At 74.9% G+C, this 57,671-nt stretch carries 43 protein-coding genes and 2 pseudogenes (1 of these 45 running past the window's edge); 22 read left to right on the top strand and 23 right to left on the bottom strand.

All coding sequences use genetic code 11. The features are described 5' to 3' along the window. The 5 genes and pseudogenes from IE321_RS16390 to IE321_RS43190 form a co-directional block, all read right to left on the bottom strand. Nucleotides 1-74 carry the 5' portion of a non-ribosomal peptide synthetase gene (locus IE321_RS16390; protein ID WP_190223434.1) on the bottom strand. Its footprint begins 3,802 nt before the window's first position, so the window shows 74 of its 3,876 coding nt (coding positions 1-74); it begins with the start codon at nt 72-74; its stop codon lies off the left edge, out of view. Further along, nucleotides 71-7,954 (bottom strand): non-ribosomal peptide synthetase, encoded by a 7,884-nt coding sequence (locus IE321_RS16385; RefSeq protein WP_190223433.1) that lies wholly within the window; start codon nt 7,952-7,954, stop codon nt 71-73. Before IE321_RS16385 ends, IE321_RS16390 begins: the two co-directional genes overlap by 4 nt. Nucleotides 7,955-8,016: 62 nt before the next feature. After that, nucleotides 8,017-9,066 carry a MupA/Atu3671 family FMN-dependent luciferase-like monooxygenase gene (locus IE321_RS16380; RefSeq protein WP_190223432.1) on the bottom strand — a complete coding sequence of 350 codons (1,050 nt, stop codon included), beginning with the start codon at nt 9,064-9,066 and terminating at the stop codon, nt 8,017-8,019. Nucleotides 9,067-9,126: 60 nt separating this feature from the next. Next, a pseudogene (locus tag IE321_RS43195) lies at nt 9,127-9,582 on the bottom strand (phosphopantetheine-binding protein); the annotation flags it as partial. Between the two features lie 921 nt (nt 9,583-10,503). Further along, nucleotides 10,504-12,501: pseudogene (locus IE321_RS43190) on the bottom strand (amino acid adenylation domain-containing protein); the annotation flags it as partial. A gap of 98 nt (nt 12,502-12,599) precedes the next feature. Here IE321_RS43190 and IE321_RS16370 point away from each other — a divergent pair. Both IE321_RS16370 and IE321_RS41970 read left to right on the top strand, forming a co-directional pair. Beyond that, on the top strand, nt 12,600-13,976 hold the full coding sequence (locus tag IE321_RS16370; RefSeq protein ID WP_190223430.1) for an MFS transporter: 1,377 nt from the start codon (nt 12,600-12,602) through the stop codon (nt 13,974-13,976). Between the two features lie 285 nt (nt 13,977-14,261). Then, entirely contained in the window at nt 14,262-15,965 is a 1,704-nt protein-coding gene (locus tag IE321_RS41970; protein WP_226652419.1) for a serine/threonine-protein kinase, read from the top strand. Nucleotides 15,966-16,022: 57 nt separating this feature from the next. On the opposite strand, the gene IE321_RS16360 is transcribed toward IE321_RS41970, so the two are convergent. The 4 genes from IE321_RS16360 to IE321_RS16345 all read right to left on the bottom strand — a co-directional run bounded on the left by IE321_RS16360 (nt 16,023) and on the right by IE321_RS16345 (nt 20,978). Then, nucleotides 16,023-17,141: a lytic polysaccharide monooxygenase gene (locus IE321_RS16360; protein ID WP_190223429.1), complete on the bottom strand. Its 1,119-nt coding sequence runs from the start codon at nt 17,139-17,141 to the stop codon at nt 16,023-16,025. Nucleotides 17,142-17,235: 94 nt separating this feature from the next. Next, nucleotides 17,236-18,381 (bottom strand): GH12 family glycosyl hydrolase domain-containing protein, encoded by a 1,146-nt coding sequence (locus IE321_RS16355; protein WP_190223428.1) that lies wholly within the window; start codon nt 18,379-18,381, stop codon nt 17,236-17,238. Nucleotides 18,382-18,573: 192 nt separating this feature from the next. Beyond that, on the bottom strand, nt 18,574-20,082 hold the full coding sequence (locus IE321_RS16350) for a DUF4246 domain-containing protein (RefSeq protein WP_190223427.1): 1,509 nt from the start codon (nt 20,080-20,082) through the stop codon (nt 18,574-18,576). A gap of 131 nt (nt 20,083-20,213) precedes the next feature. After that, nucleotides 20,214-20,978: a GNAT family N-acetyltransferase gene (locus IE321_RS16345; protein ID WP_190223446.1), complete on the bottom strand. Its 765-nt coding sequence runs from the start codon at nt 20,976-20,978 to the stop codon at nt 20,214-20,216. Nucleotides 20,979-21,531: 553 nt separating this feature from the next. Here IE321_RS16345 and IE321_RS16340 point away from each other — a divergent pair. The 5 genes from IE321_RS16340 (at nt 21,532) to IE321_RS16320 (ending at nt 29,207) form a co-directional block, all read left to right on the top strand. Then, nucleotides 21,532-22,740: a glycosyltransferase gene (locus IE321_RS16340; RefSeq protein ID WP_190223445.1), complete on the top strand. Its 1,209-nt coding sequence runs from the start codon at nt 21,532-21,534 to the stop codon at nt 22,738-22,740. Nucleotides 22,741-22,845: 105 nt separating this feature from the next. Next, entirely contained in the window at nt 22,846-23,289 is a 444-nt protein-coding gene (locus IE321_RS16335; protein WP_190223426.1) for a hypothetical protein, read from the top strand. Continuing rightward, nucleotides 23,279-23,944, top strand: coding sequence for a hypothetical protein (locus IE321_RS16330; protein WP_190223425.1), 666 nt, complete (start codon nt 23,279-23,281; stop codon nt 23,942-23,944). Before IE321_RS16335 ends, IE321_RS16330 begins: the two co-directional genes overlap by 11 nt. 2 nt (nt 23,945-23,946) lie before the next feature. Then, complete coding sequence (locus tag IE321_RS16325; RefSeq protein ID WP_190223424.1) at nt 23,947-28,740, top strand: putative T7SS-secreted protein; 4,794 nt, start codon at nt 23,947-23,949, stop codon at nt 28,738-28,740. Further along, on the top strand, nt 28,728-29,207 hold the full coding sequence (locus IE321_RS16320) for a hypothetical protein (RefSeq protein ID WP_043222093.1): 480 nt from the start codon (nt 28,728-28,730) through the stop codon (nt 29,205-29,207). The genes IE321_RS16325 and IE321_RS16320 overlap by 13 nt, the downstream gene beginning before the upstream one ends. Nucleotides 29,208-29,248: 41 nt before the next feature. Here IE321_RS16320 and IE321_RS16315 read toward each other — a convergent pair whose 3' ends face one another. After that, a complete protein-coding gene (locus IE321_RS16315) occupies nt 29,249-29,398 on the bottom strand; it encodes a hypothetical protein (RefSeq protein WP_190223423.1) in 150 nt (49 codons plus the stop codon). A gap of 55 nt (nt 29,399-29,453) precedes the next feature. After that, nucleotides 29,454-30,266, bottom strand: a complete 813-nt coding sequence (locus tag IE321_RS16310) for a phytanoyl-CoA dioxygenase family protein (RefSeq protein ID WP_190223422.1) — start codon at nt 30,264-30,266, stop codon at nt 29,454-29,456. A 56-nt stretch (nt 30,267-30,322) separates the two neighbouring features. On the opposite strand from IE321_RS16310, the gene IE321_RS16305 reads away from it, so the two are divergent. Both IE321_RS16305 and IE321_RS16300 read left to right on the top strand, forming a co-directional pair. Next, nucleotides 30,323-31,180, top strand: a complete 858-nt coding sequence (locus IE321_RS16305) for a helix-turn-helix domain-containing protein (RefSeq protein ID WP_190223421.1) — start codon at nt 30,323-30,325, stop codon at nt 31,178-31,180. A gap of 188 nt (nt 31,181-31,368) precedes the next feature. Next, nucleotides 31,369-31,887 (top strand): DM13 domain-containing protein, encoded by a 519-nt coding sequence (locus IE321_RS16300; protein WP_226652415.1) that lies wholly within the window; start codon nt 31,369-31,371, stop codon nt 31,885-31,887. 37 nt (nt 31,888-31,924) lie between these two features. Here IE321_RS16300 and IE321_RS16295 read toward each other — a convergent pair whose 3' ends face one another. Continuing rightward, the gene (locus IE321_RS16295) at nt 31,925-33,310 is read right to left on the bottom strand and encodes a glycosyltransferase 87 family protein (protein WP_190223419.1); all 1,386 of its coding nucleotides are present in this window, start codon (nt 33,308-33,310) and stop codon (nt 31,925-31,927) included. 113 nt (nt 33,311-33,423) lie between these two features. Here IE321_RS16295 and IE321_RS16290 point away from each other — a divergent pair, with 113 nt between their 5' ends. Both IE321_RS16290 and IE321_RS16285 read left to right on the top strand, forming a co-directional pair. Next, a complete protein-coding gene (locus IE321_RS16290; RefSeq protein WP_190223418.1) occupies nt 33,424-34,584 on the top strand; it encodes a molybdopterin-dependent oxidoreductase in 1,161 nt (386 codons plus the stop codon). Further along, entirely contained in the window at nt 34,581-35,060 is a 480-nt protein-coding gene (locus IE321_RS16285; RefSeq protein WP_226652412.1) for a hypothetical protein, read from the top strand. Before IE321_RS16290 ends, IE321_RS16285 begins: the two co-directional genes overlap by 4 nt. Here IE321_RS16285 and IE321_RS16280 read toward each other — a convergent pair. The 3 genes from IE321_RS16280 to IE321_RS16270 are packed head-to-tail and all read right to left on the bottom strand — an operon-like array spanning nt 34,976 to nt 37,103. Further along, nucleotides 34,976-35,701 carry a class I SAM-dependent methyltransferase gene (locus IE321_RS16280; RefSeq protein ID WP_190223417.1) on the bottom strand — a complete coding sequence of 242 codons (726 nt, stop codon included), beginning with the start codon at nt 35,699-35,701 and terminating at the stop codon, nt 34,976-34,978. The two genes, IE321_RS16285 and IE321_RS16280, sit on opposite strands and share 85 nt — an antisense overlap. After that, the gene (locus IE321_RS16275; protein ID WP_190223416.1) at nt 35,698-36,330 is read right to left on the bottom strand and encodes a TIGR04282 family arsenosugar biosynthesis glycosyltransferase; all 633 of its coding nucleotides are present in this window, start codon (nt 36,328-36,330) and stop codon (nt 35,698-35,700) included. Before IE321_RS16275 ends, IE321_RS16280 begins: the two co-directional genes overlap by 4 nt. Next, nucleotides 36,327-37,103 carry a glycosyltransferase family 2 protein gene (locus IE321_RS16270; protein WP_190223444.1) on the bottom strand — a complete coding sequence of 259 codons (777 nt, stop codon included), beginning with the start codon at nt 37,101-37,103 and terminating at the stop codon, nt 36,327-36,329. The genes IE321_RS16275 and IE321_RS16270 overlap by 4 nt, the downstream gene beginning before the upstream one ends. A gap of 133 nt (nt 37,104-37,236) precedes the next feature. Between IE321_RS16270 and IE321_RS16265 the strand changes: the two genes are divergently transcribed. Next, entirely contained in the window at nt 37,237-37,968 is a 732-nt protein-coding gene (locus IE321_RS16265; protein WP_190223415.1) for a response regulator transcription factor, read from the top strand. Continuing rightward, nucleotides 37,965-39,077 (top strand): sensor histidine kinase, encoded by a 1,113-nt coding sequence (locus tag IE321_RS16260; protein ID WP_190223414.1) that lies wholly within the window; start codon nt 37,965-37,967, stop codon nt 39,075-39,077. The genes IE321_RS16265 and IE321_RS16260 overlap by 4 nt, the downstream gene beginning before the upstream one ends. A gap of 139 nt (nt 39,078-39,216) precedes the next feature. On the opposite strand, the gene IE321_RS16255 is transcribed toward IE321_RS16260, so the two are convergent. Next, nucleotides 39,217-40,278, bottom strand: a complete 1,062-nt coding sequence (locus tag IE321_RS16255; RefSeq protein ID WP_190223413.1) for an NAD-dependent epimerase/dehydratase family protein — start codon at nt 40,276-40,278, stop codon at nt 39,217-39,219. A 316-nt stretch (nt 40,279-40,594) separates the two neighbouring features. Here IE321_RS16255 and IE321_RS16250 point away from each other — a divergent pair, with 316 nt between their 5' ends. The 3 genes from IE321_RS16250 (at nt 40,595) to IE321_RS16240 (ending at nt 42,504) form a co-directional block, all read left to right on the top strand. Next, nucleotides 40,595-41,155, top strand: a complete 561-nt coding sequence (locus IE321_RS16250) for a SixA phosphatase family protein (RefSeq protein ID WP_190223412.1) — start codon at nt 40,595-40,597, stop codon at nt 41,153-41,155. A 70-nt stretch (nt 41,156-41,225) separates the two neighbouring features. Further along, nucleotides 41,226-41,450: a DUF6479 family protein gene (locus tag IE321_RS16245; protein ID WP_190223411.1), complete on the top strand. Its 225-nt coding sequence runs from the start codon at nt 41,226-41,228 to the stop codon at nt 41,448-41,450. A 394-nt stretch (nt 41,451-41,844) separates the two neighbouring features. Beyond that, a complete protein-coding gene (locus IE321_RS16240) occupies nt 41,845-42,504 on the top strand; it encodes a deoxynucleoside kinase (protein WP_043222107.1) in 660 nt (219 codons plus the stop codon). A gap of 155 nt (nt 42,505-42,659) precedes the next feature. On the opposite strand, the gene IE321_RS16235 is transcribed toward IE321_RS16240, so the two are convergent. Both IE321_RS16235 and IE321_RS16230 read right to left on the bottom strand, forming a co-directional pair. Next, a complete protein-coding gene (locus IE321_RS16235) occupies nt 42,660-43,265 on the bottom strand; it encodes a TetR/AcrR family transcriptional regulator (RefSeq protein ID WP_190223443.1) in 606 nt (201 codons plus the stop codon). Between the two features lie 312 nt (nt 43,266-43,577). Further along, the gene (locus IE321_RS16230) at nt 43,578-44,552 is read right to left on the bottom strand and encodes an alpha/beta hydrolase (protein WP_190223410.1); all 975 of its coding nucleotides are present in this window, start codon (nt 44,550-44,552) and stop codon (nt 43,578-43,580) included. Nucleotides 44,553-45,396: 844 nt separating this feature from the next. Here IE321_RS16230 and IE321_RS16225 point away from each other — a divergent pair. Next, the gene (locus IE321_RS16225) at nt 45,397-45,849 is read left to right on the top strand and encodes a DUF5709 domain-containing protein (RefSeq protein ID WP_190223409.1); all 453 of its coding nucleotides are present in this window, start codon (nt 45,397-45,399) and stop codon (nt 45,847-45,849) included. Between the two features lie 84 nt (nt 45,850-45,933). Here IE321_RS16225 and IE321_RS16220 read toward each other — a convergent pair whose 3' ends face one another. Then, nucleotides 45,934-47,109, bottom strand: a complete 1,176-nt coding sequence (locus IE321_RS16220) for a PucR family transcriptional regulator (RefSeq protein ID WP_190223408.1) — start codon at nt 47,107-47,109, stop codon at nt 45,934-45,936. Nucleotides 47,110-47,254: 145 nt separating this feature from the next. Here IE321_RS16220 and IE321_RS16215 point away from each other — a divergent pair, with 145 nt between their 5' ends. Next, nucleotides 47,255-48,742, top strand: a complete 1,488-nt coding sequence (locus tag IE321_RS16215; RefSeq protein WP_190223407.1) for a long-chain-fatty-acid--CoA ligase — start codon at nt 47,255-47,257, stop codon at nt 48,740-48,742. Nucleotides 48,743-48,879: 137 nt separating this feature from the next. Here the strand turns inward: IE321_RS16215 and IE321_RS16210 are convergent, their stop codons facing one another. Continuing rightward, a complete protein-coding gene (locus tag IE321_RS16210; RefSeq protein WP_190223406.1) occupies nt 48,880-50,340 on the bottom strand; it encodes a catalase in 1,461 nt (486 codons plus the stop codon). Nucleotides 50,341-50,776: 436 nt separating this feature from the next. On the opposite strand from IE321_RS16210, the gene IE321_RS16205 reads away from it, so the two are divergent. Together IE321_RS16205 and IE321_RS16200 are read left to right on the top strand one after the other, a co-directional pair. Beyond that, nucleotides 50,777-51,682 carry a universal stress protein gene (locus IE321_RS16205; protein ID WP_190223405.1) on the top strand — a complete coding sequence of 302 codons (906 nt, stop codon included), beginning with the start codon at nt 50,777-50,779 and terminating at the stop codon, nt 51,680-51,682. Nucleotides 51,683-52,226: 544 nt separating this feature from the next. After that, nucleotides 52,227-52,832: a hypothetical protein gene (locus tag IE321_RS16200; RefSeq protein ID WP_190223404.1), complete on the top strand. Its 606-nt coding sequence runs from the start codon at nt 52,227-52,229 to the stop codon at nt 52,830-52,832. Between the two features lie 27 nt (nt 52,833-52,859). Here the strand turns inward: IE321_RS16200 and IE321_RS16195 are convergent, their stop codons facing one another. The 3 genes from IE321_RS16195 to IE321_RS16185 all read right to left on the bottom strand — a co-directional run bounded on the left by IE321_RS16195 (nt 52,860) and on the right by IE321_RS16185 (nt 55,672). Next, on the bottom strand, nt 52,860-53,537 hold the full coding sequence (locus IE321_RS16195; protein ID WP_190223403.1) for a DUF4389 domain-containing protein: 678 nt from the start codon (nt 53,535-53,537) through the stop codon (nt 52,860-52,862). 462 nt (nt 53,538-53,999) lie between these two features. After that, nucleotides 54,000-54,992 (bottom strand): Acg family FMN-binding oxidoreductase, encoded by a 993-nt coding sequence (locus IE321_RS16190; protein ID WP_226652410.1) that lies wholly within the window; start codon nt 54,990-54,992, stop codon nt 54,000-54,002. A gap of 53 nt (nt 54,993-55,045) precedes the next feature. Beyond that, nucleotides 55,046-55,672 carry a CBS domain-containing protein gene (locus IE321_RS16185; RefSeq protein WP_190223401.1) on the bottom strand — a complete coding sequence of 209 codons (627 nt, stop codon included), beginning with the start codon at nt 55,670-55,672 and terminating at the stop codon, nt 55,046-55,048. Nucleotides 55,673-56,072: 400 nt separating this feature from the next. Between IE321_RS16185 and IE321_RS16180 the strand changes: the two genes are divergently transcribed. After that, the gene (locus tag IE321_RS16180) at nt 56,073-56,969 is read left to right on the top strand and encodes an alpha/beta fold hydrolase (RefSeq protein WP_190223400.1); all 897 of its coding nucleotides are present in this window, start codon (nt 56,073-56,075) and stop codon (nt 56,967-56,969) included. A 48-nt stretch (nt 56,970-57,017) separates the two neighbouring features. Then, nucleotides 57,018-57,617: a GNAT family N-acetyltransferase gene (locus tag IE321_RS16175; protein ID WP_190223399.1), complete on the top strand. Its 600-nt coding sequence runs from the start codon at nt 57,018-57,020 to the stop codon at nt 57,615-57,617. Nucleotides 57,618-57,671 lie beyond the last annotated feature (54 nt).

Raw genomic sequence — 57,671 nt, 5'->3', positions numbered from 1 at the left:
AGCCCCTCCTGGAGCGGCGCCGGTCTCGACGTCTCCTCGTCGGAGTGCTCGTACGCGCGGTCTGCTGCGGTCACGCCGTCTCTCCCGGCTCTGCGGTGGATGTGGTCAGGGTCTCCAGGGCCGTGCACCAGGCGTCGGCCAGCGCCTCCACCCGGGCCCGGTCCAGCAGGGCCTCCGGATACGCCCAGGTGACGTGGAGTTCGGGCCGGGCGCCCCGGTCGTGGACGATCGCCGACACCTCCAGGAGGTGCGTCAGCGGCATCCCGGGGTCGCCGCCCCCGCCGACCGCGCCGGCCTCCGGCACCAGGGCCCAGTCCGTGTCGTCCGGCCGGTCGAAGCGGCCCAGGTAGTTGAAGAGGATCTGTGCCCGGGGCAGTGCCCCGAGCACGGGCCCGGTCTCCGGGTGGAGGTGGCGCAGCAGCCCGAAGCCGAGCCCCTTGTCCGGCATGCTCCCCAGCTGTCCGTCCACCGCCCGTACGGCGTCCTCCGGGTCGTCCGGCCGTCCCGCGAGGCGGACCGGGAACATGCTGGTGAACCAGCCGATGGTCGCCGACAGGTCGAGGCCGCCCGCGATCTCCTCGCGGCCGTGCCCCTCCACGTCCACGAGGAACGGGCCCCGGCCGTCCGACACGGGGCCCCCGGAGCGGCCGTCACCAGAACCGGAGTCCGTGCGCCAGTGCCCCGCCGCCGTGCTCAGCGCGCCCAGCAGCACCGCGTTCACCCCGACGCCCAGCCGGGCGGGCACCCGGGTCAGCAGCGGCTCCGTCCGGTCGGCGGGCAGGACCCGGGTGACGGTCCGCTTCGCCCCCTCGACGTCCCGGGAGGCCAGCGGCTCCGCCCCGGGGACGAGCGGGCCGGCGCCCTCCAGGATCCCGCGCCAGAAGGGGAGTTCGGCGCTCCGGCCGCGCGCCTCGTCCGCCAGTCGGCGGCCCCAGTCGGCGAACGACACGGGTGCGGCGTCCGGCGCCTCGGCCCGGGGCGCGACGCCGGTGCCCAGGTCCTCCAGGAGGATCCGCCACGACACCCCGTCCACGACCAGGTGGTTGATCATGAGGAGCAGCCGGCCGGGCCGGCCGGGGCCCGCGTCGAACCACACGGCCTGGACCATGTTCCCCTCGCCGGGCGCGAGCCGTCGGCGTGCCGCGTCCGCCTCGGCCCGCACCCGCTCCGCGAGCCGCCCGGCGTCGAGCCCGGACGCGTCGATCCGCGCGATCCGCCCCGCCGCGTCCACCGCGCCGCGCGGCAGCACGTCGAGGCGCCACCCGCCGTCGCGCGTCAGCCGCGTCCGGAGGGCGTCGTGCCGGTCGAGGAGCGCCTGGAGCAGCGCCCGCAGGCGCGCCGGGGACAGGTCCGCCGGGGTCCGCACGAGCACGGACTGGTGGAAGCCGTCGACGGGCCCGCCCCGCTCCCGCTGCCAGTGCAGGATCGGGGTGAGCGGCACCTCCGCCCGGTCGTCGAGCGGGGGGCGCGACCCTCCGGCCCCGTCGTGGGCCGGAGCGGGCGGGCGCGGCGCGTCGGCCGCCCCGGTCCCGGCCGGCGCCGCGCCGGCGGCCCGGGACGCGCTGGCCCGGGGCGTCCGTACCTTCGCGTGGGCGGCGAGGGCGGCGACCGTCCGGTACCGGAAGACGTCCTTCGTGGAGAGGGACAGCCCGCGCGAGCGGGCCCGGGACACCAGCCGGATCGACACGATGCTGTCGCCGCCGAGCGCGAAGAAGTCGTCGTCCACGCCGACGCCGCTCCGCCCGAGGACCGCCGCGAACAGTTCGCACAGCAGCTTCTCGGCGGCGGTCTCCGGCGCCCGGGCCGCCCCCTCGGGGGCGACGGCGGCGCGCGGGGCGGGCAGGGCGGCCCGGTCGACCTTGCCGTTCGGCGTGAGCGGCAGCCCGTCGGGGAGGAGGACGACGGCGGGCACCATGTACGACGGCAGCGTCTGCCGCGCCCACGCGGACAGGTCCGGCACGAGGCCGTCGTCCCCGGCGGCGTCCCGGACGGGCACCACGTACGCGACGAGCCGGCGCTCGCCCGGCCGGTCCTCGCGCACCACGACCGCGCTGCGGGCCACCCGCCGGTGCCGGTCCAGGGCCGCCTCGACCTCCCGGGGCTCGATGCGGAAGCCGCGCAGCTTCACCTGGTCGTCGGCGCGGCCGAGGAACACCAGCCCGCCGCCGGCGGTCCACCGCACCAGGTCGCCGGTGCGGTACAGCCGGCCGCCGGGCGGCCCGTACGGATCGGCGACGAACCGCTCGGCGGTCGGGCCCGGGCGGCCGAGATAGCCCCGAGCCACGCCGGGACCGCCTACGTACAGCTCGCCCGGCACGCCGACGGGCACCGGCCGCAGCCCGTCGTTCAGGACGTACACCCGGGTGCCGCCCAGCGGCGAACCGAGCGGCGGGCGCTCCGCGTCGCGCGGACCGAGCGGGGTCGCGAGGGACCAGACGGTCGTCTCCGTCGGCCCGTACACATGGGTGACCTCCGCGGCCAGGGCGGTGAGTTGCCCGGCCAGGGCGGGCGGCAGCGCCTCGCCCCCGACGAGCACGCGCAGCCCCCGGACCGCGTCGGGCACCTCGGCCACCAGCCCCGCCCACAGGGACGGCGTCGCCTGGAGGGCGGTGACCCGGTGCCGGCCGACGAGCCGGCCGAGGGCGCGCGGCTCGCGCACCTCGTCGGGCGAGGCGAGGACGACCGCGGCGCCGGAGAGCAGCGGCAGCAGGAGTTCCAGGTGGGCGATGTCGAAGGCGACGGTCGTCACCGCGAGCAGCCGGTCCGCGGGGCCCAGCGGCAGCCGGTCCCGCATGGCGGCCAGCAGATGGGCGAGGTTGCCGTGGCTGACCGCGACCCCCTTCGGCCGGCCCGTCGAACCGGAGGTGTAGAGGACGTACGCCGTGGCGTCGGCCGGCACCGGCCCGTCCGGGTCCCCGGATCCGGCGGCGGGGCCTGAGTCGAACGCGGGGTCGTCCAGTGCCTGCCAGGCGGGGGTGCCGAGCGCCGCGCGGGTGGCACGGTCGGAGAGCACCAGGAGCGGCGCGGCCTCCTCCAGGATCCCCGCCACCCGCTCCCGGGGGTGGTGCGGATCGACCGGGAGGTACGCGGCGCCGGTCCGGTGCGCGGCGAGGAGCGCGACCAGGAGGTCGGGCGTCCGCTCCATCGCCACGGCCACCAGCCGCTCCGGTCCGGCGCCGAGCCCCCGCAGACGCCGGGCCAGCCGCTCCACCCGCGCGTCGAGCTCCCGGTACGTGACCCGCCGCGCCCCCTGCAGCACGGCGACCGCGTCCGGCGTCCGGGCGACCTGCTCGCGGAACCACCGCGGCACCGATCCGGCCGACGGCACGGTCCCGCCGAGGGGCGCCGAACCGGCCGCGGGCCCGCCCCACTCCGTCAGCACGGTGTGTCGCTCGGCCGGTGACAGCAGGTCGAGCTCGCGCACCGGACGGGTCGGACGGGCCGTCGCGTCGGCGAGGAAGCGGGCGAAGCACTCCGCGAGCCGCTCGGCGGTCGCGTGGTCGAAGAGGTCGAGGGCGTAGACGAGGCTGCCCTCCAGGCCCCCGTCGGCCTCGGTCAGGTCGAGCAGCAGGTCGCAGGGGAGGGACCGGTAGCGCCCGAGGCGCAGCGCCTCGACGCGCAGTCCGGGCAGTTCCAGTGCGCCGGCCGCGTTGTTCTGGAGGCTCAGCATCACCTGGAACAGCGGGTGCCGGGCCGCCGACCGCACCGGTCCGACGGCGTCCACGACCTGCTCGAAGGGCACGTCCTGGTGCTCCAGCGCGGCGAGGACCGCGCCCCGGACCCGGTCGAGCAGGGTGCCGAAGTCCGGGTTCCCGGAGGCGTCGGTCCGCACCACCACCGTGTTCACGAAGCAGCCGACGAGGTCGTCGAGGGCGCTGTCGGTGCGCCCGGCGACCGGGCTGCCGACGAGGACGTCCGTCCCCGCCCCCAGCTGCCGCAGCAGACCCGCCAGGGCGGCGTGCAGCACCATGAACACGCTGGCGCCGTGCCGCCGCGCCAGGGCGGTCAGCCGCGCGTGGTCCGCCGGGGCGAGCCGGAAGGGCACCGTGCCGGCCCGGTGGGTCGCGGTGTCCGGACGAGGCCGGTCGAAGGGCAGCGCCAGTTCGTCCGGGGCGCCGGCCAGCACGCCCGCCCAGTGGGCGAGCCGGCGGGCGAGGTCGCCGTCCGGAGCGTCCGCGTCACCCCGCCCCTCCCGCTGCCACAGCGTGAAGTCGGCGTACTGCACCGGCAGTTCCGGCCGCTCGGGCGCCTGCCCGCGCAGCCGGGCCGCGTAGGCCGAGGACAGGTCGCGGAGGAAGGGCGCGGCGGACCAGCCGTCGAAGGCGATGTGGTGGAACGTGACCGCCAGGACGTGGTCCTCGGGGCCGCGGGCGAGGAGCTCCGCCCGCACCGGTCTCTCCCGCGCCAGGTCGAAGGCGTACTCCGACGCCGCGAGCACCGCCGCCTCGACGTCCCGCTCCGCCACCCTCCGTACCGGTAGCGCGAACGCCTCCGCTTCGAGGACCAGTTGGCGCGGCGTCCCGTCGGTGACCGGGAAGACCGTGCGCAGGCTCTCGTGCCGCGCCACCACGTCCGCCAGCGCCGCGGCCAGCGCCCCGGCGTCCAGCGGTCCCGTCAGCCGCAGCGCGGTCGTGACGGTGTGCGCGGCGGCACCCTCCGTCAGCTCGCCCTGCGCCCAGAACCGCAGCTGGGAGTAGGAGGGCGGCAGGACGTCCCCGCGCGGCCGGGGGCGCAGCGGGCCGCGCCCGGCGCGCCCGGCGTCCTCTCTCGCACGGGCGCGCCCAGCCAGTCCGGCGGGCGTCGGCGACGCGAAGACCGTCCGGGTGGTGATCCCCTCGTCCAGCACCTCGCGCAGCCGGTTCACCAACCGGACCGCCAGCAGCGAATGGCCGCCGAGCGCGAAGAAGTCGTCGTCCGCGGCCACTTCGGGCACCCCGAGGACCTCGGCGAACAGTCCGCACACCAGCTGCTCGGCGGCTGTGCGGGGCGGGCGGGAACCGCCGCCGCGCCCGGGGGCGGGCAGCGCGGCCCGGTCCAGCTTGCCGTTCGGCGTGAGCGGCAGTCCGCCGGGGAGGACGACGACGGCGGGGACCATGTAGTCGGGCAGGGCACGCCGGGCGTGCTCGGCGACGCGCCGCGCGGGATCGTCGTCGTGGTCCGGGGCGGGGACGACGTAGGCGACGAGGTCGCGCTCGCCCGGCCGTTCCTCCCGGACGAGGACGGCGGCCCGGGCGACGGCCGGGTGGCGCTCCAGCACGGCCTCGATCTCGCGGGGCTCGATGCGGAAGCCGCGGATCTTGACCTGGTCGTCGACGCGGGCCAGGAAGTCGAGCGCCCCGTCGGCGGTCCACCGGACGAGGTCACCGGTGCGGTACATGCGGCCGCCGGGTCCGCCGTACGGGTCGGCGACGAAGCTCCCGGCGGTGAGGCCGGGGCGGCCGAGGTAGCCGCGGGCCAGCCCGGCGCCCGCCAGGTACAGCTCGCCCGGCACCCCGACCGGCACCGGCTGGAGCCGGTCGTCGAGCACGTACACCCGGGTGTTCGCCATCGGCCGTCCGATCGGGGGCCTGCCGCCGTGCGCGTCCGGGGCGGCGCCCGGCACCGCGTCGGGTGCCGTGTCCGTGAGCGTGTCGGTGCCTCGGGGCGGCTCCACCCGGCCGAAGGTGCTGAACGTGGTGTTCTCGGTCGGCCCGTACACATGGGTCAGCGCGGTACCGGGGAAGTCCGTCAGCATCCGCCGCACCGCCGTCGTCGAGGGCTGCTCGCCCCCGGTCCAGACGTGCCCGACCCGGCCGAGCAGCGGACTTCCCTCCGCCACCAGCAGGTTGAAGAGCGCGGTGGTGAGGAACGCGCTCGTCGCGTCCCCCTCGCCCGCCGCCCGCTCCAGGGCGCGCGGCGAGGAGTCGCCGGCCGGCACCACCACGACCGTGCCGCCGCGGAGCAGCGGCACCCACAGCTCGTACGTCGACGCGTCGAAGGAGTGCGGCGAGTGGGCGAGGACCCGGGCGTGCCCGCCGTCCGCCGCCCAGCAGGGATCGGCGGCGAGCGCGACGATGTTCCGGTGGGTGACCAGGACGCCCTTGGGGCGGCCGGTGGAGCCGGAGGTGTACATCGCGTACGCGGCCCGGTCACCGGTGATCTCCGGCCGGGCGCCGGTGTCCCCCGCCGTGTCGTCGTCGGGACCCGTCGGATCGGGGTCGTCCGTCAGGACGAGCGGCAGGCCGGTCCCCGCGCCCGCGAGGGTCTCGGCGCGTGCGCGCGTGGCGGCGTCCGCCAGGATCAGGCAGGGCCGCGCGTCGTCGAGGAGCGCGAGCTGCCGGTCGTCCGGGTTGCGCGGGTCCAGGGGCAGGTACGCGGCGCCCGTCCGCAGCACGGCGAGCAGGGCGACGACCAGGTCGGCCGAGCGGTCCACGGCCACGGCGACCAGCCGCTCCGGACCCGCGCCGCGCCGCCGCAGCCGGTGGGCGAGCCGGTCCGCGTGGGTGTCCAGCTCCGCGTAGGTGAGCCGGGTCGCGCCGCAGACCACCGCGGTGGCGTCGGGCGAGGCGGCCGCCCGCCGCCGCAGCAGCTCCGGCACGGAGCCGTCCGGCAGGTCGCCGTCCCGGCCGTTCCACGTCTCCAGCGTCGTGCGCCGTTCGACGGGCGTGAGCAGGTCCAGCCCGCCGACGGGCCGCTCGGGCGCGGCGACCGCCTGGGTCAGGTAGGCGGTGAAGCCGCGGGCCAGACGCTCGGCGGTGTCGTGGTCGAAGAGGTCGCGGGCGTAGACCAGGGCGCCGCCCAGCGCGCCGTCGGTCTCGGTGACGTCGAGGAGCAGGTCGTAGACGATCGTCCGGTGGACGTAGTCCAGCAGGCGGGCGTCGAGACCGGGGAGGTCCACGACGGCGCCGGCGTTGTTCTGCAGGCTGAGCATGACCCGGAAGAGCGGGTGCCGGTCCGCCGACCGGGCCGGGTTGACGGCCTCCACGACCTGCTCGAAGGGCACGTCCTGGTGGTCGAGGGCGGCCACGACGCCGCGCCGGGTCCGCCGGAGCAGCTCGTGGAAGTCGGGGTCGCCGGAGGTGTCGGTCCGGATGACGACGGTGTTGACGAAGCAGCCGACGAGCTCGTCGAGGCCGACGTCGGTGCGGCCGGCGACCGGGCTGCCGACCAGGACGTCGGTGCCCGCGCCGATCCGGCGGAGGAACCCGGCGAAGGCCGCGTGCAGCACCATGAAGGTGCTGGCGCCGTGCCGGAGGGCGAGCCGGGAGAGCAGCCGGAGGCTGTCGGAGGGCAGGCGGAAGGGGACGGTGCCGGCCCGGTGGGTGGCGGTCGAGCGGCGCGGCCGGTCGGTGGGCAGCGGGAGTTCGGCCGGGGCGTCCGCGAGGGCCCTTCTCCAGTGCGCCAGTTGTTCGGCGACGAGACTGCCCGGGGCGTCGGGCGTGCCGAGCTCCTTGCGCTGCCACAGGGTGAAGTCCACGTACTGGACGGGCAGTTCCTCCCAGGACGGCGGTCGCCCTTCCAGGCGGGCGGCATAGGCGTGCGACAGGTCGCGGAGGAACGGCGCGACGGACCAGCCGTCGATGGCGATGTGGTGCACGGTGATCACCAGCACGTGCAGGCCGGGGGAGTCGACGGCGAGCAGCACGGCCCGCAGCGGCGACTCGCGCTCCAGGTCGAAGCGGCGCCCGGTCTCCTCGGCCAGGGCCGCGTCGAGCTCCTCCTCCGCGACCGGGCGCACGGGCAGCCCGACCTCCACCGCCTCCAGGACACGCTGCCGGGGCACTCCGTCGCCGACCGGGAAGACGGTGCGCAGGCTCTCGTGCCGCGCCACCACGTCCCGCAGCGCCTCGCGCATCGCCCCCGCGTCCGGCCGGCCCGTCAGCCGGAGCGCCATCGACGTGTTGGGCGACTCCCCGCCCCGGTCCAGCTCTTCCTGGAACCAGAAGCGCAGCTGCGAAAACGACAGAGGGATCACGGTGGTCTCGGCCTCTCGGTCTCTCGGGTCTCTCGGGTTCGGGTCGGTCTCGTGGGCCGGGGTCAGCGGGCCCGGCAGGCTTCGCGCAGGGCGTCGAGGTGGCGCAGCCCGTCCAGCACGGTCTTCGTGCCGATGCCGAAGTCGATCAGGCACGCGATCTCGTCCACACCGGCACCGCGCAGCCGCTCGACCGTCGCCGCCGCGTCCTCCACCGTGCCGAACAGCCCCCGCTGCTCGAAGTAGGTGTCGAAGGAGCGGGCGACGAGGAAGTCGAGGTCCTCGTCCTCCAGGGCGTCGACGTCGAAGTCCGGGTCGGAGGCGCCGAACGACGCGGCGATCAGCCGGGCCGAGCTCCTGAGGTAGGCGGACAGCGGCTCCTCGACGGTGGCGCGCACCTCGTCCCGGTCGGTGCCCAGGAAGGTGTGCAGCATCAGGACGACGTGGCCCTCCCAGCCGTCGTGGGCCTCCCGCGCCGCCCGCCGGTAGCCGGCGATCTTCGCGGCGAGCTCGTCGGCGTCCTGGTGCAGCAGATGGGTGAGGACGCCGGCCCGCGCCGCCGCGGCCGTGCGGAAGGTGCCCTCGTCGCCCGCGCTCGTCACCCACAGCGGCAGCTCCCGCTGCACCGGCGGCGGGAAGGTCCGCACGCGCGCGGGGGCGCCGTCGCCGCCCACCACCTCGTGCGCCTCCCCGCGCCACAGCCCGCGCAGCCGCTCGACGGTGTCGGCCAGCGCGCGCTTGCGGTCCGCGTACGGCACCCGGCCCAGCGCGAAGTCCACCGGATGCCAGCCGGAGGCGAGGGACACCCCGGCCCGCCCGCCGGAGAGGTTGTCCACGACCGACCACTCCTCGGCGATCCGCAGCGGATCGTGGAGGGGGGCGACGACGCTCCCGGCGCGGATGGCGACGCTGCTCGTGATCATCGCGAGGGCGGCGCCGACCACGGACGGGTTCGGGTACAGCCCGCCGAATGGGTGGAAGTGGCGTTCGGGCGTCCACACCGCGCGGAAGCCGTGCCGGTCGGCGAAGCGGGCGCCCTCCAGCAGGAGTTCGTACCGCCCGGAGTCCCCGGCCGGCGTGCTGTCGTCGGCGAAGTAGAACAGGCTGAAGTCCATCGGAATCCTTCGGTGACCCTCGTCGTGCGTGATCCGGTCCGTGGCGGGGCTCGCCCGCCGTCAGTCGGGGCGGGGCATCCTCCGCAGCGCCGCCCGCGCCGTGCGGGCCCCCGCGAGCCGGGCGGCGAGACCGGCGGGCGTGGGCGCGTCGAAGACCGTGCCCACCTGGAGCTCCACCCCCAGCTCCGCGCGGACGCGGCTCACCAGCCGGGTGACGAGCAGCGAGTGGCCGCCGAGCGCGAAGAAGCTGTCGTCGATCCCGACCGCGTACGCGTCCTCCGCCGCGCCCGCCGCGCCCGCCGCGCCCGCCGCGCCCGCCGCCTCCGGCCCCCGCGCGGCGTCGGCGAGCCCCAGGACCTCCGCGTACATCCGGCACAGCGCCGCCTCCCGCGCGGTCCGCGGCGGCCGGCCGGCCGAGGGCCGGGGCCCGTGCGGGGCGGGCAGCGCGGCCCGGTCGAGCTTGCCGTGCGGGGTGAGCGGGAACGCGTCGAGGACGACGAACGCCGACGGCACCATGGGGGAGGGCAGGTGCGCGGCCGCCCACGCGGCGACGGACGACACCAGCTCGGCGTCGCCGCCCCCGGAGAAGGGAACGTTGACGTGCCGCTCGGGATCCGGCGCGGGCCCGAGAGCGGCCCCGCCCGCAGGAGGGAGGTCCCCTTGCCTGGCGGGGAAGTCCTCCGCTCCGGAGAGGTCCGCCGCTTCGGGGTCCCGCGCTTCAGGGCTCCCCGCATCGGAGAGACCCCCCGCATCGGAGAGACCCCCCGCATCGGAGAGGTCCCCCGCACCGGCGGGCTCCCTCGCCCCGGACGGATTCCCCGCCCCGGGAGGGAACGCGGTCGCTCCGAGCGAGAACTCGGCGTCGACGTGGCCCGGACCTGATCGGGCCGACCAGCGCAACGCGACGCCGTACCCCAGCCGTTCGCCCAGACGCGCGAGCTCCTCGGGGTCCGGTCCGGGGGCCGGCGTCCCGCCCGCCGCGCGCAGATCCTCGGCGAGCCGCCCGTTCGGCACGCCGGTGACCCGAACGGGCGCGCCGCGCCGCGCGTGGTCCGCCAGGGCGTCGGCGAGGCCGTCGGCGGTACGGACGTCGGTGCCCCACCGCAGGTCCACCAACGCGCCGGGGCGCCGCGGCGAGGCGTCGGCGCCGGGGCGGCGCAGGACGACGTCGTAGCGGTACCGGGTGAGCTCGTTGTGGTGCGTCCCCCGCTTCAGACGGACGTCGCACGCGCCGAAGAGGGGGACGGCCCCCTCGGCCGCCGGGAGCGTCAGGGAGCGGAAGAACTCCGGGTCCACCAGCAGTTCCGGCTCCGTGGCCAGGCCGCGCGCCACGGCGCCGCGGTGCTCCTCGCCGCCGGGGACGGTGCTCGCCGAGCGAGCGGTGGCGGCCGCCCCGTGGAAGGTCTCCGCGAGCCCCAGGTGCCGGACGTCGCCGACGAAGACCGCGCCTCCGGGCGCCAGGGCGGCCGCGGCGAGCCCGAGCACCCGGGCGAGATAGCGCCCGCCGGGGAAGTACTGGAGGACGGAGTTGAGGACGACCACGTCGAAGTACCCGCGGGGGACGCCCTCGTGGTCGTCGGCCGCCCGGCCGCGCAGCACCACCCGCCCGGCCAGGTCCGGACGCCCGTCCACCTGCCGCCGCAGCCGCTCGATCACCCGGGGCGCGTGGTCGAGCCCCCAGTACTCCTCCGCTCCGGGAGCCAGGTGCGCCAGTAACAGCCCGCTTCCCACGCCGAGTTCGAGCACCCGGCGGGGCCGCAGGGCGCGGATGCTCCGTACCGTCTCGTCGCGCCACTCCCGCAGCTGCTCCAGCGGCAGCGGCCTGCCCTCGTAGCCGCTGGTCCACCCGCTGAAGTCCTCCCCGAAGGCGGCCGGTCCGTCGTCGTCCGGCACGGCGTCGTGCACGCGCCGCCACTCCGCCACGCGGTCCGCGTCGCCCGCCCGGCCGGCGCCCGCGGGCGCGGCGGGATCACGGCGTACGTAGGCGACGAGCCTGCGGTCCCCCTCCCGGTCCTCCCGCACGGTCACGGCGGCGGCGGCCACCCCGGGGTGGGCCGCGAGCCGTGCCTCGATCTCGCCCGGCTCGATCCGGTGCCCCCGCACCTTGACCTGGTCGTCCGCGCGACCGGCGAACTCCAGTTCACCGGAGGGCGTGTGACGGGCCAGGTCGCCCGTGCGGTACATCCGCGCGCCGGCCGGTCCGTACGGGTCGGCGACGAAGCGGCCCGCCGTCATCGCGGGCCGGGCGAGGTAGCCGCGCGCGAGCCCCGCGCCGGCGACGTACAACTCGCCCACGACTCCGTCGGGCACCGGGCGCAGGGCGGCGTCGAGCAGGCGCAGGCGCGCGCCCCGGACCGCCCCGCCGATCGGCGGAGTGCCGGAGCCGTCCGCGAGGGGGCCGCTCATCGTGGCGCAGACCGTGGTCTCCGTCGGCCCGTACGCGTTGATCAGCGTCCGGCCGGGAGCCCACCGCCGCACCTGCTCACCGTCCAGGGCCTCGCCGGCCGCGACCAGGACCCGCACGTGCGGGAGGGCGTCGGACGGCAGCGCGCGCAGCACCGACGGCGGCAGCGTGACGTGGGTGACGCGCCGCCCGTCGGCGAGCCGCCGGAGACCGGGGCCCGGCAGCAGATCGCGCGCGGGGGCCAGGACGAGCGCGGCCCCGGCGGACAGCGCCATCGCCAGCTCCCAGAAGAACGCGTCGAAGCTGGGCGAGGCGAACTGCAGGACCCGGCTGCCGGCGTCCACCGCGAGGCTGTCGCGCTGGTGGGCGGCCAGGTGGGCGAGGCCGGAGCGGGTGACCACGACGCCCTTGGGCAGGCCGGTGGACCCGGAGGTGTAGATGACGTACGCGGGCAACTCGCCCCGCTCGCGCCGCGCGCCGGACGGCGGTCCGGACGCGGCGGCGCGGCGCAGGTCCGCGCGGGTCCCGGGGGCGTCCAGATCGATCCGGGGGGTCGCGGTCGGCCGGAGCTTCGGCAGGATCGTGCCGGACACCGCGAGCAGCAGGGCCGGTGCCGCGTCCCCGAGGAGGTGGGCGATGCGCCGCTCCGGATAGCCGGGGTCCACCGGCAGGTGCGCGGCCCCGGTCTTCATCACCGCCAGGACGGCGACGACCAGTTCCACCGAGCGGTCGAGCGCCGAGGCGACGACCGTCTCCGGCCCGGCGCCCCGCGCGGCCAGCACATGGGCCAGCCGGTTCGCCCGGGCGTCGAGCTCCGCGTACGAGACCGTCTCCTCCTGGAAGACGAGGGCGGTCGCGTCCGGTGTGCTCACGGCCCGCTCCTCGAAGAGGTCGAGCAGCGGGCGCGGGGAGCCGCCGGCCGGCTCGTGCCCCGGGTGCGGGGCGGCCTCGTCCGGGACGCGCGTGACGGGGCCGGCCGAATTCAAGCGGCCCCGGAATGGGCCGGATTCATTCTCGAACGGATTGATCATCCGGGCTCGACCCTTCCACGAGGCATGGTGCGCTGGCAATGGGCGGGGTCGAGCGTAAGCGGCCCCCGTGGAAAATGGCCACCCTGGTTTCCACGGCGATGAACTTGTACGATCCAGCCCGAACTCACGGCCACCGCACCCCTCTTCCGTGGTGCGCCGGAAATCCGTCGGTAATCGAAGTCCGGAGGCCCGCGCTGGAATCCGCCGCGCCCACCACCGCACAGGCCGCGAAAGACCGGGGCCGGTCCCCGCACCGGAACTTCCGGCTGCTGCTCGTCGGCGAGACCACCAGCAAGCTGGGCACCAGCGTGACGTCCGTCCTGCTGCCGCTCGTGGCCGTCACCACCCTGCACGCCTCGCCGTTCGTGATGGGCGTGCTCACCGCCGCGGCGTGGCTGCCCTGGCTGGTCATCGGGCTGCCCGCAGGGGCCTGGGTCGACCGGCTCCCGGCGCGCCGGGTGATGCTGGTCTGCAACGCCGTCTCCGCGGCGGTGTTCGCGAGCGTGCCGGCCGCCTGGTGGCTCGGAGCCCTGACGATCCAGCACCTCCTGGGGGCCGCCCTGCTCTCCGGCGCCGCCTCCGTCTTCTTCTCCACCGCCTACTCGGCCTATCTGCCCCAACTGGTGCCCACGGACGCCCTGATGCGGCGCAACGCGCAGCTCCAGGGCGGGGACCAGGCGACCCGGGTGGCGGGGCCCGGACTCGGCGGCCTGGTCGCCCAGACCCTGGGCGGCGTGCCGGGCCTGCTGCTCGACGCCGGCTCCTTCCTGGTGTCCTCGCTCTGCCTCCTGGGCATCCGCCCCGACGGTCCCCGCCCGGCCCCGGCGCCCCGGCGACCGCTCGGCAAGGAGATCGCCGAGGGCCTGCGCTTCGTCCTCGGCGACCGGCTGGTCCTGGCCGTCACCGCGTTCGGCGCGGCCGTCAACCTGGCGATGGCCGGATTGCAGGCCGTCCAGATCGTCTTCCTCGTCCGCACGGTCGGCGTCGGCGCCGACACGCTCGGCTGGCTCGTCGCCTGCGGCGGCCTCGGCGGAGTGCTCGGCGGCCTCGCCGCCGGCCGGCTCGCCGAGCGCCTCGGCTCGGCCCGCGCCCTGCTGACCGTGCAGGCGGCCGCCTCGCCCTTCGGCCTGCTCCTCGCCCTCGCAGCCCCCGGGCCGCGGCTGGCGTTCTTCGTCCTCGGCTCGGTCGTGCTGTTCGCCGGCGTCGTGGCCTGCAACGTCGTCATCGTCAGCTTCCGGCAGGCGTACTGCCCGCCCGAGCTGCGCGGCCGGGTCACCGCGACCACCCTCTTCCTCAACTACGGCACCATCCCGCTCGGCGCCCTCCTCGGCGGCACCCTCGCCTCCCTCGTCGGCACCCGTGCCACGATGGGCGCCGTCGCGGCCGCCCTGGTCGCGGCCGGCGGATTCCTCCTCGTGAAGCCGCTGCGCACCCTCCGCGACCTCCCCGGGGCACCCGCCGCGGAAGGCCGATAATCCCGGCCACGAGAACCGAAGGCCGAAAGGCTCCGGAAAGTCGGCCGAAATGCGTTCCGGGTGAATCCCGCACGGAATCGCGGACTTCCGGGTCGAGATAATTCCGGCCACATTTCCCCCAGCGGGGCCCGAGAAGCGTCCGTCGGTCCCGCCCCGGGGTTCGTCCCTCCCGGCGAACGCGGTCCCGCCCCCGGCCTTCGCCCCCGGCCGAACCGGGCCCGGCGGGTCGACGGTCCCCGCGGCGACGGCCCTCCCACCGCCCCCGCCATGCGGCATGATGCTCGCATGGTGACGGGGGACGGGGCCCGGGAGGCCGCGGCCGAGGGGCGGTTGATCGGCGGGCGCTACCGCCTCGACCAGCGGCTCGGCTCGGGCGGCATGGGCACGGTGTGGGCCGGACACGACCTCCTCGTCCGGCGCGAGGTCGCCGTCAAGGAGGCTCACACGACGCGGGACCCGGTCAGGGTCGAGCGCGTGCTGCGCGAGGCACGGGCGGCGGCCCGGGTCAGCCACCCGGCCGTGGTCACGGTGTACGACGTGGCGATGGAGGACGGCCACCCGTGGATCGTCATGGAGCGGGTGCGCGGGGAGTCCCTCGCCGACCGGCTCGACCGGGAGGGCGCGCTCCCGGGGCCCGAGGCGGCCCGCATCGCCCTCAGCGTCGTCGAGGCGCTCGCCGCGGCCCATGAGCGGGGCGTGCTGCACCGGGACGTGAAGCCGGGGAACGTCCTCCTCGCCGAGGACGGTGGTGTGGTGCTCACGGACTTCGGCATCGCGTACATCGCCGGAGAGGAATCCCTCACGCGGGCGGGCGAGTTCGTCGGCTCGCTCGCCTACACGGCGCCGGAGCGGATGGGCGGCCGGCATCCGGAACCCGCGTCGGACCTGTGGTCGCTCGGTGTCCTGTTGTTCCAGATGCTGGAGGGCCGTTCGCCCTTCCATCGCGAGTCGATGGAGGCGACGGTGACGGCCGTCGTCGTCGAGGAGACCCCGGTGCCTCTACGGGCGGGTTCCCTCGCACCGCTCGTCGTGGCCCTGCTCGCCAAGAACCCGGAGGACCGCCCCTCCTCGGCCGAGGTCGCGGCGAGGCTACGGGCGGCGGCGCCCGCACCGGAGCCCGCCCCCGCCGGTCCTCCGGAGGAGGTGGCCGCGGCCGGGGAGTCGGCGACCGTGTCGAGAGTGACGGAAGCGCCCCCCGTGCCGCACGTGCCCCGGGCGGCCGACACCGCGCCGCCGAAGGCGGGACGGCGAGCATCCGGCCGCGCCCCGCGCCGGATCACCGGCCGCCGGCTGTCGGCCGCCGTGGCGTCCTGCGTCCTGCTCGGCTCGCTCGCCGCCTGGGGGCTCACGCACGGGTGGGGCGATGCCGGCCGCTCCGGCACACCCGGCTCCGCCTCCCAGGGCAAGCCCCCCGCCTCGGCGTCGGGGGGCAAGGCCTCCGACGCCTCCCGCGCGAAGTCCCCCGCCTCCCCCTCGCCCCGGGGGACGCCGACCCCCACGGGAAGCACGAGCCACCCCTCGGCCCCGTCGACGGCGGCGACCGCCGGATACCGCCTGGTCCAGGAGGACGGCTTCCGCGTCGAGGTGCCGGCCGGCTGGGAGGCCCGGCCCAGGAACGCCCAGGGCCAGTTCCGCTACTCCCAGGGGGACATCGAGGTCGTCCTCGTCCCCGGCCGCGACACGGCCGCCCGCACCTCGGCCTCGCCCGTCACCTACCAGAGGGAGCACGAACCGGAGCTCGCGTCGTTCCGCGCCTCCACCTGGTCCACCGCCACCGGGCTCGCGCTGGTGGAGGTGGGCAGCAGGCGCTACGCCCACGGCAGCTTCACGTGGGTCGACGACCGAGGGCGCGAACTGTTCGTCCGCAACGCCGCCCTCCTCGTCGAGGGCCGCTACCACCTGGTGCTCGTGATCGGCCCGGAGGCACGGCGCGAGGAGGTGGAGAAACGGCACGCCCAGGTCTTCTCCACCTATCGCGCGACCCCGTGACGGCGCCGGGGCGCGCGAAGGGTCGCCCCCCGCGAGGCGGGAGACGACCCTCGCCCGTCAGCCGACGCAGGTGACGGACCCGACCGGATGGTCGTTGCCGGTAGAGGTCGCGGTGAACCCGAAGGTGACCGTGCCGTCCGGCGGGATGACCCGGTTGTAGTCGACGTTCCGGACGGTGAGCGTGCCGTCGGCCCCGGTGGTCAGAGCGCCGTTCCAGAGGTTGGCGACCCGGGTGCCGGCGCCGGGTGTCCAGCGCACGGCCCAGCCGTCACGGGCCGTCGCGGCGTGGTTCATCACCTCGACGGAGCCCTGGAAGCCGCCGCTCCAGGCGTTGACGACGGTGTACACGGCCATGCAGCCGGTGTGGGGATCGGTGGGAGTCGGGGTCGGAGTGGGCTCCGTCGGTGTGGGGGTCGGCGTCGGGGTCGGCGTGGGAGTCGGCGTCGGTGTGCCGCCCGTGCCGCGGATGCCGGTCACCTCGCCGTTGCCGCCGTCGAAGACGATGTCGGAGCAGGAGAAGAAGTTCTCCTGGCTGTCCGAGCGGACCCACTGGATGAAGAGCACCGCGTCACCCGAGCGGCCCGAGGGCAGGCTCAGGTCCCAGTGGTAGTGCCCGCCGTCGGTGCCCGGGGAGCCCGTCTGCGGCGGGTCGGTGACGGTCTGGATCAACTCCAGGTCGTCCCAGCCGAGTTCGGTGGCGGGGGAGTAGCCGGGCTTGGTGAGGTACACCCGGAAGGAGCCCGGGTGGGCGGCCCAGTTGCTGTGCTTGACCTGGATCGTGCGCCCGGAGGTCAGGTGCGTGCGCGGCCAGTCCGAACGGGCGGCGTCGTAGCCGGTGAAGTCGTACGGCGAGCGGCCGCCGGCGCTGCACAGCGTGCCGTCCGGCACGTATCCGGCGCCGCGTCCGCCCGCCTGGGAGTCGAGCACGGCGAACCAGTTGTACAGCGCGTTGGGGCCGCTCTCGTCGAGTGCCGCCCGGCACGCGGGGTTGGTCGGGTCCAGGCTTCCGGTGGCGGTCTTCGCGTCCAGCCAACAGAGGTACGTGCGCGACCCGGGCGTCATGGCGACGCCGTGCGCCTGCGCGCTGTTCTGGCCCAGCAGGGTCAGGCCGATCCCGGCGAGCAGGGTCGCGAGCACCGCCGCCAGGGAGGCGAGCCGCTTCTTGCGTCCAGCCATCGTGTCTCCTGTGCGTGTGTGGGGTGGGTGGGTCCGTTCGGTGTTCTCCTTCTGCGCTGTCCTTCGGAGGGCGGCGTGCGCCGTACGGTGCGGGTCAGGTGCAGGCGACGCCGTCGAGGCGGAAGCCGGACGGCGGGGCGAACGTGCCGCCGTACGTGCCCTGGAAGCCGAAGGTCTGGCTGCCTCCGGCCTCGATCCGCGCGTTGTGGGCCGCTCCGGTGGCCGTCACGGCACCGGAGGACGGGGTGACGACGGCGTTCCACGCCTGGGTGATCCGCTGTCCTTCGGGGAGGGTGAAGGTCAGGCTCCAGGGTTCGAGGGCGGCCGGACCGGTGTGGGCGACGGTGACGTTCGCGGTGTAGCCGCCGGTCCAGACGTTCGGCGCGAACGTCACCGCGCAGGCCGTCGGGGGGACGGGGTCGGTGGGGCCGGGCTCGCCGGGGCCGGTCGGCGGGGTGCCCAGGTGCACGGCCGAGGAGAAGGAGTGCACCGCGAGCCCGGCGCCGTTCTGCCACGGCTCGAAGCCGGCCTGGACGCTCGTGAGGTACCAGTCGTTCCCGGCCATGCCGCGGGCGACGGTCTCGCGGACGAAGTCCATGACGTCGAAGTCCCATGCGGCGAGGGCCGAGGGGGCGACGAAGGAGATGACGTCGTTGGAGCCGTTGCCGCCCGTCCAGACCTGCCAGGAGCGCCCGCCCACGGTGGCGGTGCCGACCGGCGCGCCGATCGGCTGGACCGGGCCGTTCCGGTGGAACCAGATCATGATCTCGGTCCGGTTCACCCCGTCGGTCCGGGGCGTCGGGTCCAGCCAGATGTCGTACGAGGCGTTGTAGACGGCGTCGCCGACGAAGCCGTACGAGACGGTGCTGGGCGCGGAGGCGATCCCGCCGATCCGGGCCGGGAGCGCCGTGCCGGGCGAACAGCGGGTGTAGTGGCAGCCGTTGAAGAGCGAGGGGTACGCCTTCGGCGGGCCGTCCGTCGGGACGGACCCGTCGGCGCGGGTGAGCCGGAACCCCGTGTCGGTGGCGGTGACGCACTGGGTCGCGGCGGTGCCCCAGCGGTTGTTCTGGACGACGTACCGTCCCTGGACCGTGGCCGTGCCGTACTGCTCGCAGAGCAGGGTGTCGGCCCGGGCGTCCGGTGCGGTGCCCACGAGGGTCGCCACCACGGCGACGAGGGCGAGGAAGAACGCGCCGAGCGTGCCGCGCGGGGGCCTGGGGCGAGGGGGTGACGCGCGCATGGGGGGCCTCTCCGTGGGGGGTGGCCTGTGGCGGCTCCGTGCGGGAGGGGGCGTGTCCCGACCGACACCCTCCTCCTTTGGGAGCGCTCCCGCAGTCTGCTGTTGGGCCGAACTGTAGGAGCTGGAAAGGGACCTGACAACCCGTCGGGAGCGGACCGGCGTCCCGCGCCGGTCCGCCTCACCCCGGAGGTATCAGTGCTCGCAGAGCGAGAACTCCCGTTCGTACATCTGCTCGTTGTGCTCGTCGACGAAGAACGTCCGCTCCCGCATCAGCTCTTCACGGAAGCCCCGCGCCTGCGCGAGCGTCATGGTCGAGGTCGGGGCCCACGGCTGCTGCGGCGGCACGTCGGAGGTCGAGACGAGGGACTCCGACGGATCGACGAGGAAGAACGCGAGGATCTTCCGGTGCCCAGGGCGGGCGGGGTCGGCGAGCCGGAACGGGCCGACTTGGTGCTGGAGGACGTTCGGGAACGCCAGGCAGCGGCCCGCCGGGGTCGGCACCGAGCCGAGCACCTGGTTCAGGGCGTCCTCGTCCTCCAGGCCGTAGACCTCGCGCATCCCCTCGCCGTCGTTCTGCTCGTACTCCGGGTCGTCGAGCGCCGCGCGGAAGCCCAGCCGGCTCTCGGTGATGTTCTCGCTGTCCCAGTAGTAGATGCCCGTCGAGACGATCCGCTCGTTCAGCATCCCCTCGACGTGCCAGGACCCGCCCGCGTACTCGGGCCGGTCCGGGGTGAGATGGATCGTGGCCAGCTTCACGATGACCTGGAGGCGGCGACCGCGCAGATCGACCCGGTCGGACGGGCCGGGCGACGTGGGCGGGGTGAAGACCGGGGCGTCCGGGACGATCGGGCGGCGGTTCTCCCACCAGTCGTCCCGGGCCCGCAGCCACGCGCCGACGGCCTCCTGGTGGGCCGCCGTGTCGCCGTCCGGGGACGCGGCCGGGTGGACGGGCTCGGCGCCGTACCACCCGTAGGGATCGGCCTCGATCCGCGGCGGCCTGGGACGGCGCAGATCGGTCAGCACGCGCTCCCAGAGCGGGAGGAAGCGCGCGACCAGTTCGGGGAGCACGGCGGCCAGGTCCCGGTGCCGCTCGGGGTGGACGTTGTTCACGTACGAACGGAACTCGACCCGGCCGTCGTCATGGACGTCGACGTCCGTCGGCAGCCACTGGAACCGCTCCGAGAACTCGTGCTTCGTGTAGGTGTTCGTCGCGTTCCGCCACGCCCGTCCGGGCCCCCCGCTGACCTCGTTCACCAGGCAGAAAAGCGAGGGATGCACCAGGTCCAGCACCTGCCCGTCGGATCCGGGATGCCAGTCCCGGTCCGCTTCCGGCACCTCCTCCAGCACCCGCACCGCCTCGCGCAGCCGGGCCGCGAGCGCCCCGTCGACCAGGGCGTCCGACTGCCACACGCCGTCGACCCCCGACACCTCGACGCCGGTCCGCTCGTCCCGCAGCGCCGCGTAGTGCGCGAGTTCGTCCAGGACGTAGCGCACCTGCGCCTCGGTGAGCCCCTGGTCGACCGCCTCCCGCGCCCAACGGGCGGCGATGTCCGCGTCGTTCCTCTTCTCGGCCCACCCCGCCTTCTCCCGGATGCTCGCACTGAGCCGCGTCATCTGCAGCTCGCGCAAGGTCCGTGGCGGCGCGTACGACACGGAACGGGAAGCCCGGAAGGGCAGCGGAAAGGCGGTGGGGCCGGTCAATGCTCTGGTTTCCTTCGCATCGGTGGGGTGTGCGGCCGGAAGGATACGCGAGCGGTCCGACGGCGCCCCTCCGTGCTCCCGGGCCCGTACGGCCCCCGAGGCGCGGGGGACGCGGGACGAGCCGGGGCCTTTCAGGGAGCGAGGGCGTGCTCGGTGAACCCGCCGCACGAGCGGAACCCGAGGCGACGGTAGACGGGCTCCCCGTCGGCCGACGCCTGCAGGACCGCGATGCGGTGCTCCCGGTCGCGGGCCGCGCGGAGCGCCGCGAGCGTGACGGCACCGCCGTAGCCGCGGCGGCGGTGGGCGGCCAGGGTGGAGATGTTGTAGATGCCGGCGACTCCCGCGTGGGAGAACACCTCGGCGGAACACACGGGACGGTCCTCCACGTAGCCGACCAGATACCGGGCCGGACAGTGCGGCGCCAGGGCCTGCTCGGCGGCCCTGGCGAAGAAGCGGCGCACGGTCTCGGCGGGCGGGTTCCAGTTCGCGGCGAGGACGGTGGCGTAGTCGGCGAGCTCCTCGGGCGTGGTCACGGTCCGGATGTCCAGTCCCGGAACGTCGGACGCCGGCGGCGCGTCGTCCAGCTCGGCCCACATCGCCGTCTCGCGCTCGGACTCCGGCAGACCGGCCGCCGTCAGCCGGGCGGAGAGGTCGCCCGGGGTCGAGGCGGGGCCCACCCACCAGGAGAAACCGCGACCCGTGCGGGCCGTCGTCCGGACCGTCTCGGCGATCCGTTCCGCCGCGTCGGTGTCGGTGAAGCGGGCGGCGGCGACGATGTTGAACGTGTCGTCGTCCAGGCCGCTGTCCGCGACCACGAGGTCACCGCCCTCCGCGACGCTCGCACCGGTCGTGCTCCGGTGCAGGTGGCAGGCGTGTTCCGCCAGGTTCCTCTCCATCCTGTCCATCAGGTCTGCTTCATCGGGGAAGTGGTTGTTCATAACGGTCGATCCCAGCACGGCCGGGCGAGAAACGCACACGGATTCCGGCCGCCCGTCGGCGGTGTCGCCGCCCCCGGCGGTCACGCGGGCGGCAGGGCTAGGGGGACGAGCCCCGTGGCGCGGCCCGGTCGGGTCGAGGAGGCGGCCCATGCGCTTGCGGGAGCGGAGGACGACGGTGCGGTCGTTCACCCGCAGCCAGGGGAGGCGCTCCGCCGGCACGGCCTCGAACGGGTCGACGGCGTGCGGGCCGCGGAGCCACACCCTGACGAGGAGGTTGTCCGAGCCGCTCACCGGGACGGCCAGGCGGACCTCCTCCACGCGGGACAGCGCACCGCCGGTGGCCGCCGGACGGGTGTGGGGGACCGCGGTGCCACCCCGGACCACCGGCCGTCCGTCGGACGGCGGCCCGCGGCGTAGGACCGGCCGCGCACGGCCGGTCCGGTGGTGCGCGGCAGGTCCCCTGCGCCCGGGCGCCCCGGTGGGGCACACTGGCGGCGTGCGCATCGTGATGATGACGGCGGGCTCGCGGGGTGACGTCGCGCCGTACACGGGTCTGGGCGCCGGTCTCGTACGGGCCGGACACGAGGTGACGCTGGCCGCGCACGCGGTCTTCGAGCCGCTGGTGGCGGGCTCGGGGGTACGGTTCCACCCGCTGCCGGTGGACCCCCGCGCCGTCCTGCACTCCGCGCGGGGCCGACGCCTGCACGACGCGCGGACCGGAGCCGGCAAGCTCGTCCGGCTGGCGTCGATGGCGCGCGCGGCCGCCGACGAGATGACGGCGGCCCTCGTGGACGCCGCCCGGGACGGCGAGGTCCTGCTGGTCGGCGGCGCGCTGGGCCCGCTCGGCTACGCCCTCGCCGAGCGCCTGTCGGTGCCCGCCCTCGGGCTGCACCTCCAACCGCTGCACCCGACCGCGGAGTTCCCCGCCCCGGTCCTGGGGACGCGCTCCCTGGGCGCGGTGGGCAACCGGCTGAGCGGACGGGTCGTCATGGCGACGGTGGACCTGCTCTTCGCCGACGCCGTGCGGTCGCTCCGCCGGTACGGTCTCCCCTCGCCGGGCCGGGCCCGGAAACGGCGGACCCGGCCCGTGCTGCACGGGTACAGCCGGCTTGTCGTCCCGCGCCCCCGCGACTGGCCCGCCGGCTTCGAGGTCTCCGGCTACTGGTGGCCGCACGAGACCGGACGGCTGCCCCGGGACGTGGAGGACTTCCTCGCCGCCGGCCCCCCACCCGTCTTCGTCGGGCTGGGCAGCGCCACCGTGCCCGACCCCGAGCGGGTGAGCCGCGCGATCGTCACCGCGCTGCGCGCCGCGAAGGTGCGCGGCATCGTCCAGCGGGGCTGGGCGGGCCTGGCCGCCGACGGCGACGACATCCTGACCGTCGGCGAACTGCCGCACTCCCTCCTCTTCCCCCGGACGGCCGCCGTGGTCCACCACGCGGGAGCGGGCACGACCGCCGCCGTCCTGCGCGCCGGAGTGCCCACCGTCCCGGTACCGGTCCAGTTCGACGCCGCGTTCTGGGCCTCCCGGCTCACCGCGCTCGGCACCGCTCCCGCCGTCGTACCGCTGCGCCGCCTCGCCTCCGCGCCCCTGGCCGAGGCCCTGCGCCGGGCGACCGGGGACGCCGCCCACCGCACGAGGGCCCGCGCCCTCGCCGACCGCCTGGCCCTGGAGGACGGCGTCGCCCCGGTGCTCGCGGCCCTCGACCGCCTGCCCGGCTGATTCGGGAGGACCGCCGGGCCGCCGGCGCACCCCCGCAGAACCGATTCCCGCCCCCGCACGTCCTGTTCTAGGGTGCCCATCAGCTGACCAGGACGGGGGAGGGCCATGGCGAGGCCGAGAACGACGCTCGCTCTGCGGATCGCCGAGCAGCGGGCGGGGAGCGGTGATCCGCGGGAGCTCGTGGGCGAGATGAGGCGGACGGTCCTCCTGGTCCCGTCGGCCGGGGCCGGCGGCCTCTGGTCGGCCCGTTCGGGCGGCGTCCGCTGGATCTGCGCGTTCACGGACGAGACGGCCCTGGCCCGCTTCGCCGTCCACCACGGTCCGGGCGACCGCCCGATGGACTACGTCGCCCTTCTCGGGGCACGGATCGTGGACGAGATCGTGCCCACGCTGGGCGAACCCGCCGGGCTCGCCGTGGACATCGCGGAGGAGGACGGATCGATGTTCTTCCCGCCGGTCACCGGCATCGTCCCGGACCGCGCCGCGGTCGACGCGGGCGCGGCACGACCCGCCGCTCCGGCGGAGGGGAGGAACGGTCGTGAGTGGTGACGGTGCGGACCTCTCCTTCGACCAGGCGTCGGTGGCCAAGTTCACGCAGGGCGTGGGCGCGGTCATCGACCAGCTCGGCGAACTCGGCGGCGCCACCGGTTCCGTGATGGGCAAGGGGTTCTCGGGCCTGGCGATGACCGGCATGGAGGCCGGGCACCACGGGCTGTCGGTGGACTTCGAGGACTTCTGCGAGCGCTGGGAGTGGGGCGTCCGGGCCCTGGTGCGCGACGCGAGCTCGCTCGCGAACCGCCTCGGACTCGCGGCGGGCACCCAGTGGGAGCACGACCAGTACGTCGAGGGCTCGCTCAAGGTCGGCCTCAACTCGATCATGGGAGGCAACCCGCACGCCGACGAGAAGGACATCGCCCAGCAGGGCTGGGGCGACATCGTCACGCCCGACTACCTGAACCCCGACTGGAGCGCCGAGTCGTTCGACAAGGCCGGCCAGGACATGGCGCAGACCTGGAAGGACACCGGCCGCACCGTCCTGACCGAGGGACAGGGCGGCCGCCAGTCGCAGATGCTCAACGACGCCCTCGGCATCTCCGACGAGCAGTGGGACCAGGCCCTGGACGACACGTTCGGGCCGTCGCCCGAGGAGCGCGCCCGGCAGGCGCAGCAGCAGGGCGACACGGACGCGGGCGGGAACGGCTGAGGATGGGTTTCGGGGACTTCATCAGTGACATCACGCCCGACGCGGTCGAGGACGTGGTCGAGGACGGCGTCGAATGGGTCGGCAACCGCGTCGAGGACGCCGGCAACTGGACCGCCGACCGGCTCGACGACGTGGGCTGGGAGTCCGGCGCCGACTGGGTGCGGGAACAGTCGCGCTCGGTGGCGAACCGGATGGGCGCCGAGGTCGACGAGATGGACCTCGGACAGACCGAGGACAAGACCAAACTGATCTACGGCAGCCCCGAGAAGATCCGCTCCATAGCCGGACAACTCCGCGGCTTCCAGAAGGCGTTCGACAACTCCGGCGACGGGCTCAAGGGACTCGACTCCTCGCGGCTGAAGGGCGAGGCGGCCGACGCGCTGCGCACCGCGGTGAGCACCCAGCCGCCGAAGTGGTTCACGGGGGCCGACGCCTGCGAGAAGGCGGCCGGCGCGATGGAGGCGTTCGCCGGCACCGTCACCTGGGCTCAGAACCAGGCACAGACGGCGATCGAGGTGTGGAAGGAGGGCGTCAAGGCCTCCCAGAACGCGGCCGACGCGCACCGCAAGCGGATCGACGACTACAACAAGGCCGTCGACCGCTACAACGCCCAGGCACCGGACAAGCGCGACCCCGCCACGCTGCCGCCCTGCCCCGCCCCGACCTTCGAGGACCCGGGCAAGAAGCTGATGGCGGACGCGCAGGAGCTCCTCGCCCAGGCCCGCACCCAGCGGAACACCGCGGCGGAGACCGCCCGCAGCGCCGTGCGGGCCGCCCGCGACATGGCCCCGAAGAAGCCCTCGTACGCGGAGCAACTGGGCGACGGCCTGCAGGAGTTCCAGATCATCCAGGACCACGTCGGCGGCGGCATCATCAAGGGCACCGCGGGCCTGGTCAACTTCGTCCGGGGGATCAACCCGCTCGACCCCTACAACCTGACCCACCCCGCCGAGTACGCCACCAGCCTCAACAGCCTCGCCGCCGGACTCGTCGTCGCCGTCAACGACCCGGTCGGCACCGGCAAGCAGATGATCAGCGACTTCATGAAGGATCCGGCGGAGGGCTTCGGCCGGCTGCTGCCCGACGCGGCCCTGACCGTGGCCACCGGGGGCGGCGGGGCCGCGGTCAAGGGAGTCCGCCTCGCCGCGGACGCGGCGAAGGCGGCCCGGCTCCGCAGACTGCTCGACGACGTCCCCGACGGCACGCACAACCGTCCCGACGGACGCCGCGTCGTCACCAACACCGACCCGGTCGACCTCGCCTCGGGCCGGATGTTCCTGCCCCAGACCGACCTGGTGCTGCCGGGCACCCTGCCCCTGGCCTTCACCCGCCGCACCGAGTCCGGCCTCGCGGCGGGCCGCTTCCTCGGCCCCTCCTGGACCTCCACCGTCGACGAGCGCCTGGAGGTGGACGCCGTCGGGGTCCTCCACGTCACCGCCGACGGCCTCCTGATCGCCTATCCGCACCCCGCCCCGGGCACCCCGACCGAAGCCGAGTCCGGGACCACCCGCACCCGACTGGCCCGGGGGACGGACGGCGGCTACACCCTCACCGACCCCGGCACCGGCCTGACCCGCCACTTCACCGCCCCCGCCGACAGCGAACCCGGCGGCGACGGGGACGCCTGGCTGGACCGCGTCGAGGACCGCCACGGCAACGGGTGGACCGTGGAACGCGACGAGCACGGCACCCCGCTCGCCCTGACCTGCTCCGCGGGCCGCCGGGTCACCACCGCGGTGACCGACGGCCGCGTCACCGCCCTGGCCCTGGCCGGAGCGGGCAGGGGCGGCACGGACCTGCCCCTGATGCGCTACGGCTACGAGGACGGCGACCTCACCACCGTCACCAGGCCCTCCGGAGCCACCACCACCTTCGTCTACGACGACCGCCGCCGCGTCATCGCCTGGATCGACTCCAACGGCAGCCGCTACGACTACGTCTACGACGACCGCGACCGCGTCGTCGCCGAGGGCGGCCAGGCCGGCCACGTCCAGATCACCCTCACGTACACGGAGCCGGACCCGGACACCGGTCTGCGCACCACCGCCCTCACCACGGCCGCCGGGCACACGACCCGGCACCGGATCGACCGCCACTCCCGGGTGGTGGCCACCACCGATCCGCTCGGCCACACCACCCGCTTCGCCCACGACGCCCGCGGCAACACCCTGAGCCGCACCGATCCGCTGGGCCGCACCACCTCCTTCACCCACGACGAGGAGGGCCGCCTCCTCACCGTCACCCGCCCCGACGGGAGCGAACTGCGCACCGTGCGCGACGCGTCGGGCGCGTCCACGGAGTTCCGGGGCCCGGACGGCGCCCGCTGGCTCCAGGAGTTCGACGAGCACGGCAACCGCGTCGCCGTCACCGACCCGGCCGGCGCCACCACCCGGTACGCCTACGACGGCCGGGGCCGACTGACCACCGTCACCGACGCCCTCGGCGCCACCACCACGGTCCGCTGCGACGCGGCGGGGCTGCCCGTCGCCGTGACCGACCCGGCCGGCGGCACCACGTTCCTGGAACGCGACGCCCTGGGACGGATCGCGCGCACCGTCGACCCGGTGGGCCACGTCACCCGGGTCGACCTGGACGAGGACGGGAACCTCGTCCGCCGCACCGGCCCGGACGGCGCCACCGAGTCGTGGACCCACGACGGCGAGGGCAACCCCCTCAGCCACACCGGCCCGGCCGGCGCCACCTCCCGCTTCGACTACACCCACTTCGACCTGCTCACCACCCGCACCGGACCCGACGGCACCCGCCACACCTTCGAGCACGACGCGGAGCTGCGGCTGACGCGGGTCACCGGCCCGCAGGGCACCTGGTCCTACACGTACGACGCCGCCGGACGGCTGGCCTCCGAGACCGACTTCGACGGCCGCACGCTCAGCTACGGCTACGACGCCGCCGGGCAGCGCACGTCCCGGACCGACGCCCTCGGCCGGACCGTGTCCTACACCTACGACCAGCTCGGCCGGACGGTCCGCAAGGAGGTGGCCGGCAGGGTCACCACCTACGCGTACGACCGGGCCGACCGGCTCCTGAACGTCACCGGACCGGACAGCGAGATCGTCTACGCCTACGACCGGCGGGGCCGCGTCAAGACCGAACTCGTCGACGGCCGCGCCATGAACTACGCCTACGACACCCTGGGCCGCCGGGCCCGCCGCACCACCCCGACCGGCGCGGTCACCGAGTACGGCTACGACGCCGCCGGCCGCGTCGGCCGGATGACCAGCGGCGGCCGCGAGGTCACCTTCGCCCACGACGCGGCCGGCCGGGAGATCGAGCGCGCCTTCGGCGGCTCCCTCACCCTCTCCTCGGCCTGGGACGAGGCCGGCCGGATGTGCGCCCAGCACCTGGCCGTCGGCGACCGCTCCCTCAACCACCGCCGTTACACCCACCGCGCCGACGGCTACCTCACCTCCGTGACCGACGGCCTGTCGGGCTCCCGCACCTTCGACCTGGACGCGTCCGGCCGGGTCGGCGCGGTCCACGCCGAGGGATGGACCGAGCGGTACGCGTACGACGAGGCCGGCAACCAGACGGCGGCCTCCTGGCCGGAGTCCCACCCCGGCCAGGACGCCACCGGCCCCCGCTCCTACACCGGCACCTCCCTCACCCGGGCCGGCGGCGTCCGCTTCGAGTACGACGCCCTCGGCCGCGTGACCCTCCGCCGACGGACCCGCCTGTCGCGCAAGCCCGACACCTGGCACTACGCGTGGGACGCCGAGGACCGCCTCGCCTCCGTCGTCACCCCCGACGGCACCCGCTGGCGCTACCGCTACGACCCCCTCGGCCGCCGCACCGCGAAGCAGCGCCTCACCGCCGACGGCGAGGTCGCGGAGGAGGTCCGCTTCTCCTGGGACGGCACCACCCTGTGCGAGCAGACGGTGCACACCCCGGGTCTCGCCCACGTCGTCGCCCTCACCTGGGACCACCGGGGCCTGGTGCCCCTGTCCCAGACGGAACGCCTCCTCACCCCGGACAGCCGCCAGGAGGAGATCGACCGCCGGTTCTTCGCCATCGCGACCGACCTCGTGGGGACCCCCACCGAGCTGGTCGACGAGTCGGGCGCGATCGCCTGGCACGCCAGGAGCACCCTGTGGGGCACCACCGCCTGGGCCCGCTCCGGCACGGCCTACACCCCGCTACGCTTCCCCGGCCAGTACTTCGACCCGGAGACCGGCCTCCACTACAACCTCTTCCGCCACTACGACCCCGAGACCGGCCGCTACACTTCCCCGGACCCCCTCGGCCTCGGCCCCGCGCCGAACCCGGTCGCCTACGTCCACAACCCGTACACGATCTGCGACCCCCTCGGCCTCTCGCCGTACTCGCAGTTCAAGGGCCTGGGCTGGCTCACCGAGAAGATGATGGAGCGCCCGTCGTTCCGCTACCAGCGGCTCGTCACCGACCAGAGCTACGAGCAGCAGTGGATCCTGCCCGACGGCCGGGAGGTCCACGTCGACGGCGGCCCGCGCGACGGCTGGATCACGGAGGCGAAGTTCACCGGCGGCGACCGGGTCTCCGAATGGGAGAAGTCCCCGTACAACCCCGACTTCAAGTACTACGACGAGAGCCGGATCACCACCCAGGCCGACAAACTGCTCGCCCTCAACGAGGATCTCGGGGGCAAGGGCGTCCGCTATATGGTGTCCAATGAATGGGGCGCCGCGCACGTCAACGAGGTGCTGTCCAAGGCGTTCCCGGAGGCGTACGCCAGCGGGAAGCTGAGGGCGTATCACGTGCCCGGCAACGGCATGAGTGGAATGAGTTCATGGCTGCAGTGATCGCGATGCTGGAAGAGCTGAGGGCCCTCGCCCCGCTGACCGCCGAAGGCGCGGCGGCGCGGTTCTCGGCCCGGGAGTGGACGCCCGGGGGCAAGCCCCGCGACGGCGTGGAGACCTCCTGGGACAAGGACGGCGTCGGGGCCTGGATCCAGACGTTCAGCAGCGGGACGGTCACCGTCTCGTTCGCCGTCTGGATCCGTGACGTCGACGAGTCGGGTTACTTCGACGACGTGGAGGCCGTCTACGAGGAGGCGGAACGGGCCCTCGACGGCTTCCTCCCCGAGATCGAGGGGTCCCCGCTCGCCGGCCACCTCACGGAGGCCGAACAGACCGCGGAGGACAAGGACGAGTTCATCGCCCTCAAGAAGTGGACCCTCGACGACCGGACCCTGACCGCCGGCGTGGTCCAGCCCGACACCGACCTCCCGGTCATGGTCGTGGTGGCCCTGGAGGCCGTCCCCGCCTGACGCTGACCCCGCCGCCCCACCGGGGCGGCGGGGCGGCGGGGTCACCGGCGGGAGCCGGCGGGAAGGGCGACGGCCGCGTAGCGCGGGCACGGGACCAGCACGTGGCCACCGCTGATCAGAGCGGTCCTGCGTCCCAGCCGTTCGCTCTCCCGGCGCCACCGGGGCTTGCCCGTGGCGACGTCGAGACTCATGAGGAACACCGGGGCGCCCCCAGGACACCGCCGTGCTCCGCCGGTCCGGTGAGGGTCAGTGCGCCTCGCCCTCCCATCCGTCGCCGCACGGGCCGCCCCCGGTCGCCTCCGCGATCGTGACGTCGGAGCCGTCCGGGGCGACCAGCGGGAGGTACCAGCGGGAGACCTCCACGGAGGAACGCGGGACGTAGTGGAAGATCAGGGACCTGCGGAAGCGGGTCCTCGACGTGTTCGGCGGCGAGCCGTGCACCGTACTGCCGTGGAAGAACAGGACGTCCCCCGCCCGCATCACCGTCCGCACCGGCTCCGTCCCCTCCGGCGGGCGGACGAGGCCCCGGGTGAAGGACTCCTCGGCGTCGGCCGTCCCGGGACATTCCACCTCCCTCGTGTGGGAACCCGGTACGACCGCCAGCGCGCCGTTCCCGGCGTCGCAGTCGTCGATCGCGATCCACGCCGCCAGGCAGGTCTCGGGGTGGGCGCGCAGGAAGTAGTTGTCCTGGTGGAACGCCTGGCCGCGGGCCGAAGGGGGCTTGAAGTAGAACATCGACTGCGCGCCGTACGCGGGTCCGATGAGCGCCGTGACGATGTCGAGGACACGGTCGTCGGTCATCAGCCGGCGCGCGAGGGCCCCCACCACGAGCTCCGGCCGGCGGTGGGGCTGCATGAGGCGGGGGAAACGCGCGAGGACGTCGTCGTCCGGCAGGCCGTCGTCCGCGCCCAGGGCCGTGCGGTCGCGCTCCACCTGTTCCATGAAGGCCGTGCGGATCGCGTCGACCTCGGAGGGGCGGAGCAGCCCGCGGACCTGCAGGACGCCGTCGGTCGCGTAGCGGCGCGCCCGCTCCGACGCGGGAGGGATGCTGAGTGTCATGCTGACCAGCGTGGTCCCGGGCGTCCCGTCCGGGAATGGGACTTCGGGGACTTCGCATGGGAGATGGAGGCGTCGTGGAGCGGGGCCGCCCGCGGGCCGAGCGGGTCGCCACCACGGACCGGCGCATCGTGGCGGGAAGACTGGCCGCGCGCCCCGGCTACCGGACCGTCCGCACCGGCGGCACGGAGGACTGGCTCCTCATGTACACCTGCGCGGGCCGTGGCCGCGTCCGGACGGCCGAGCACGGTGACGTGCGCGCGGACGAGGGCTCCGTCCTCGCCCTGGCGCCCGGCACGCCGCACGACTACGGCACCGATCCGGCCGCCGAGGGGTGGACGGTGCTCTGGGCGCACGTCCTGCCGCGCCCGGAGTGGCTCGGGCTGCTCGACCTCCCCCGGGCCGGCACCGGGGTGGGGCGGATCGCGCTGACGGGACCCCTGGCCGAACGCGTGGCCGCGGCCTTCACCCGGGCCGTGGCGCTGAGCACCAGCGCCGTGGGGAACGCCGTGCTCTTCGGGGTCAACGCGGTCGAGGAGGCGCTGCTCTGGTGCGCCACCCAGAACGACCGCGGCACCACGACCGACCCCCGCCTGCTCGCCGTCCTGGAGCACCTGAGCGCGCACCTCGCGGAGCCGCACACGGTCCGGTCCCTCGCCCGGGTCGCCGGTCTGTCGCCCTCCCGCCTGTCCCGCCTCTTCGCCGCCCGGCTGGGGACGGGCGTCATGGCCCACGTCGAGGACCGGCGGATGGACATGGCCTGCCGGCTCCTCACCCTGTCGGACCTCCCGGTCCGCGAGGTCGCGCGCCAGGTCGGCTACGCGGACCCGCTCTACTTCTCCACCCGCTTCCGGCGGGCCGTCGGCTGCCCGCCCTCCGCCTACCGGCTCCGCTCCGCGGGGCCGCCGCGCGGGTGAGGGCTGCTCTCCGGGGCCTGACCGGATCCGTAAGGATTCCGTCATCCGGCGGTCGCTTCCGGGCGGCCGGTCCGCCGCGTTGGATGGGGCGAGAGGGAGCCGGCGGTGCCGGCCGGCGGAAGGGGAGTGGCGTGGAACGTCGGAGGCGCAGGGCCTGGTGGGCAGGGGGTGCCGTCGCGGCGGTGGTCATGGCCGCGGTACTCGTGTGGTTCAAGCCCTGGGCGCTGTGGGTGGACGAGACGGTGCACGAAGCCCTGCCGTCGGCCGGGCCGTCGGGCGACCCGCGGGAAGCCCCCCGGGCCACCGGCGCGGCCTCGCTCCCGCCGGCCTCGTCCTCCCCGGCACCGGCGGGCCCGGTCACCGTGGCGCGGGGGGTGTTCCTCAGCCACGAGCACACCACCACCGGCACGGCGCGGATCGTCCGGCTCCCGGACGGCACCCACACCCTGCGCCTGGAGGGGCTCGACACCAGCAACGGCCCCGACCTGCACGTGCTGTTGAGCGAAGCGCCGGTGAAGGAGGGCAGGGCGGGCTGGTACGTCTTCGACGACGGCCGGCACCTCGACCTCGCCCCGCTCAAGGGCAACAGGGGCGACCAGAACTACGCGCTGCCCACCGACGTCGACTGGTCGGATTACCCGAGCGTCAGCATCTGGTGCGACCGCTTCGACGTCTCCTTCGGCGCGGCCCCGCTCGCCCCCGTCTGATCCGGCGGCCTCGCCGCCCGGGCAGGAGCGACGACGCTCAGCGGGACGACAGCGCGCGTGCCGTCCTCGCCGCCGCCGGGCCCCGCGGGGTTCCGCGACGCCATCGCCGCACGCCCGCGGCCGCCGTCACCACCCCGGCGGCCGCCGCGTACGCCTCCGTCGTCGCCCCCTGCCCCAGCGTGGGCCCCGCGAGGTAGGCGACCGCGCCCGCCAGGGCGACGGCCAGCCACTCCGCCCGGCCGTCCAGGGCCACCAGGGCGACGAGCAGGAGCGCGTACCAGGAGTAGCCGGGGGTGAGGAGCAGGAAGGCGGCTCCGGTCGTGAGGAGGGCGCCCCGCCAGGGGCGTTCGGGGTCGCCGCGCCACCACACGGCGAGGGCGACGCCGGCCATGACGAGAGGGACGGCGGCCGCCGCCCAGGCGTCGGGCAGGACGAGCCGCAGCAGGGCGTAGCGCCCGCCCGCACCGGGGTCCTCGTACCCCTCCTCCTCGGCGTACCCGGCGAGGTAGCCGAGGACCGAGCCCTCGGACAGCAGGACGTGGGGCAGGTAGACCGTGCCGACGACGGCCACGGCCGGGACCATGACGGCGAGGACCGTGCGGGGACGGCGCGCCCCGGAGAGGACGCCCGGGACCAGCAGGGCGGGCAGCAGCTTCGCGGCGATCCCCAGCCCGAGCAGGACGCCGCCGACGACACGGCGGCGGGCCACGACGGCGAGGGCGGCGACCGAGAACAGCACGGCGAGGACGTCGACATGGGCGTTGTTGACGGCCTCGACGGGGACGGCGGGACACCAGGCCCACAGGGCGGCCCGGCGCTGGGCCCCGCGCCGACGCAGGACGGTCAGCAACAGGCCGGTCACCGCGAGGGAGAGGACACCCGCTCCGGTCTGGTGCGCCCGGTGACGGCTGTCCGCCGGGGCGAGCCCGTGCACCAGGAGGAACCACGCCTCGGCCACGGGCGGGTAGAGGGTGTGCGCGGTCGGCCGGTTGATCCGGGTGCAGCCGCCGTCGGGGAGGGGCGCCAGGTCCGGTGCGTCCGCGCAGGCCCCGGGGTCGGGGAAGAGCCATCCGTCGCGCAGGGCGACGAGCGCCGGGTCGGCGGGGGCGTGGTCGTACGGGGAGACGCCCGCCGCCTGCACGCGGCCGTCCCACGCGTACCGGTACGAGTCCGTGCTCGTGCGCGGCGCGGCCACGAGCCCGGTGGCGGCCAGCACGACCGCCCCGGCGAGCACCAGCGGCACCACCGCCCGGTCGGGGGTCCGGCGCAGGGCGACCACGGCGGCCCCGAACAGGGCCCAGCAGCCCGCGTAGCCGAGCAGGAAGTCGCCGCCCACCGCGTCCCCGGCGAGCAGGGTCGCCGAGGCGGCGGCCAGGACCGCGACCGACAGGGCGGTGGAGACGAGCGGACGGACACCAGGCATGGGCGCAGCCTGGCAGGGCGTAGGACCGCACGGGCGGTGCCGCGTCGAGGCGTTCGGGTTCCGTAAGGTGTCGGAGCCCCCGACCGGCGGTCCCCGGCGGTGTCATGGACGTCATGACCCTCCGACCGCGCCCGACCCCACCGTCCGCGTTCCGCCCGCCCTCCTTCGCCGGTCGCCTCCACGACGCGCGGACGGCGACCGCCGTCGGGCGCTGGCTCGGCGCCGCCTTCGCGGTCTGCTTCGTCACCGGCCTGGTGAGCCACTACCTCCAGCACCCGCCGGACTGGGCGGCCGGCCGGCTGCCGTCCCGGCCGGTGTGGGGGTACCGGCTCACGCAGGGGCTGCACGTCGCCACGGGGCTGGCCGCGATCGTGCTGCTGCTGGTGAAGCTGTGGACGGTCTACCCCCGCCTGTTCGTGTGGCCGCCGGTGCGGTCCTGGCGGCACGCGCTGGAGCGCCTGTCCGTCGCGGTGCTCGTCGCCGCCGCGCTGTTCCAGGTGCTGACCGGCCTGCTCAACATCGTCGAGTGGTACCCCTGGCCCTTCTCCTTCGTGCCCGTGCACTTCGCCGTCGCCTGGATCGCGACCGGCTCGATCCTGCTCCACCTCGCGGTCAAGGCACCGGAGATCCGCGCCCATTGGGGGAGGCGTTCGGAAGGGACGCTCGCCCTTCCCGCCGAGGACGTCCGCGACCGCCGCTCCCTGCTGCTCGGTACGGGAGCGGCCGTCGCGGCGGTCACCGTGACGACGGTGGGGCAGGCCTTCACCCCGCTGAAGGCGCTGGACCTGCTGGCCCCCCGCCACCCGGACCACGGCCCGCAGGGGCTTCCGGTGAACCGGACCGCGGCCGCCGCCGGCGTCTCGGCGAGCGGCCTCGCGGCGTGGCGGCTGGAGGTCACCGGGCCGCGCCCGTACACGCTCACGCTCGCCGCCCTGCGCGCGATGCCCCGGGCCGCGGCCCGGCTGCCCATCGCCTGCGTGGAGGGCTGGAGCGTCGACGCCCACTGGGAAGGCGTACCGGTACGCGAGCTGGTGGAGCGGGCGGGCGGGCGGCCGGGCCGCGACGGCGTGCGGGTGGTCTCGATGGAGACGGCCGGTGCCTACCGGGTGACGGAGATGGGCGCCGACTACGCCGGCGACCCGCTCAGCCTGCTCGCCCTCACCCTGAACGGACAGGTCCTCTCCCTCGACCACGGGTTCCCGGCCCGGATCATCGTCCCGAACCGCCCCGGCGTCCTCCAGACCAAGTGGGTGCACCGCCTGGAGGTGCTGTGAGGACCGCCGGCACGGCGCGGTACGCGCTCGGTGGACTGGGCGTGCTCCTGATCGGGATCGGCGTCCGGCTGGTGGTGGCCGAGCCCGACCCGGCCGGCGTGCTCCTGTGGCTGGCCGGGGCGCTCGTCCTGCACGACGGCATCCTCGCCCCCCTGGTCCTCGCGGTGGGCCTGCTGCTCGTGGGACGGCGCCACCGCGGCACGCTGCGCGGGGCGCTGGTCGTGGCGGGCGGCCTGGTGCTCGTCACCCTGCCCCTGCTGGTGCGTCCGGGAGAACCGCCGAACCCGTCCGCGCTGCCGCTGCCGTACGGACGCAACCTCGCGATCGTCCTGGCGGTAGTCGCCGCCGGAACGACCGCGCGCGTCCTCGTACGGCGGCGACGGGAACGCGCTCAGCGGGACGACGGGGACGCCGAGGGCGCCGGGGGCGCCGGGGACGGGGGTGCCGGGGGTGGCAGGGGCGACGGGGACGACTGACGGGCGAGGGCGGCGAAGTGGCGGCCCCTCAGCTCCCACCGCTCGCCCACGGCCCAGCCCGCGGCCGCCGCGTGCGCGGCCAACGCCGGCCCACCCACCCGGGCCCACGGGAACCGCTCGCCCCGGCCCCCTCTGCCGTCCACCACCCGCACCTGGCACCGCTCGTCCACGTCGACGGCCAGGCACTCCGCGACGATCCGGCCGGACCGGGACACGACCCGCCGCAAGCGGCGCAGCAGTGCGGTCGGATCGCCGCCGATGCCGATGTTGCCGTCGATCAGCAGGGCCGTGTCCCAGCGCCCCTCCGCCGGGAGCGGATCGAAGACCGAACGGCACAGGGCCGTCGCGCCGAGCCCGATCGCGCGGGCGACGGCCTCACGGCTGACGTCGATGCCCATCGCCCGGCGCCCGTCGGCGGCCAGCGCGGCGACGAGCCGGCCCGGGCCACAGCCGATGTCGAGGACCGAGCCCCGGCAGCGCTCCAGGACGGACCGGTCGGCCGGGTCGGGGGCGTCGCACCACCGCTCGACCTCCAGCGGCAGCAGCCACCCGTCGTCACGGCCGAGGTAGAGAGGGCCCCGTCCGGTGCGCAGCGCGTCGGCGTAGGGGTCGGCGCGCCAGGCGGTCGTCGCGGCGGTCACGTCCCCGCTCCGGCCCGGGCCGGAGCCAGCACGGCGTGCAGGGCGGCGAAACGGGTGCCCGTCGCCTCCGCCGCCACGTGGCGCGCGTCCTCGGCGGTGTCCACGTCCCGCAGGACGGGCAGCCGGCCGGTCCGCAGCCCGGCCGCGCGCAGCCGCTCGAACAGCACGCCGCCGGTGTCGGCCCGTGACATGGGGACGCCGAGCAGGAGCGAGGGCTCGGGGGAGCGCAGCCCGAGCGCCCAGAAGCCCCCGTCGGCCGCGGGCCCGAACCAGGCGTCGTACGCGTCCCAGCGGAGCGCCCCGGTCAGCGATCCGGGCGTGATCTGCGGGGTGTCCATGCCGATGAGCAGCGCCGGCCCGTCGCACCCGGCGAAGGCGGCGGCGAGCCGCACGTCGAGCCCGCCCGCCACCTGGGGCACGACCTCGAAGCACGGGGGCAGCCACGCGCCGGGCTCCCCGTCCAGCACCAGGACGTGCCGGGCGGCCGGAACCCGCGCCGCCACGGCGAGGGTGTCGGCGAGGGCGGCCTCGGCGAGCGCGGCGGCCTGCACGGGGGTGAACGGGGGAGTGAGCCGGGTCTTGACCCGGCCGGGCAACGGCTGCTTGGCGATGACGAGAAGGGCCGTCACGCGCGCTCACCCACGACCGGCGCGGCCTCGTCCACGACGGGTTCGGCCTTGACCATGACCGGTGTGGTCCCGTCCCCGCGCGGTTCGACCGCGACCGGTGCGGTGGCCTCCGCGCGTGGCGCGGGCTCGTCCAGGACCCGGCGCATGTCCCGGACGGCCTGCCAGGTGCCCCGCCACGTGCCCGTCACCTTGGACCGCCCGGTACGCGGGCGGTAGGGCACGTCCACCTCCCGCACCCGCCAGCCCGCGTCGGCCGCGCGCACGACCATCTGCAGCGGGTAGCCGCTGCGCCGGTCGGTCAGGTCCAGGGACAGCAGCGCGTCCCGCCGGGCGACCCGCATCGGCCCCAGATCGTGCAGTCGCAGGCCCGTCCTCCGCCGGACCAGGCGGGACAGCGCCGCGTTTCCGGCCCGGGCGTGCAGGGGCCACGCACCGCGCCCGGTGGGCCGCCGACGGCCGAGGACGAGGTCGGCGGAGCCGTCGTCCACGGAGTCCACCATGCCGGTCAGCAGGCCGGGGTCCAGCGACGCGTCGCAGTCGCAGTAGCAGACGAATTCGGCGTCGGAGGCGAGGAGTCCGGCGTGGCAGGCGGCGCCGAAGCCGCGGCGGGGCTCGTGCACCACCGTCGCACCGAGGCGGCGGGCGAGTGCGGCGGAACCGTCGGTGGAGCCGTTGTCGACGACGATCGCCCGCCATCGGTCGGGAACGCGATCGAGCACCCAGGGCAGGGCCTCGGCCTCGTCGAGACAGGGAAGGACGACGTCTACGCTCATGGAGGTCACGGCCCCACCGTAGGAAGCGCGGAGTCCCGCGGAGCGCCGGAAGTCCTTACGAAACGCGGACGGCGTGCGAGGTCCGCCCGCCTGGCCGTGACCACCGGGAGGCGCGGATGCCAGGCTGTGCGGCATGAGCGAGCACAGCGTCCCCCATCCCGTCGCCCGGATCCTGGTGGTGGACGACGACCCGACGGTCGCCGAGGTCGTCACCGGCTATCTGGAGCGGGCCCGGTTCGCCGTCGAGCACGCCTCGGACGGCGTCGACGCGCTGCGCCGGGCCGGGGAACGACGGCCCGACCTCGTCGTCCTCGACCTGATGCTGCCCGGTCTGGACGGCCTGGAGGTGTGCCGCCGACTGAGGGCCGCCGGGCCCGTCCCGATCATCATGCTGACCGCGCGGAGCGACGAGGAGGACCGCGTCACGGGCCTCGAAGTGGGCGCCGACGACTACGTCACGAAACCGTTCAGCCCCCGCGAACTCGTCCTGCGGGTCGCCTCCGTGCTGCGCCGCGACCGCGCCGCCACGACGGCCGCGCCCCGGGGCACCTTGCGGGCCGGAGACCTGACCGTCGACCCGGAGACCCGCCGGGCCACCCGGGCCGGCCGGGAACTCGCCCTCACCCTGCGCGAGTTCGACCTCCTGGCGTACTTCCTGGAGCACCCCGGCACGGCGCACGGCCGGGAGGCGCTGATGCGGCGGGTGTGGGGCTGGGACTTCGGCGACCTGTCCACGGTCACCGTGCACGTGCGGCGGCTGCGCGCCAAGATCGAGGAGGATCCGGCGCGGCCCGCCCTGATCCAGACGGTGTGGGGCGTCGGCTACCGCTTCGAACCCGGCCCCGGGCAGGAGGCCCTCGGATGAAGGACGTCCTGCTCATCGCCGCGTTCGCCTTCGCGGGAGCCGCCTGCGCCGGACTGGTCGGGGCGGTCGCCCTCCGTCTTGTACGGCACCGCTCGGTCGCCGTGTCCCTCACCGTCGTCGCCGGCGTGACCGTCACCGCCATGCTCGCCGGCACGCTGGCGGTCGCCCGGGCGATGTTCCTCTCCTCCCACGACCTGTGGGTCGTCACCGTGGTCGTCGCCATGGCCTCCCTGGTCTCGCTGGCCACCGCCCTGGTCCTCGGCCGGTGGGTGGTGGCGGGGAGCCGCGCGCTGACCCTGGCCGCGAGGGACTTCGGCGAGGGCGGCAGCTTCGCCCCGCCGCACGGCGGTGCCACCGCCGAACTCGCGGCGCTCACCCGTGAACTCGCCGCGACCAGCGCCAGGCTCGAAGCCTCCCGGGCGCGCGAACGGGCCCTGGAGACGTCCCGCCGGGAGCTCGTCGCCTGGATCTCCCACGACCTGCGCACCCCGCTCGCCGGACTGCGGGCGATGGCGGAGGCCCTGGAGGACGGCATGGCCGCCGAACCGGCCCGCTACCACCGGCAGATCCGCACCGAGGTCGAACGCCTCACCGGCATGGTCGGCGACCTCTTCGAGCTGTCCCGCATCCACGCGGGGGCGCTGGCCCTCGCCCCGAGCCGTGTCTCCGTGTACGACCTCGTCGGCGATGCCCTGAGCGGCGCGGACCCGCTCGCCCGCGCACACCGGGTGCGTCTGGTGGGCGACGAGGTCGAGGCGGTCCCGGTCGAGGTCGACGGCAGGGAGATGACCCGCGTGCTGGCCAACCTGCTCGTCAACGCCATCCGCCACACACCCGCCGACGGCACCGTGGCGGTGGCCGCCCGGCGCCGGGCGGCCACCGTCGTCGTCTCCGTCACCGACGGCTGCGGCGGCATCCCGGACGAGGACCTGCCCCGCGTCTTCGACACGGGCTGGCGCGGCACCGAGGCCCGGACACCGCCCGCCGGGGCCGGCCTCGGCCTCGCCATCGTCCGGGGCATCGTCGAGGCCCACGCCGGCCGGGCCGAGGTCCGCAACGTGCCCGGCGGCTGCCGATTCGAGGTCACCCTGCCCGCGGCGGCCGGCTGACGGACCGTCCGCCGACGGCTGCCGAGTCGGGCCGATCGGGTTCGTCCTTCGGCAGCCGCCGAGTGGGGCGGATCAGGTCCGCCGTCCGCTGCCCGTAGCCGGCGGGCAGCGAGCAGCGGACAACGGGCGGCGACCGGGGCTATCCGACGACGGCCGCCGAGGCCCGTTGTCCGGCCCGGGCGAACTCCTCCATGCCCGCCGCGAACCCGACCTCGGGAGTCCATCCGAGGTCGCGCCGCAGCCGCGAGGGGTCCGCGGTGACGTGCCGGACGTCCCCGAGCCTGAACTCGCCCGTCGTCACCGGCCGCGGGCCGCCGTGCGCCCGGGCCAGGGCCTCCGCCATCTCGCCCACGGTGTGCGGATCCCCGCTGCCGGTGTTGTACGGGGTGAGGGTGCCGCCCGGCGGTGCGTCGGCCTCCAGCGCGAGGACGTTCGCGGCGGCCACGTCCCGCACGTGGACGAAGTCGCGGCGCTGCCCGCCGTCCTCGAAGACCCGCGGCGCCTCGCCGCGGGCCAGCGCGGAGCGGAAGAGGGAGGCGACGCCGGCGTAGGGCGTGTCACGGGGCATCCCCGGCCCGTACACGTTGTGGTAGCGCAAGGACACCGCCGACCCTCCGGTCGACCTCGCCCAGGCGGCCGACAGGTGTTCCTGGGCCAGCTTCGTCACGGCGTACACGTTGCGGGGGTCGGCCGGAGCGTCCTCCCCGACCAGACCGGGCGAGAGCGCCGCGCCGCACTCCGGACAGGGCGGTTCGAACCGCCCCGCGGCGAGGTCCTCGGGGCGCCGGGGGCCGGGGCGCACGCGCCCGTGCCGGGGGCAGTCGTACCGCCCCTCCCCGTACACCACCATCGACCCGGCGAGGACGAGACGCCGCACGCCCGCCTCGGCCATCCCGGACAGCAGCACGGCCGTCCCCAGGTCGTTGCAGCCGACGTAGGCGGGCGCGTCGGCGAAGTCCTTCCCCAGGCCCACCATGGCGGCCTGGTGGCAGACGGCGTCGATCCCGCGCAGCGCCGTGCGCACGCCGTCCGCGTCCCTCACGTCCACCCGCAGGAACTCCCGGCCCGGAGGTTCCGGGACGGCGGCGTGCGCCCGGGGCAGCAGCACGTCCAGCACGACGGGCTCGTGCCCGGCCCGCTCCAGCGACCTGACGACCTGCGAGCCGATGAACCCGGCCCCTCCTGTGACGAGTACGCGCATGCCCCCGACGCTACGGACCGTCCCGCCCGGCCGGGGCCCAGCGCGCCGGGCCGTAAGACTTCCGTCACCCGGGCGGTGCCCGACCTCCCGCCGGACCGGCGCGGGGCCGACGCCCTCCCGCGTCACCGGCGACGTGATCCCCCCCGGAGCCGCCTTCGGCGGGCGGGGCATGGGTCGGCCCGGAGTGGACAGGCGCCGCATAGCGGCCGTGCGTCCGGGCGGCGGTCACCGCGCGAGCCGCGGGCCCGGCCCGCGGACCTTCGGCGACCGGACCCTGATCCGGACCCGGAAACCACTCCCGCGAGAGGAGACGACCATGGCCCCGGAGGACGGCTTCCCGCCGGCGGACGCGAACCCCGGTGGGGCGGTCGCGTGCCGTCTGCTGCTGTTCCGGCACGCGAAGGCGATCGCGAAGGACCGGCCGGTCCACGACTTCGACCGTCCGCTGAGGAAGCGAGGAAGGTCCGACGCGCCCCGGGCGGGCCGGTGGCTCGCGGACTCCGCCCTCCAGCCCGACCTGGTGCTGTGCTCGCCGGCCCGCAGGGCGCGGGAGACCTGGCAGCTCGCGGCCCGCGCGCTGGAGTACCCCCCGCCCGCCGTGTACGACGAGCGGCTCTACAAGGCTCCGCCGGGCGACCTGGTCGCCGTCCTGGCGGAGCGGGGACGGGGCCTCGCCTCGGTGATGCTGGTCGGCCACAATCCGGGCCTCCACGAACTGGCCGTCGGCCTCTGCGGAAGCGGCCCTCCGGAGCTCCTGGAGCGGCTGAGGACGAAGCTTCCGACCTCGGCCCTGGTGGTGATCGACGTGCCGGGCGGCCGGCGGAGCCTCTCCTCGGGCAGCGGGACCCTGGCCGCGCTCTGGTCACCGGCCGACTGACCCGGCCCGGGGAGGGTAGGCGCGTGAGCGTCGGTACGGACCGTTTCGCACATACAGAGAGGTCGATCTCATGGCTCTTCCCTCCGCGACCGCTGCCGGACTCGCCGCCGCCGGATCGTCTTCGCTGCTCCTGATCCTGGTGGGAGTGGTACTGGTCGCCGTGCTGATCGCCGCGTTCTGGTGGGGCTCCCGACGGGTCGCCCGCAGGCGCCGGTCCGCCGGCGTCACCCAGCCGCCCCGGGCCGAGGCCCGGCAGGACTCCTGGACGGTCCCGCACGACGACCCGGACCGGTGAGGAGCCCGGGGCGACCGCGCCGAGCTCGCGTGCCTTCGTGACCCTTCCACTACATCTGGGATGGTGCGAAGCGGGCGCTCCCCAGATGTAGTGTGGGGTGCTGCTGGTTCGCCGGGCGAGACGACGTGCCCGCGAGCCGGAGGAGCTTTCACCCGGTGCGCCCGCCGACGAGCGCGGGCGCCGCTTCGGGGTGTCGAGGGGGAGCCACCCGACGGGTGCGCGACGCGTCCTCGAAGCACCGGGCGCGAGCGACAGGGGAGGCCGACGTGTGGGATCCCCCTGGCGTCCCGGCGCCCGGCTCCGGTGGCGGAAGCTGTGTCGGTGAGCAGACGGCCGGCCGGTTCGGGCGGCCCGTGCGTCCGCGTGGTGCGGCGTGTCAGGAGAGAAGCGAGGAATGGCAGTGATCTGTGTCGGCGGCATGATCGGCATCGGCAAGACGAGCGTGGCCGAGCTGATCGCCAAGGAGCTCGGCAGCGAGGTCTTCTACGAGAGCGTGGACGACAACCCGATCCTGCCGCTCTTCTACTCGGCGAGCCCCGAAGAGATCGAGGCGAAGCGCTACCCCTTCCTCCTCCAGCTGTACTTCCTCCGGACGAGGTTCGCCGCGATCAAGGAGGCGTACCGGAAGGCCGACAACGTCCTCGACCGCTCCATCTACGAGGACTGGTACTTCGCCAAGGTCAACCACGACCTCGGCCGGATCAGCTCCCTGGAGATGGAGCTGTACGAGGGGCTGCTCGACGAGATGATGCGCGAGATCGACGGCCTCCCGTACCGCAAGGCGCCCGACCTCATGGTCTACCTCCAGGCCGACTTCGACACCGTGCTGCACCGCATCGGCCTGCGCGGGCGCGAGTTCGAGCAGGACCGGGGACTCGTCGAGTACTACCGGACCCTCTGGTCCGGCTACGACGACTGGGTCCACAAGCACTACTCGGCGAGCGACGTCCTCGTCATCGACATGAACCGCACCGACGTGGTGAACAACCCGGAGGACGCCGCGCGCGTCGCCCGGCAGGTCAAGGAAGCCCTCGCCGCGACCGGCGCCCTCTGACGGGCCGAGGACGACGGAGGCGCCTGCCCCGGGTGAGAACCCGGGGCAGGCGCCTCTTCGCCGTTCCGTGGGGAGCCGAGCCCGTCCGCCGCGCCGCGCACGACCCGTCGGGCGGGTCGGGGCCGCGCCTCGTGCCCCTGACCGGCTCCTGCCCGTCAGTCGGCCGCGACGGCCGTCCGGAGGGCGGGGGCGGCGGTGAACAGGGCGAACACGGAGGCGCGGACCCGCTGGGCGACGACCTCCGGAGCGGAGGCGTCGAGCTTGCCGTCGAGGTGCAGGAACGCCAGGCCGTGCACGAGGGCCCACACGGTGGTCGAGAGGGCGTCGGTGTCCTCGGTGCCGGGGAATGCGTCACGGACGAGGGCGCGGACGTACGAGGAGATGGCTTCCGTCGCGGCGACGCGTTCTTCGCCGGTCGGGTCGCACGGCTCGGCGAACATGGCGCGGAAGAGCGCGGGGTGTTCGAGCGCGAACCGGACGTAGACGACGGCGACGGCGGCCAGGTCGTCCGGCGTCGACGGGGCGGGACGGTCCGCGGACAGGTGCTCGGCGAGCTCGCGGTAGCCCTCGGCGGCGACCGCGGAGACGAGCGCTTCGCGGTCCGCGTAGTGCCGGTAGGGGGCCGTGGCGGAGACGCCGGCCCGACGCGCGACCGCGCGCAGCGACAGGGCCGCGCTGCCGTCCTCCTCCAGCAGCTCCCGCGCCGCCCGCAGGCAGGCGGCGCGCAGATCACCGTGGTGGTAGGTGCCGTTCTGCGACAAGGTCACACCCGCTCTCCCGATGGGTCCGCTTCGCGTACCGGGCCTCCATGTGGACGGTGCATACATCATAGGGGTCCGGGGCGTCGAGCGCCGCGTCGGTTACGGCAGGGGTGCGCCCTCGTGTCGGGGGCGAAGGGGCGGCGGCGGGGCGTGCTCGTCGAGCACGACACCGGCGGGTCCGGTCAGCGCCTCGGCGCGGCCCATCACGTTGCCGGTGATCAGCAGCCCCGTACCGCCGGTGAAAGGCGAGGCCCGCCGGTGCCGTGACGGCGCCGGCGGGCCCGGCCTCCTGCGGGTGCGACAGGGGGCGTGTCAGTCGTCGTGGAGTGCGGTCCTGAGCGCGTCGACGGCGAGGGTGCGGGCGACGTTGGCGGCGCGGGTGTCGCGGAGGCTGTCCAGGAGGAGGAAGTCGTGGACCATCGCCTGGACGCGGACGGAGGTCACGTCGACCCCGGCTTCACGGAGCTTGTTGGCGTACAGCTCGCCCTCGTCGCGCAGGACGTCGGCCTCGTCGGTGATGACGAGGGTGGTCGGGAGGCCCTTGAGCTGTTCGAGGGTGGCTCGCAGGGGTGAGGCGTGGTGTTCGGCGCGTTGGGCGGGATCGGTGGTGTAGGCGTCCCAGAACCACTTCATGCCGTCGCGGGTGAGGTAGTAGCCCTCGGCGAACTGGAGGTAGGACGGGGTGTCGAAGTCGGCGTCGGTGACGGGGTAGAGCAGGACCTGGGCCTTGAGGTCGATGCCGCCGCGTTCCTTGTTCATGAGGGCGAACACGGTGGACATGCATCCGCCGACGGATTCGCCGGTGACCGCGACGCGCGAGGCGTCCAGGCCGTGTTCGGCGCCGTGTCGCAGGACCCATTGGCCGACGGCGTAGTTCTGCTCGACCTGGGTGGGGTACTTCGCCTCGGGCGCGCGGTCGTAGACGGGGAACACGCCTGCGGCGCCCGCTCCGACGGCGAGTTCGCGGAAGAGGCGGTCGTGGGTCCTGTCGTCGCCGAAGACCCAGCCGGCGCCGTGGATGTAGAAGACGACGGGGAGGGGACCGGTCGCTCCCTTGGGGCGGATGACGCGGGTGCGGACGGTGCCCCATTCCCCGGCGTCGACGTCGACCCATTCCTCGTCGACGTCGGGGCGGGGGACGCCGGGGCCGAGCTGCAGGTCGAGGAGGATCTCGCGCCCCTTCTCGGGCGGGACCTCGTAGATGCGGGGGTGGGGGTCGGTCGCGTCGCACAGCTCCTGCGCGGCGGGTTCGAGGGAGGGCGCGATCGGAGGAGGAAGCTCGGTCATGTCGACTCCATGTGGCGGGCAGGCGTGTGCCCGCTTGCTGTGGTCCGGCAGGCGTGGCCGGCGATCTCCCCCCGCTGGGCGTCGATGCCCGGGTCCATCGTTCGGGTCGCCTCCGGGCGTCGCAACCCGACGGAAACGGTCGGAGCCCGCGCGTCACGGTGGGCGCGTCCGGGGCGGCGTCGCCGTGACGGCGAAGGATCCGACCCCCTCGTCACCCTCGAACTCTGCGGCGAGCCACCCGTCCCGCCCGACGAGCCGTCCCTGCCCGTCGGGCGGGACCCCCCCACGCCGGATCCACGCACCACGCACCTCCCGGCCCTTCGCCCCCCGCCGAGGCCCGTGGCCCGGGCCGCGCGGAAGGAAGCGGAAGGAAAGCTCCCTGTCGCACGCAACGGGGAGCGCGCACAGGCCAGGTTGCGCGTGCGGACCGGGCAGGGATCATGGAAGGGAAGGGAGTACGGCCTGCGGTGCTCCCGGTGGAGCGATCCCGCAGCCACGCCGCGACTCCCTCGCTCCGTGGGCCGGCCGCCTCGAACGCTGACGAGGAGTGGGCGGAGACCGACGTCGAGCGAGAGGACGGATCCATGGGCAGCCTGTCACCGGGGTCGCATGTCCACGCGTTCGGAGGCGGGGTGCCGCCGGGGCGGCACCCGACGGAATCGTTCCCGGTGCTCTCCGCCTCCTCGACGAGGTCCGCCCGCTGCCCCGACGGCGCCGCGAGCGCCCTGAGGGTCGTCATCCGGCCCGAGCACCTCCGGCATCGGCCGGCGGCCGTGCGGGTGCCTTCCGCTTCGTCCGGTCCCACCTCGGGCCCCGACTCCGGGCGGATCGAGGGGAGCTTCACATGACCGAGCGCGAGACGTGGGGCGACGACGTCTACCAGCCGGACGGGAGCGAGGTCCAGGACGACGCGGGGATCCTCGACTATGAGGACAGCCTCGTCGGATCCGGCGGCGACCCGCTCGACGAAGGGTACTCACCGCCCGAACGGCCTCTGGGCGTCGAGCACGCCGGGGTCACCGCGTCCGAGCGCGTGCGCGGCGAGTCCCTGGAGGAACGCCTCGCGGAGGAGGAACCCGACGTCGCGCCCCCCGACGGAGACGGCATCGGCGACTCCTCGGACACCGACGGCGAGCTCCTCGACGACCAGGTCGGCGGCAGACGGGCCGGCCGTCTGATGTCCGAGGACCAGGGGACCGGGCCCGTCACCGAGGAACTGGTCGCCCGCGACCACGGCATCGACGGCGGAGCGGCCTCCGCCGAGGAAGCCGCGATGCACATCGTCGACGAGGAGTGAGCCCGCCAGCCTCGGGGCGGCGCTGCCGACCAGGACCGCCGCACTCCACCCCGGGCCCGTGCCCGCCGCGTCCCGTGCGGTGCGTCACGCGTCGCCGACCCGCCCTGAGTTCCTGACGGTCAGCAGGGCCACGCCGATGTCGGCGGTCGCTCGTGGGTCGGAGAGCGAGCGGCCCGTCAGCTCCTCCACGCGACGCAGGCGGTAGCGGACGGTGTTCGGGTGGACGAACAGGCTCCGGGCCGCCCCGGCGGCCGAGCCGCCGGCGGCGAACCAGTGCTCCAGGGTGCGCAGCAGCCGGGCCCGCTCCGCGGCCGGAAGATCGAGCAGGGGCCGGAGCACCCGTTCCATCAGATGCGTGGCCTCGGCCGGAGCCGCCGCGACGACCATGGCGAGCGGGTTCTCGTCGAAGCGGGCCACGCCGGGACCCGTACCCACCTGTCCGGCCAGGGCGAGCCGGGCGAAGCGCAGCGCCTGGGGCGCCTCCCGCAGGGAGGTGAAGTGCGGGCTGACGCCGACCCGGGCGCGGGTCCGGCGCAGGACGCGCAGGCACGCGGCCTCGGCCGCCGCCGTGGGCAGGGCGATCAGCCCGAGCTGTTCGTCCGGCGCCGGCCTCCACGCGGAGGGCACGTTCGCCTGGCGCAGCGCCGCCTCGGCGCCGGCGACCGGGTCCTCGTCGGTGGTGCCGGCCTTCGCCGCGACCACCACATAGGGCCCGTGCTCGGGCAGCTCCAGCTCGCGACCGGCCTCCCACAGCGTGCGGTCGGTGACGACGCCGGTGAACAGCGCCTCCATCAGGGCGGAACGCCGTGCCCGCCCCTTCGAGGTGAGCTCCGCGGCGGTCTCCCGGTAGGCCACCGCGACGGCCTCCGCGTACAGCCCGGACAGGGCCCAGAACTCGGTCGACTCCGTCAGCAGGAGGCCCTCCGAGACCTCGGGGCGCCTGCGCGCCTCGCCGAGGAGCTCGGTCCACAGCAGTTCCGAGCCGATCCGGTAGGCGTGCAGGGTGTCCGCCAGCGGGACCCCCTGCTCGGCGCGGAGCCGTCCGGTCACGCGGGCCGACGTCGCGTCCGGAGTCCCGCCGGTCCGGAGGTGGGTGAGGATGAGGTCCGCGTTGGCGGTGCACGAGCGGCGCAGCGAGTCCAGGGTGATCAGGGACTCGTCCCGGTACGCGTCGACCTCCGCGCGGATGCGCAGGGCCATGCGCTCGCCCAGTTCCGGAAGCCCTGCCAGAAGCGTCGCCGCCACACCAGAGAGAACCATTCCCACAGCTTAACGGCCCCCTGTTGTGGCGGAGAACAAACGGGGGAGACGGGCTTTGTTCCGCCACCCATAGGCGGCGGACGTACGCGACGGCAAGATGTCGGCGATGTAAACATCCGGTGAGTCCGTGTAACGGAGGCGGGTCATGGCCAATCTGGCAGGGTTCCTCGTGGAGACGGCCGAGCGCCATCCGGAGCGCCCCGCGCTGCGGATGGGGGAGCGGGTCATCAGCTACGCGGAGCTGGACCGGTCCAGCGCCCGTGCGGCCTCCCTGCTCCTCTCGGAGGGAGTGCGGCCGGGGGACCGGGTGGCCCTGATGCTGCCGAACGTGCCCGAGTTCGTCGTCCTGTACTACGGGATCCTGCGCGCCGGCGCGGTCGTCGTTCCGATGAACCCGCTCCTGAAGACCAGGGAGGCCGAGTTCCACCTCGCCGACTCCGGCGCCGTGCGGCTCTTCGAGTGGCACCAGGCCCCGGGCGAGGGCGCGAAGGGAGCGGCTGCCGCGGGCGTGCGGCACGTGGCCGTGGAGCCCGGGGGATTCGCCGCCACGCTGGCCGCCCACGAGCCCCTCCCCGGGATCGCCGAGACGGACGACGACGACATGGCGGTCCTGCTCTACACCTCCGGGACCACCGGCAAGCCCAAGGGCGCCGTCCTCACCCACGCCGGTCTGCGGCACAACACCGAGGTCAACGGCATCCAGATCCAGCGGATCACCCCGGACGACGTGGTGGTGGGCTGTCTGCCGCTCTTCCACATCTTCGGGCAGATCTGCACCATGAGCGTGACCGTCCGCAGCGGCGCCTCGCTCGTGATGATCCCCCGGTTCGTGCCGGGAGACGTCCTGGACGCCATCGCCCGTGAGCGGGCCACCGTCTTCGAGGGCGTGCCGACCATGTACGCGGCCCTCCTCCAGCACCCCGCGGAGACGGACGTCTCGACCCTGCGGATGTGCATCTCCGGCGGCGCCTCGCTGCCGGTCGAGATCCTCCACGGCTTCGAACGGCGTTTCGGCTGCGCGGTGCTGGAAGGCTTCGGCATGTCCGAGACCAGTCCGGTCGTCACCTTCAACCACCCCGACCGGCCCCGCAAGGCCGGTTCCATCGGCACCCCCATCCGGGACGTCGAGGTGCGGCTCCTCGACGACCGGGGACAGGACGTGGCGCCCGGCGAGGTCGGCGAGCTGGCCGTGCGGGGACCCAACGTGATGAAGGGCTACTGGAACCGGCCCGAGGAGACGGCGGCGGCCGTCCCCGACGGCTGGCTGCGGACCGGGGACCTGGCCCGTGCGGACGAGGACGGCTACCTCTACGTCGTCGACCGCAAGAAGGACATGATCATCCGCGGCGGCTACAACGTCTATCCGCGCGAGATCGAGGAGGTCCTGCACGAGCACCCGGCCGTCGCCCTGGCCGCCGTGGTGGGCGTCCCGCACCCCGAGCTGGGCGAGGAGGTCGCCGCCGCGGTCGTGCTCCGCCCGGCCGCGCAGGCGTCCCCCGACGAGCTGCGGGACTATGTCAAGGAGCGGGTGGCGGCCTACAAGTACCCCCGCCGGGTGTGGCTCGTGGACCAGCTGCCGCTCGGACCCAGCGGCAAGATCCTCAAGCGGGAGATCACCCTGCCGACGCCGTAGGGGCGCGGTCGGCGGAAGGGGGGCCGGAGGCGGCGACGTCCGCTCCTCTCACCCGTTCCCGGCGCCGGGCGAGAGCGTCGGACGCGAGGCGAGCGCCGACCCGGAACCTGTCCGGGCCGGCGCTCCGCTCCGGGCTCCTAGGCGTTCCGCTTGGCCCGGACTCCTTCGGCGATGCGCTTGCCCACGGTCTGGTCGATGTTCGTCCAGTAGGCGAAGGCGCGCTCCAGGACGGGCTCGCTGACGCCGTCGAGGAGGTGGCCGACGACGTTGTCGACGAGCCGGTCGCGGGCCGCGTCGTCGAGGACGTCGCGCACGAGGGTGCCGGGCTGGCCCCAGTCGTCGTCCTGCGGGTGGGAGACGTAGGCCGCCCGGGTGATCTCGCCGTCCGCCGTCCAGCTCGGCGGGGTGCCGTGGCGCTCGGTGTCGGCCGCCGGGCCGCCCTTGGAGTTGGGGGCGTAGACCGGGTCGGTCGTCTTGCGGTAGGCCATCGCCCCGTCCTTGGAGTACGTGTGGACGTCGACGACGGGCGCGTTCACGGGGAGCTGCTGGTAGTTGGCGCCGATGCGGTGCCGGTGGGCGTCCGCGTACGAGAAGAGGCGGGCCAGCAGCATGCGGTCGGGGCTCGGTCCGATGCCGGGCACGAAGTTGTTGGGCTGGAACGCCGCCTGCTCGATCTCGGCGTGGTTGTCGGTGGGGTTGCGGTCGAGCGTCATCCGGCCGACCGGGATGAGCGGGTAGTCGCCGTGCGGCCACACCTTCGTGAGGTCGAAGGGGTTGAACCGGTAGTCGGCGGCCTCCTCGTACGGCATGACCTGCACGTGCAGCGTCCAGGAGGGGAAGTCGCCGTCCCGGATGTGTTCGAACAGGTCGCGCGTGTGGAAGTCCGGGTCGCGGCCGGCCGTGCGGTCGGCCTCGTCCTGGGTGAGGAACTCGACGCCCTGGTCGGTCTTGAAGTGGTACTTCACCCAGAACCGCTCGCCGGAGGCGTTGATCCACATGTAGGTGTGGGAGGTGTAGCCGTTCATGTGGCGCCAGGATCGCGGGATGCCGCGGTCGCCCATCAGCCAGGTGACCTGGTGCGCGGACTCCGGCGAGAGGGTCCAGAAGTCCCACTGCATGTCGTGGTCGCGCAGGTTGCTGTCCGCGCGGCGCTTCTGGGAGCGGATGAAGTGCTGGAACTTCATCGGGTCCTTCACGAAGAAGACCGGCGTGTTGTTGCCGACCATGTCGTAGTTGCCCTCGGACGTGTAGAACTTCACCGCGAAACCGCGCGGGTCGCGCCAGGTGTCCGGGCTGCCGCGCTCTCCCGCGACGGTCGAGAAGCGCGCGACCAGCTCCGTCCGCGCACCCGGCTGGAACAGCCCCGCCTTCGTGTAGCGGCTGACGTCGTGGGTGACCTCGAAGCGGCCGAACGCCCCGCTCCCCTTGGCGTGGGGCTGGCGTTCCGGGATCCGTTCGCGGTTGAACTGTGCCATCTGCTCGATCAGGTAGGAGTCCTGGAGCAGGATCGGCCCGCCGGGCCCCACCGTGAGCGAGTGTTCGTCGCTCTCCACCGGGGCGCCGGAGTCGGTCGTCGTGGAGGGTCGGTTCTCCGTCATCACTTCCCTTTCGTCGCGCACGACCACCATCTGTCTCTTCTGTGGAAGCCGCTACCCGAGGTTCGGTGCTCGAATCCGAACGCGTGCGCGTCCGGCTTCTCCACGGATGCGTCCTCGTCGCGGTGACGGAGGAGTCCGGAGCCCGTGTCGAGGCGCCCGCCGCGCACCCGGCGGGGACACCGTCGGCCTCCACGACCCGGCCGCCGCCGACACCGATGTCATCGCTCCGGGCCGTCCGATCTCACGGCGCCGGCGCCGGCCCCGGTCGCCGCCGCCGCGATCCGGCCGCGTCCGGCGTACGACCACCGGGTGAGAGCCGGGCAGGTCCGCATCGGGGCCGATCGGCCCTCGCCGTCGGTCCCGGATCGTGTCAGCGTGAGGAGTGCCGTCCTTCCGGGCGCCGCGCGCGCCCCGGGCGCACACCCGAGGAGGAACCATGAGCAGCGAGACCCCCGTCCGGCCGGCGCGCGCCGACGTCGTCGTGGGGATCGACGGATCCTCCTCGTCCCGGACCGCCGCCCTGTGGGCCGCCGCGGAGGCCGACCGACGGTCCCGCCCCCTGCACCTCGTCCACGCCGCCGACACCGACCTGCGTGCCTACTGGAGCGACGCCGAGACCATCCAGGCCGTCCGGGAAGCCGGCCGCGACCTGCTGGCCGCGACCGAGGCGGAGATCGGGGAACGCTTCCCGGACCTCGTCGTCACCCGGCTGCTCGGACGCCGCGCACCGCTCGAAGAGCTCCAGGAGGCCGCGGGCGGCGAGAAGCCGATCGTCGTCGGCAGCCGGGGGCTCGGAGGGTTCTCCGCGCTCCTGCTCGGTTCCGTGGGACTGGGCGTGGCCGCCCGCGCGGACGTACCGGTGGTCGTCGTGCGCGGCGAGGCGGACCGCCCCGAGGCGGGTTCCGTGACGGCGGCGGTCCGCGACACGGAGGACCTCGGATGGCTGCTCCTCGCCGCCGCCGCGGCGGACGACCGCAAGGTCCCGCTCCACCTCCTGAGCGTGTGGAACATCCTCACGCACGTCGGCGACGTGGCGACGATGCTCGACGACCTCGACGGAGCCGCGCACCGCCGGGTGCACGAGGTGAAGGCCCTCGCCGACCGCGTCCGCGCCTGGTATCCCGACCTGATCGTCACCCACCACGTGCGGACCGGCACCTCGACCCCCGGGATCCTCGTCGACGCGAGCGCCCACACCGACCTGGTCGTGATGGGCCGCGGACACCGGCCCCTCGGCGTGGGCCCGGCCCTCGGCCGCGTCGCCCACGCCCTCATCCACCACGCCCACTGCCCCGTGGAGATCGTCCCCGCGGACTTCGGGACCCGGAGCGCCGCGCCGTGAACGGACGAGCGGCCCTCGCCCGCGGAGTCCGACGGGCCTCCACCGGCCCGACCCGCCCGGCTGCGGGGAGCGCGCGCCGCGGCGGAGAATGGGGGGAGCACGCACCCGCCGGCGCACCGGGCCCCGCGCGGAGGCGAGGCCGCGGACGCCCACGGGCAACCGCGCGACACCCACCGGCTGCCGCGGTGAACGCCGCCCGGCGACCGGCCCACGAGGACGCCGGAGCTTCAGGGACCGGTCGGGCCCCTCGGGAACGGGGCCGTTCGGCCCTTTCCGGCAGCCCCTGTCGACACTGCGCGGCGCCCCGGACGGACGGCAGCCCGGACGTGCGGAGGCGGACCCTCCGTCACCCGCCGGGCCCGCCCCCGGCACCGTGGAAGAGGAGCAGGACGATGACCGGAACCAAGCCGGAACGCGGGCACCGCTTCTTCCCCCACCCGGCCCGCATCCGTGCCCGGGCCCGTCCCACCGGCGCCGCACGCGAAGGGGCCGGACGAGTCCAGGCCCTCCCTCCCGAAGGGGGAAGGACGCCCGGAGGCGGGCCATGACCGACCGCGAACCGCACCGCACGGGGCCGCGACCGCCGCACGACGGCCCGGGCCGCCGTGCGGCCGTGGTCGTCGTCCTGACCCTCGCCCTGCTCTGCGGGGCGGTCGCCGCCGGGTACCTGTGGAGCTTCGGAGCCCGGGCGGACCGGATCCGTGCCGCCCATCAGCACCAGGTGGTGGCGACCACCACGGGGCCGGCCCGGGAACAGGCGGCCCTGGCCCGCAGCGGTACGGAGACCCGCGCCCTCGCCCCCGCCGTGTGGGAGTACCCGGACGGCGTGCGCCGCTCCGGCACCGTCGAGGTCCCGGCCCGGACGCCGCAGGGGCGGACCGTGACCGTCTCGGTGAACGACTCGGGATCACCGGTCAGGCCGACCGACGGCACGTCGGGCCGGCTGCTGACGTCGGTCGCCGGCGGTACCGCCACGGCCGCCGCGGTCGCCGCGACCGGATCCGGCGCCCTCGCCCTCCTGCGGCGGAGGACCGACGGCCGCACGCTCGCGGCCCTGGAGCGCGAGTGGGAGCAGATCGAACCCGTCTGGTCCGGCCGGCTCCGGAGGGGGAACGGACCGGACGGCGGCCCCGGGACGGACGACGTCTGACCGTGCGCACGACCGCGCCCGGCGGCGTCAGAGGAACTTCTCCCGGGCCGCCGCTCCGCCGGAGGCGGGTTCGTCGCCGCCCTGGTCGAGGCGGAACGGCGGATAGACGTCCGTCATGAGGCTCGCGTAGGCGGCGACGCGGAGGACCCAGCGGTTCAGGCCGACGACCAGGTCGAACAGGTCCCGGGGATAGCGCGAGGTGAACGCCAGCGCGAAACCGGCGATGACCGCGAGCAGGGTGATCAGGCCCCCGCTCCACCAGCCGGCCCGCATGCCGCCGGTGAAGAACGCCAGGACCAGGTAGTGCGGAATCGCGAGAAGCCACCACTTGACCAGCACCTGGGAGCGGGACAGCCGCTCCGGATAGGCGATGTCGAGCCGGGCCGGGTAATCGGGCTCGGGGCCCAGGCTGAACGGCGGGTACCGGTCCGTGCCGAGCGCGCCGTAGGAGTAGTACGTGACCCGCCACGACCAGCGCAGCACGCCGAGGGCGAAGTCGAACAGCGGCCGGGGGTACCGCTCGGTGAACAGGATCGCGAAGAAGGCGATCACCGTCACGACCAGGAAGGCGATCCACAGGAAGAGCAGCACGATCCAGTGCGGGATCACGAGGATCCACTTGACCAGCCACAGCCAGCGGGACAGCGGGGTGTCGAGCGTGGCCGTCACGCGGACGGGCGGGGGGAGTGCTCGGGGGGCGTTCATGTCGCTCCTTCGCTGTGCCGTGGGTGCGCTCGCCGCGGCGGAGCCGGTGGTCCCGGAACGTCCACGACGCCGTCGACGACGTCCGGCGGGCGGTGCTCCTCGTCGAACCGGTCCAGGAGCCGGGCGACCTCCTCGAACGGCGTCCGAGGCCCGGCACCGACGGCCGCGGGCGCCATCTGCTCGGCCGTGCTCCGGTGCCTCGTCGCCGGTCACCTTCCGCGCACGGATTCCGCGCCCTCCCTCCCAGGATCGCCCGGGTCGCCCGGCGGCGCCGTCCGGCCTCCTCGGGCGGCGCGGTCCGGTCCGGGGGCGTGCCCCAGCGGCGAATGTCAGGCCGCACCGCGCGTCCCCCACGCCCTCCGCGGTCCGGGCCGGACGTTCCGCGAGCGGGAGGAGCGTGGCGGCGCGCACTTCGCCGGAGCCCGGCCGCCGCGCACCTCGTGGGTGAGCGGGCCGGGCGACTCAGACGAAGGCGAGGACGTCGGACGCGGCCCGGCGGGGCGTCGCACGGCCGGCCGGGCCGTAGCCCAGCCGGATGATCATGTGGACGTAGCCGACCGCCGACAGGGGGTCCCGTGCGTCGAAGCGGAGCTCCGGCCATTCCAGGGGCTGGGACATCAGCGAGGTGGAGAGTCCGTCGAGGGTGGCCTGGAGCAGGACGCGCTGCAGGGCCTGCCCCGCCCTCAGCCATGACTCCGGGGTGTCCGCGGCGGTTCCGAGCAGGGCGATCCGGGGTGTCTTCTCGAAGCGCGCGGACGGGCGGACGGGCGTCCGGCCGGGGGCGCCGAAGTCCCGGACGGGCGCGGTCACGTCGTACTGGCGAGGGCCGAAGGCGTAGGCCGGCACGCCGTCGGTGCCGGCCTGCTCACCGGCCGCCTCGCCCGTACGCGTCCAGGCGGCGATCTCCGCGCGGACGGCGTCGTCGGTGGCCTCGAACAGGGCGGAGGCGTGGACGAGGCCCATGACGGTGTCGGTGTGCCAGTCGCCCGGCACGATCAGCCGGCAGCCCTCCAGCCGGGCGGCGGCGCAGAGGCCGTCGAGCAGCTCGGCGGGGACCGGTTCCTCGGTGAACGGGAAGCGGCTGGTGTGCCGCCGGGCCAGGGCGGGACGCAGCACGCCCAGATCGCCGCCGGTCTCCGGGCCACCGTCGAGCCGGACGTCGGCGAGGTGCCAGGGGTCTCCGGGGGCGGGCAGCAGCCGGACGTCGGGACGCAGGCCCCGGTGGTCTGCGGCCACCCGCAGCCCGAACAGCGCGGCGCCGCAGCCGATGTGGAGGGCACGGTGGTCGGGATCCTGGCGGGGCATGCCGCGGGCCGGGTCGCCGTGGAGCTCGAGAACGCCGGACGCCTCCCGGTGCACGAACCTCCATGGCTGGGCGTTGTGCATCGACGGCGCCAGGACGGCCTCCTCCACCAGCGACGTGACGAGGGAACGGAGCGGAGCGGTGGGGGACACGGGTACGTCCTGTCTGTGAGGCGTGGTCACGCGGAGGGGACTCGGAGAAGCGGTCATCCGGAGAAGTCGTGGGCCGACCGCGTGGACGAGGCGTCGACGCGGGTGCCGTCGTCGCCCGCCGACAGCCGGTCCACGACGGCGACGACGCCCTCGACGCGTTCGGCGAGCCGCCGGAGCGTGGATGCCTGGCTCCGCCGCCGGAGTCGGCCGGCCAGGGTGACCACGCCGTCGAGGACGTGCACGTCGATCGCGTCGGGCGGCAGGTCCATGGCGTCCGCGAGGACTTCCTCGCGGATGCGGCGTCTGATCTCGGGGTCGGGGCGGAGGAAGACGCGGAGCAGGTCGCGGCGGGTGACGATGCCCACCAGCCGCTCCTCCTCGTCGACCACGGGGAGGCGTTCCACCCCGCGGCGCACCATGAGCCGGGCCGCGTCCGCGGCCGCCTCCTCGGCGTGCACGGTGACGGCCGGGGTGCTCATCACGCCCCGGGCGGTCAGGGCCCTGCGGGCCAGGAGGTCGCTCTCGGAGACGACGCCGACGACGTGGTCGTCGGCGTCCACGACGGGCAGCCCGGTGATGTCGTGCTCGGCGAGGAGCTTCGCCACGTCCCGGAACGACGTGTCGGGGAGGGCGGAGACGACGTCGTCGGTCATCAGGCCACCGACCTTCAGGTGCTTCATCGCGGTCCTCCCGTTCGGGAAGTCGGCGGACGGGTCCCTACGCCCCCACCGTCCCCCTCCCCGGTCGCCCCGGCGAGGGGCCGAACGGTCCACCGACGGGCCCGACCGGGCCCCGCCGGTGCCTCTTCCGCACGGCATGGGTCACTCGACCCCTCGACCCCTCGACCCCGATCATGCGGTCATCGGAGGAACCGTGCGACTACTCCACACCGTGGCGAGGACCGGACATGGCCGTGTCCGCTCGCGGAGCGGTTCGTTGGCCGGGCATGAACGTCCCCGGCGTCACCCGCGCCTCCTCGCGTCTCCTTCGCCCCGCCCCCGCGGCGCTCTCCCGCGAAGCGGCCGGTCACCCCCAGGAGCCATCCGGTCCGACCGCACCTCCGGCGCCGGGGGAGGCACGGTGAGCGAGGAGGTCCTGAGGCTGCGGCACGAAGGCTTCGACTACTCCTGTCGCGTCAGCCGGCAGCCCGATCAGGTCACCCCGCCGGTCTTCCTCTTCGGGGGCGCGCTGCACCGCAACCACGGATGGGCGCGGAGGCTGGAGAAGGCACTGCCCTCAGGGACCACGGTCGTCACCGTCGACCTCCCCGGGTTCGGCGCGGCCGACCCCCTGCCCCCCACCTACGACGCCTCCTTCCTGGCCGGAGCCGCCTGGCGGGCCGTGGAGAGTCTGGGCTTCGCGCGGTACGACCTCGTGGGGCAGTGCCTGGGCGGCTTCGTGGTGCAGCAGATGCTGCGCCGGGCCCGGCCGGGAGTCCGCCGGGTGGTCCTCTCGGGAGTGTGCGCGGGCCCCTGGCCGGGCCCGCTTCTCAAGGCCCAGCTCCAGAGCGCCGAGGTCGCCAGCGACCGCGGCGACCGCGCGACCCTGCTCGAGGTGGCGACACGTCTCTTCTTCGGCGTGGCGGCAGGCGAGAACGCGGGGTCGGCACGAGGGCCCGTGCCGCAGTTCAGGGACCGGATCGGAGCGCTCGACCCCGGTGTCCTCGAGGACCTCAGGAGTCACCTCTACCGCGAGTGGTTTCCCCCGGGACTCCCGGCGCAGGCCCCGCCCGAAGTGCCGGTGCTGGTCTTCACCGGGGCCGACGACATCCTGACCCCGCCCGGTGAGGCCCACCGACTGGCCATGGGCTATCCACGCGGAAGGTTCGTCGTCGTGGAGAACGCCGGCCACATGATCCACGTCGAGCGTCCCGACGAGTACGGGCAGATCGTGGCCTCCCATCTCGGCCACGACGGCGAGGCCGTTCCGCACAGCCGCCCGTACCACGGGTCGGAAACGCTGGAGCGACGCGCATGACGACTCCGCTCCGCGTCCGCGGGCGGGTCGCCCGTGGATAGGCGCCCCGTGTATCGCCGCGGACGCTTCGTCGTACTCCGGGAACTGGTGCCGGCCGACCTGGACCGGGCGGCCGAGATGTGGGGCGACAGCGAGGCCACGCACTTCCTCACCGCGGACCCGATGACCCGGCAGGAGGCCGAGGAAGCCCTCCGCCACGCCGCCCTGTCGGCGGCTTCGTCCCGGCGACGGACGTACCACCTGGCCATCGCCCAGCACGACGACGACACGCTCGTCGGCAGCGTGGTGGTGCGGCGGGAGGGCAAGAGCAGCGCGTACGTCCATTCGTTCGTCCTGCACCCGCGGGCACGGAACCTGTCCCTCGCCGGGGCCGACGCGGCCCAGCTCACAGCGGCCTTCTGCTTCGAGGAACTCGGACTGCACCGGTTCTGGTGCATGTGCCGGGAGGACAACGCCAACGCCCGGCGCCTCTACCTCGGCCTGGGCATGCAGGAGCAGGGTCTCTTCCGCGAGGTCGACTTCAAGCAGGGCCGCTGGCACAACCACCTGGTCTTCGACTGGCTCGCACCCCAATGGGAGGAGCGGCGCAGACCTCCCTCCCCACGCCGGGAGAAGACGGGGGAGCTGCTCCGCAACGGACCCCGATGACCGGCGGTCTTCGCGGACACCGGCCCGTCGCGCCGCCGTCCTCGGCGGCGCGAT

This window comes from Streptomyces hydrogenans (genome assembly GCF_014656075.1).
Lineage (GTDB): Bacteria > Actinomycetota > Actinomycetes > Streptomycetales > Streptomycetaceae > Streptomyces > Streptomyces hydrogenans.
Note: the sequence above shows the minus strand (reverse complement) of the source record. Positions and strands in the feature narration are given on the sequence as shown.

Coding starts and splice junctions, on each gene's coding strand:
- IE321_RS16215 (WP_190223407.1), top strand. CDS start 47,255: ATGGCCAATCTGGCAGGGTTCCTCGTGGAGACGGCCGAGCGCCATCCG.
- IE321_RS16230 (WP_190223410.1), bottom strand. CDS start 44,552: ATGACCGAGCTTCCTCCTCCGATCGCGCCCTCCCTCGAACCCGCCGCG.
- IE321_RS16300 (WP_226652415.1), top strand. CDS start 31,369: ATGGCCGCGGTACTCGTGTGGTTCAAGCCCTGGGCGCTGTGGGTGGAC.
- IE321_RS16255 (WP_190223413.1), bottom strand. CDS start 40,278: ATGCGCGTACTCGTCACAGGAGGGGCCGGGTTCATCGGCTCGCAGGTC.
- IE321_RS16335 (WP_190223426.1), top strand. CDS start 22,846: ATGGCGAGGCCGAGAACGACGCTCGCTCTGCGGATCGCCGAGCAGCGG.
- IE321_RS16310 (WP_190223422.1), bottom strand. CDS start 30,266: ATGACACTCAGCATCCCTCCCGCGTCGGAGCGGGCGCGCCGCTACGCG.
- IE321_RS16325 (WP_190223424.1), top strand. CDS start 23,947: ATGGGTTTCGGGGACTTCATCAGTGACATCACGCCCGACGCGGTCGAG.
- IE321_RS16305 (WP_190223421.1), top strand. CDS start 30,323: ATGGGAGATGGAGGCGTCGTGGAGCGGGGCCGCCCGCGGGCCGAGCGG.
- IE321_RS16195 (WP_190223403.1), bottom strand. CDS start 53,537: ATGAACGCCCCCCGAGCACTCCCCCCGCCCGTCCGCGTGACGGCCACG.
- IE321_RS16355 (WP_190223428.1), bottom strand. CDS start 18,381: ATGCGCGCGTCACCCCCTCGCCCCAGGCCCCCGCGCGGCACGCTCGGC.
- IE321_RS16245 (WP_190223411.1), top strand. CDS start 41,226: ATGGCTCTTCCCTCCGCGACCGCTGCCGGACTCGCCGCCGCCGGATCG.
- IE321_RS16260 (WP_190223414.1), top strand. CDS start 37,965: ATGAAGGACGTCCTGCTCATCGCCGCGTTCGCCTTCGCGGGAGCCGCC.
- IE321_RS16315 (WP_190223423.1), bottom strand. CDS start 29,398: ATGAGTCTCGACGTCGCCACGGGCAAGCCCCGGTGGCGCCGGGAGAGC.
- IE321_RS16380 (WP_190223432.1), bottom strand. CDS start 9,066: ATGGACTTCAGCCTGTTCTACTTCGCCGACGACAGCACGCCGGCCGGG.
- IE321_RS16220 (WP_190223408.1), bottom strand. CDS start 47,109: ATGGTTCTCTCTGGTGTGGCGGCGACGCTTCTGGCAGGGCTTCCGGAA.
- IE321_RS16345 (WP_190223446.1), bottom strand. CDS start 20,978: ATGGAGAGGAACCTGGCGGAACACGCCTGCCACCTGCACCGGAGCACG.
- IE321_RS16240 (WP_043222107.1), top strand. CDS start 41,845: ATGGCAGTGATCTGTGTCGGCGGCATGATCGGCATCGGCAAGACGAGC.
- IE321_RS16340 (WP_190223445.1), top strand. CDS start 21,532: ATGACGGCGGGCTCGCGGGGTGACGTCGCGCCGTACACGGGTCTGGGC.
- IE321_RS16205 (WP_190223405.1), top strand. CDS start 50,777: ATGAGCAGCGAGACCCCCGTCCGGCCGGCGCGCGCCGACGTCGTCGTG.
- IE321_RS16370 (WP_190223430.1), top strand. CDS start 12,600: ATGAACTTGTACGATCCAGCCCGAACTCACGGCCACCGCACCCCTCTT.
- IE321_RS16225 (WP_190223409.1), top strand. CDS start 45,397: ATGACCGAGCGCGAGACGTGGGGCGACGACGTCTACCAGCCGGACGGG.
- IE321_RS16250 (WP_190223412.1), top strand. CDS start 40,595: ATGGCCCCGGAGGACGGCTTCCCGCCGGCGGACGCGAACCCCGGTGGG.
- IE321_RS16270 (WP_190223444.1), bottom strand. CDS start 37,103: ATGAGCGTAGACGTCGTCCTTCCCTGTCTCGACGAGGCCGAGGCCCTG.
- IE321_RS16185 (WP_190223401.1), bottom strand. CDS start 55,672: ATGAAGCACCTGAAGGTCGGTGGCCTGATGACCGACGACGTCGTCTCC.
- IE321_RS41970 (WP_226652419.1), top strand. CDS start 14,262: ATGGTGACGGGGGACGGGGCCCGGGAGGCCGCGGCCGAGGGGCGGTTG.
- IE321_RS16360 (WP_190223429.1), bottom strand. CDS start 17,141: ATGGCTGGACGCAAGAAGCGGCTCGCCTCCCTGGCGGCGGTGCTCGCG.
- IE321_RS16200 (WP_190223404.1), top strand. CDS start 52,227: ATGACCGACCGCGAACCGCACCGCACGGGGCCGCGACCGCCGCACGAC.
- IE321_RS16210 (WP_190223406.1), bottom strand. CDS start 50,340: ATGACGGAGAACCGACCCTCCACGACGACCGACTCCGGCGCCCCGGTG.
- IE321_RS16295 (WP_190223419.1), bottom strand. CDS start 33,310: ATGCCTGGTGTCCGTCCGCTCGTCTCCACCGCCCTGTCGGTCGCGGTC.
- IE321_RS16265 (WP_190223415.1), top strand. CDS start 37,237: ATGAGCGAGCACAGCGTCCCCCATCCCGTCGCCCGGATCCTGGTGGTG.
- IE321_RS16290 (WP_190223418.1), top strand. CDS start 33,424: ATGACCCTCCGACCGCGCCCGACCCCACCGTCCGCGTTCCGCCCGCCC.
- IE321_RS16320 (WP_043222093.1), top strand. CDS start 28,728: ATGGCTGCAGTGATCGCGATGCTGGAAGAGCTGAGGGCCCTCGCCCCG.